General features: G+C 59.7%; 51 protein-coding genes (1 of these 51 running past the window's edge). 12 read left to right on the top strand and 39 right to left on the bottom strand.

Features of this window, described 5'->3' with window-relative positions; translation table 11 throughout:
- The 8 genes from ABRP86_RS01835 to ABRP86_RS01800 form a co-directional block, all read right to left on the bottom strand.
- Positions 1 to 1,475, bottom strand: the 5' portion of a protein-coding gene (locus ABRP86_RS01835; RefSeq protein WP_034659222.1) for an ABC-F family ATP-binding cassette domain-containing protein. Its footprint begins 157 nt before the window's first position; the window shows 1,475 of its 1,632 coding nt (coding positions 1-1,475); its start codon is at positions 1,473 to 1,475; its stop codon lies off the left edge, out of view.
- Between the two features lie 93 nt (positions 1,476 to 1,568).
- Complete coding sequence (locus tag ABRP86_RS01830) at positions 1,569 to 1,976, bottom strand: metal-sulfur cluster assembly factor (RefSeq protein WP_005279145.1); 408 nt, start codon at positions 1,974 to 1,976, stop codon at positions 1,569 to 1,571.
- Positions 1,977 to 2,429 (bottom strand): Fe-S cluster assembly sulfur transfer protein SufU, encoded by a 453-nt coding sequence (gene sufU / locus ABRP86_RS01825; RefSeq protein WP_005279143.1) that lies wholly within the window; start codon positions 2,427 to 2,429, stop codon positions 1,977 to 1,979.
- On the bottom strand, positions 2,429 to 3,673 hold the full coding sequence (locus tag ABRP86_RS01820; protein WP_023022417.1) for a cysteine desulfurase: 1,245 nt from the start codon (positions 3,671 to 3,673) through the stop codon (positions 2,429 to 2,431). Before ABRP86_RS01820 ends, sufU begins: the two co-directional genes overlap by 1 nt.
- A 46-nt stretch (positions 3,674 to 3,719) precedes the next feature.
- On the bottom strand, positions 3,720 to 4,478 hold the full coding sequence (gene sufC / locus ABRP86_RS01815; RefSeq protein ID WP_005279139.1) for a Fe-S cluster assembly ATPase SufC: 759 nt from the start codon (positions 4,476 to 4,478) through the stop codon (positions 3,720 to 3,722).
- Between the two features lie 30 nt (positions 4,479 to 4,508).
- The gene (gene sufD / locus ABRP86_RS01810) at positions 4,509 to 5,663 is read right to left on the bottom strand and encodes a Fe-S cluster assembly protein SufD (RefSeq protein WP_349862211.1); all 1,155 of its coding nucleotides are present in this window, start codon (positions 5,661 to 5,663) and stop codon (positions 4,509 to 4,511) included.
- A gap of 4 nt (positions 5,664 to 5,667) precedes the next feature.
- Positions 5,668 to 7,107, bottom strand: a complete 1,440-nt coding sequence (gene sufB, locus ABRP86_RS01805; protein ID WP_023022420.1) for a Fe-S cluster assembly protein SufB — start codon at positions 7,105 to 7,107, stop codon at positions 5,668 to 5,670.
- On the bottom strand, positions 7,104 to 7,841 hold the full coding sequence (locus tag ABRP86_RS01800) for a helix-turn-helix transcriptional regulator (RefSeq protein WP_023022422.1): 738 nt from the start codon (positions 7,839 to 7,841) through the stop codon (positions 7,104 to 7,106). Before ABRP86_RS01800 ends, sufB begins: the two co-directional genes overlap by 4 nt.
- A gap of 215 nt (positions 7,842 to 8,056) precedes the next feature.
- On the opposite strand from ABRP86_RS01800, the gene mptB reads away from it, so the two are divergent.
- From mptB to ABRP86_RS01775, 5 genes are all read left to right on the top strand, one after another.
- On the top strand, positions 8,057 to 9,781 hold the full coding sequence (mptB, locus tag ABRP86_RS01795; RefSeq protein WP_349862210.1) for a polyprenol phosphomannose-dependent alpha 1,6 mannosyltransferase MptB: 1,725 nt from the start codon (positions 8,057 to 8,059) through the stop codon (positions 9,779 to 9,781).
- 6 nt (positions 9,782 to 9,787) lie between these two features.
- Positions 9,788 to 10,717, top strand: coding sequence for an ABC transporter ATP-binding protein (locus ABRP86_RS01790; protein WP_023022426.1), 930 nt, complete (start codon positions 9,788 to 9,790; stop codon positions 10,715 to 10,717).
- Positions 10,718 to 10,802: 85 nt separating this feature from the next.
- Positions 10,803 to 11,567 (top strand): ABC transporter permease, encoded by a 765-nt coding sequence (locus ABRP86_RS01785; RefSeq protein ID WP_023022428.1) that lies wholly within the window; start codon positions 10,803 to 10,805, stop codon positions 11,565 to 11,567.
- Between the two features lie 70 nt (positions 11,568 to 11,637).
- Complete coding sequence (locus ABRP86_RS01780; RefSeq protein WP_349862209.1) at positions 11,638 to 12,666, top strand: COX15/CtaA family protein; 1,029 nt, start codon at positions 11,638 to 11,640, stop codon at positions 12,664 to 12,666.
- Between the two features lie 57 nt (positions 12,667 to 12,723).
- The gene (locus tag ABRP86_RS01775) at positions 12,724 to 13,692 is read left to right on the top strand and encodes a quinone oxidoreductase family protein (RefSeq protein WP_023022432.1); all 969 of its coding nucleotides are present in this window, start codon (positions 12,724 to 12,726) and stop codon (positions 13,690 to 13,692) included.
- A gap of 53 nt (positions 13,693 to 13,745) precedes the next feature.
- On the opposite strand, the gene ABRP86_RS01770 is transcribed toward ABRP86_RS01775, so the two are convergent.
- Entirely contained in the window at positions 13,746 to 14,690 is a 945-nt protein-coding gene (locus tag ABRP86_RS01770) for a heme o synthase (RefSeq protein ID WP_005279123.1), read from the bottom strand.
- 364 nt (positions 14,691 to 15,054) lie between these two features.
- On the opposite strand from ABRP86_RS01770, the gene tkt reads away from it, so the two are divergent.
- The 5 genes from tkt (at position 15,055) to pgl (ending at position 21,635) form a co-directional block, all read left to right on the top strand.
- Complete coding sequence (gene tkt, locus ABRP86_RS01765) at positions 15,055 to 17,127, top strand: transketolase (protein ID WP_349862278.1); 2,073 nt, start codon at positions 15,055 to 15,057, stop codon at positions 17,125 to 17,127.
- A 31-nt stretch (positions 17,128 to 17,158) separates the two neighbouring features.
- A complete protein-coding gene (gene tal / locus ABRP86_RS01760; protein ID WP_349862208.1) occupies positions 17,159 to 18,244 on the top strand; it encodes a transaldolase in 1,086 nt (361 codons plus the stop codon).
- 99 nt (positions 18,245 to 18,343) lie between these two features.
- A complete protein-coding gene (gene zwf, locus ABRP86_RS01755) occupies positions 18,344 to 19,876 on the top strand; it encodes a glucose-6-phosphate dehydrogenase (protein ID WP_349862207.1) in 1,533 nt (510 codons plus the stop codon).
- A gap of 14 nt (positions 19,877 to 19,890) precedes the next feature.
- Positions 19,891 to 20,826 carry a glucose-6-phosphate dehydrogenase assembly protein OpcA gene (locus tag ABRP86_RS01750; protein ID WP_349862206.1) on the top strand — a complete coding sequence of 312 codons (936 nt, stop codon included), beginning with the start codon at positions 19,891 to 19,893 and terminating at the stop codon, positions 20,824 to 20,826.
- A 47-nt stretch (positions 20,827 to 20,873) separates the two neighbouring features.
- Positions 20,874 to 21,635, top strand: a complete 762-nt coding sequence (pgl, locus tag ABRP86_RS01745; protein WP_349862205.1) for a 6-phosphogluconolactonase — start codon at positions 20,874 to 20,876, stop codon at positions 21,633 to 21,635.
- Positions 21,636 to 21,782: 147 nt separating this feature from the next.
- On the opposite strand, the gene secG is transcribed toward pgl, so the two are convergent.
- The 4 genes from secG to gap form a co-directional block, all read right to left on the bottom strand.
- Positions 21,783 to 22,019, bottom strand: coding sequence for a preprotein translocase subunit SecG (secG, locus tag ABRP86_RS01740; RefSeq protein ID WP_023022444.1), 237 nt, complete (start codon positions 22,017 to 22,019; stop codon positions 21,783 to 21,785).
- A gap of 198 nt (positions 22,020 to 22,217) precedes the next feature.
- Entirely contained in the window at positions 22,218 to 23,000 is a 783-nt protein-coding gene (tpiA, locus tag ABRP86_RS01735; RefSeq protein ID WP_023022446.1) for a triose-phosphate isomerase, read from the bottom strand.
- A 46-nt stretch (positions 23,001 to 23,046) separates the two neighbouring features.
- Positions 23,047 to 24,264: a phosphoglycerate kinase gene (locus ABRP86_RS01730; protein ID WP_349862204.1), complete on the bottom strand. Its 1,218-nt coding sequence runs from the start codon at positions 24,262 to 24,264 to the stop codon at positions 23,047 to 23,049.
- A gap of 128 nt (positions 24,265 to 24,392) precedes the next feature.
- Positions 24,393 to 25,400, bottom strand: a complete 1,008-nt coding sequence (gap, locus tag ABRP86_RS01725) for a type I glyceraldehyde-3-phosphate dehydrogenase (RefSeq protein ID WP_349862203.1) — start codon at positions 25,398 to 25,400, stop codon at positions 24,393 to 24,395.
- Between the two features lie 547 nt (positions 25,401 to 25,947).
- Between gap and ABRP86_RS01720 the strand changes: the two genes are divergently transcribed.
- Complete coding sequence (locus ABRP86_RS01720) at positions 25,948 to 27,594, top strand: L-lactate permease (protein WP_349862202.1); 1,647 nt, start codon at positions 25,948 to 25,950, stop codon at positions 27,592 to 27,594.
- Between the two features lie 127 nt (positions 27,595 to 27,721).
- On the opposite strand, the gene whiA is transcribed toward ABRP86_RS01720, so the two are convergent.
- The 25 genes from whiA to pyrR form a co-directional block, all read right to left on the bottom strand.
- Positions 27,722 to 28,711 (bottom strand): DNA-binding protein WhiA, encoded by a 990-nt coding sequence (whiA, locus tag ABRP86_RS01715; protein ID WP_023022454.1) that lies wholly within the window; start codon positions 28,709 to 28,711, stop codon positions 27,722 to 27,724.
- A 143-nt stretch (positions 28,712 to 28,854) separates the two neighbouring features.
- Positions 28,855 to 29,832: a gluconeogenesis factor YvcK family protein gene (locus ABRP86_RS01710; RefSeq protein ID WP_349862201.1), complete on the bottom strand. Its 978-nt coding sequence runs from the start codon at positions 29,830 to 29,832 to the stop codon at positions 28,855 to 28,857.
- A gap of 23 nt (positions 29,833 to 29,855) precedes the next feature.
- On the bottom strand, positions 29,856 to 30,737 hold the full coding sequence (rapZ, locus tag ABRP86_RS01705; protein ID WP_198010490.1) for an RNase adapter RapZ: 882 nt from the start codon (positions 30,735 to 30,737) through the stop codon (positions 29,856 to 29,858).
- A gap of 44 nt (positions 30,738 to 30,781) precedes the next feature.
- The gene (gene uvrC / locus ABRP86_RS01700; protein WP_349862200.1) at positions 30,782 to 32,851 is read right to left on the bottom strand and encodes an excinuclease ABC subunit UvrC; all 2,070 of its coding nucleotides are present in this window, start codon (positions 32,849 to 32,851) and stop codon (positions 30,782 to 30,784) included.
- Positions 32,852 to 32,854: 3 nt separating this feature from the next.
- Positions 32,855 to 33,403: a PH domain-containing protein gene (locus ABRP86_RS01695; RefSeq protein ID WP_023022462.1), complete on the bottom strand. Its 549-nt coding sequence runs from the start codon at positions 33,401 to 33,403 to the stop codon at positions 32,855 to 32,857.
- A gap of 63 nt (positions 33,404 to 33,466) precedes the next feature.
- Complete coding sequence (gene ribH / locus ABRP86_RS01690) at positions 33,467 to 33,943, bottom strand: 6,7-dimethyl-8-ribityllumazine synthase (RefSeq protein ID WP_349862199.1); 477 nt, start codon at positions 33,941 to 33,943, stop codon at positions 33,467 to 33,469.
- Complete coding sequence (locus tag ABRP86_RS01685; RefSeq protein ID WP_349862198.1) at positions 33,940 to 35,217, bottom strand: bifunctional 3,4-dihydroxy-2-butanone-4-phosphate synthase/GTP cyclohydrolase II; 1,278 nt, start codon at positions 35,215 to 35,217, stop codon at positions 33,940 to 33,942. The genes ribH and ABRP86_RS01685 overlap by 4 nt, the downstream gene beginning before the upstream one ends.
- 11 nt (positions 35,218 to 35,228) lie before the next feature.
- A complete protein-coding gene (locus ABRP86_RS01680) occupies positions 35,229 to 35,843 on the bottom strand; it encodes a riboflavin synthase (protein ID WP_023022467.1) in 615 nt (204 codons plus the stop codon).
- Positions 35,844 to 35,881: 38 nt separating this feature from the next.
- Entirely contained in the window at positions 35,882 to 36,904 is a 1,023-nt protein-coding gene (gene ribD / locus ABRP86_RS01675; RefSeq protein ID WP_411702209.1) for a bifunctional diaminohydroxyphosphoribosylaminopyrimidine deaminase/5-amino-6-(5-phosphoribosylamino)uracil reductase RibD, read from the bottom strand.
- A gap of 11 nt (positions 36,905 to 36,915) precedes the next feature.
- A complete protein-coding gene (gene rpe / locus ABRP86_RS01670; protein WP_349862197.1) occupies positions 36,916 to 37,584 on the bottom strand; it encodes a ribulose-phosphate 3-epimerase in 669 nt (222 codons plus the stop codon).
- A 10-nt stretch (positions 37,585 to 37,594) separates the two neighbouring features.
- The gene (locus tag ABRP86_RS01665; protein ID WP_502880295.1) at positions 37,595 to 39,205 is read right to left on the bottom strand and encodes an RsmB/NOP family class I SAM-dependent RNA methyltransferase; all 1,611 of its coding nucleotides are present in this window, start codon (positions 39,203 to 39,205) and stop codon (positions 37,595 to 37,597) included.
- A complete protein-coding gene (gene fmt / locus ABRP86_RS01660) occupies positions 39,202 to 40,143 on the bottom strand; it encodes a methionyl-tRNA formyltransferase (protein WP_349862196.1) in 942 nt (313 codons plus the stop codon). Before fmt ends, ABRP86_RS01665 begins: the two co-directional genes overlap by 4 nt.
- A 75-nt stretch (positions 40,144 to 40,218) precedes the next feature.
- Positions 40,219 to 40,734: a peptide deformylase gene (gene def, locus ABRP86_RS01655; protein WP_349853090.1), complete on the bottom strand. Its 516-nt coding sequence runs from the start codon at positions 40,732 to 40,734 to the stop codon at positions 40,219 to 40,221.
- A 52-nt stretch (positions 40,735 to 40,786) separates the two neighbouring features.
- Complete coding sequence (locus tag ABRP86_RS01650) at positions 40,787 to 42,817, bottom strand: primosomal protein N' (RefSeq protein WP_349862195.1); 2,031 nt, start codon at positions 42,815 to 42,817, stop codon at positions 40,787 to 40,789.
- Between the two features lie 11 nt (positions 42,818 to 42,828).
- The gene (metK, locus tag ABRP86_RS01645) at positions 42,829 to 44,061 is read right to left on the bottom strand and encodes a methionine adenosyltransferase (RefSeq protein WP_349862194.1); all 1,233 of its coding nucleotides are present in this window, start codon (positions 44,059 to 44,061) and stop codon (positions 42,829 to 42,831) included.
- A gap of 98 nt (positions 44,062 to 44,159) precedes the next feature.
- Positions 44,160 to 45,413, bottom strand: coding sequence for a bifunctional phosphopantothenoylcysteine decarboxylase/phosphopantothenate--cysteine ligase CoaBC (coaBC, locus tag ABRP86_RS01640; RefSeq protein ID WP_349862193.1), 1,254 nt, complete (start codon positions 45,411 to 45,413; stop codon positions 44,160 to 44,162).
- 138 nt (positions 45,414 to 45,551) lie between these two features.
- The gene (rpoZ, locus tag ABRP86_RS01635; protein WP_005279075.1) at positions 45,552 to 45,854 is read right to left on the bottom strand and encodes a DNA-directed RNA polymerase subunit omega; all 303 of its coding nucleotides are present in this window, start codon (positions 45,852 to 45,854) and stop codon (positions 45,552 to 45,554) included.
- A 40-nt stretch (positions 45,855 to 45,894) separates the two neighbouring features.
- The gene (gene gmk, locus ABRP86_RS01630) at positions 45,895 to 46,464 is read right to left on the bottom strand and encodes a guanylate kinase (protein ID WP_349862192.1); all 570 of its coding nucleotides are present in this window, start codon (positions 46,462 to 46,464) and stop codon (positions 45,895 to 45,897) included.
- Positions 46,465 to 46,472: 8 nt separating this feature from the next.
- The gene (gene mihF, locus ABRP86_RS01625; RefSeq protein ID WP_023017443.1) at positions 46,473 to 46,796 is read right to left on the bottom strand and encodes an integration host factor, actinobacterial type; all 324 of its coding nucleotides are present in this window, start codon (positions 46,794 to 46,796) and stop codon (positions 46,473 to 46,475) included.
- 259 nt (positions 46,797 to 47,055) lie between these two features.
- Positions 47,056 to 47,895 carry an orotidine-5'-phosphate decarboxylase gene (pyrF, locus tag ABRP86_RS01620; RefSeq protein WP_349862191.1) on the bottom strand — a complete coding sequence of 280 codons (840 nt, stop codon included), beginning with the start codon at positions 47,893 to 47,895 and terminating at the stop codon, positions 47,056 to 47,058.
- Entirely contained in the window at positions 47,879 to 51,220 is a 3,342-nt protein-coding gene (carB, locus tag ABRP86_RS01615) for a carbamoyl-phosphate synthase large subunit (RefSeq protein WP_349862190.1), read from the bottom strand. Before carB ends, pyrF begins: the two co-directional genes overlap by 17 nt.
- 25 nt (positions 51,221 to 51,245) lie before the next feature.
- On the bottom strand, positions 51,246 to 52,406 hold the full coding sequence (carA, locus tag ABRP86_RS01610; protein ID WP_349862189.1) for a glutamine-hydrolyzing carbamoyl-phosphate synthase small subunit: 1,161 nt from the start codon (positions 52,404 to 52,406) through the stop codon (positions 51,246 to 51,248).
- A 42-nt stretch (positions 52,407 to 52,448) separates the two neighbouring features.
- On the bottom strand, positions 52,449 to 53,786 hold the full coding sequence (locus tag ABRP86_RS01605; protein WP_349862188.1) for a dihydroorotase: 1,338 nt from the start codon (positions 53,784 to 53,786) through the stop codon (positions 52,449 to 52,451).
- A gap of 37 nt (positions 53,787 to 53,823) precedes the next feature.
- Positions 53,824 to 54,780 carry an aspartate carbamoyltransferase catalytic subunit gene (locus ABRP86_RS01600; RefSeq protein WP_284851666.1) on the bottom strand — a complete coding sequence of 319 codons (957 nt, stop codon included), beginning with the start codon at positions 54,778 to 54,780 and terminating at the stop codon, positions 53,824 to 53,826.
- A complete protein-coding gene (gene pyrR, locus ABRP86_RS01595) occupies positions 54,777 to 55,385 on the bottom strand; it encodes a bifunctional pyr operon transcriptional regulator/uracil phosphoribosyltransferase PyrR (RefSeq protein ID WP_349862187.1) in 609 nt (202 codons plus the stop codon). The genes ABRP86_RS01600 and pyrR overlap by 4 nt, the downstream gene beginning before the upstream one ends.
- A gap of 144 nt (positions 55,386 to 55,529) precedes the next feature.
- Between pyrR and ABRP86_RS01590 the strand changes: the two genes are divergently transcribed.
- Positions 55,530 to 56,873 (top strand): TIGR01777 family oxidoreductase, encoded by a 1,344-nt coding sequence (locus ABRP86_RS01590; protein WP_349862186.1) that lies wholly within the window; start codon positions 55,530 to 55,532, stop codon positions 56,871 to 56,873.
- A gap of 39 nt (positions 56,874 to 56,912) precedes the next feature.
- On the opposite strand, the gene ABRP86_RS01585 is transcribed toward ABRP86_RS01590, so the two are convergent.
- Positions 56,913 to 57,410, bottom strand: coding sequence for a 3'-5' exonuclease (locus tag ABRP86_RS01585; protein ID WP_023022500.1), 498 nt, complete (start codon positions 57,408 to 57,410; stop codon positions 56,913 to 56,915).
- Positions 57,411 to 57,671: the final 261 nt, after the last annotated feature.

The following is a 57,671-nucleotide window of genomic DNA, read 5'->3' as shown; positions in this document are numbered from 1 at the left end:
ACCTGCTCGCGGGAGATGGGGTCGAGGTTGTTGGTCGGCTCATCGAGAAGCAGTACGTTCGCGCGGCTGGAGACCAAAGTGGCCAGCGACAAGCGGGTTTTCTCACCGCCAGACAGCGTTCCAGCAGGCTGCTGCAGTTTATCGCCAGAAAACATAAACGCACCCAGCAGCCCGCGCAGCTCTTGCTGGTCCGCATCGGGACACGCCTCGATGGTATTTTCCCAGACGCTCTTATCCGGGTGGATATTGTCGTGCTCTTGGGCAAAGTAACCAATGCGCAAACCGTGGCCACTGACGATGCCCCCTTCGCCGTCGGTGCGCTCCTCGCCCGCCAAAAGCTTGAGCAAGGTGGTCTTACCGGCACCGTTATATCCCAGGACAACGACCCTGGAGCCCTTATCGATGGCCAGGTCCACGCCCGCGAACACCTCCAGCGAGCCATACATCTTGGTCAAGCCCTTGGCATTCATGGGCGTCTTGCCGCACGGGGCGGGCTCGGGGAATTTAATATTGGCTACCTTATCCGCAACGCGCACCTCGTCGAGGTCATTCATCATGCGCTCGGCTCGGTTCAGCATCTGCTTAGCCGCTGCGGCCTTGGTGGCCTTCGCGCCCAATTTCGCGGCCTGCTTTTGCAGCGCGGAGGCCTTCTTTTCCGCATTCGCGCGCTCGCGGCGCCGCCGCGCCTCATCGGTGGCACGTGCGTCGAGATACTTCTTATAGCCCATGTTGTAGACGTCCGCCTCGCCGCGCACCGCATCAAGGAACCAGACCTTATTACAGACCGCCTCGAGCAACTCCACGTCGTGGGAAATCATGACCAGTCCGCCCTCATGCTTGGACAGGAACTGGCGGAGCCAGACAATGGAGTCCGCATCCAGGTGGTTTGTCGGCTCATCGAGGAGCAACGTGGTTTGGGACTTACCCGAGCCCTCGCTGGCGGCAAAAAGGATCTGCGCCAGCTCCACGCGGCGGCGCTGGCCACCCGAGAGCGTCTTGAGCTGCTGGTCTAAAACGCGCTGCGGCAGCCCCAAGTTATCGCAGATTTGAGCGCACTCGGAGTCGGCCTCGTAACCGCCCAAGGAATCGAATTGTTCTTCCAGGCGGGAATATTTACGGATAGCTTTGTCACGGAACTTCTCATCCGTGGCCGTTTCCATCAGCTCTTGCTGCTTGGCCATCCGCCGCTTAATATCATCCAGCCCACGGGCAGAGAGCACGCGCTCGCGCGCGGTTTGCTCGATATTGCCTTCACGCGAATCCTGCGGAAGGTAGCCAATCGGACCCGAGCGAGAAACCGCGCCCCCATAAGGCTCGGTCTCACCGGCCAAGATGCGCATGGTCGTGGTCTTTCCCGCACCATTGCGGCCCACTAGTCCGATGCGGTCGCCGGGTTGGACGCGGAGGTGCTGTCCGGGGGCATCGAGAAGCGTGCGGGCGCCTACGCGTACCTCAAAATCATTGGTCACAATCACGACAAGCCAGTCTAGCAACCAAAGCACAAGGCACTAATTCACGCAGAAAAGCGGCGGTAGTACTACCGCCGCTTTCCCGCTATTCCGTGGTGATTAAACCGCGAAGCCCAGAGCTTGGAGCTGCTCGCGGCCTTCTTCGGAAATCATGTGTGGGCCCCAAGGCGGCATCCACACCCAGTTGATACGCACGCCATCGGCAAGCTTCTTGCCGGTAACGATGTCCTCAACCTGCTCCGCAATGACATCGGTCAAAGGGCAGGCCGGCGAGGTCAGCGTCATGTTAATCATGGCGAGCTCTTTGCCATCTTCTTCTTCCAGCCACAGGTCATAGACCAAGCCCAAGTCAACAACGTTGATGCCGAGCTCCGGGTCGATGACATCGCGCATGAACTCGGTGATGTCAAAGGCCTTCGACAGCTGTTCTTCCGTCTGCTCCGGCCGCTCACCGCCTGCGCTGAAGGACGAATTCTCGTTCTGGTAAGGATCTACGGGATCGGTCATTTACTTCTCCACTTCATTGAGCGCATCTGCGGTGGCGGCCTGAAAAGCCTTCCACCCTAGCAGCGCGCATTTAACTCGTGCCGGGTATTGAGAAACGCCTGCAAAGGCAACACCATCGCCGATGATGTCCTCATCGCCTTCGTCCTGGCCACGCGAGGTAACCATCTTTTCAAACTCGGCAAGCTTTTTATTGGCTTCCTCCAAGGGCAGGCCGACGATCTCTTCCGCCATGACGGACGTCGATGCTTGGGAGATGGAGCAGCCTTCGGCGTCGTAGGACACATCCTCAACGGTCTTGCCATCTGCGGAAAGGTTGACGCGCAACGTGAGCTCATCACCGCATGAGGGGTTCACGTGGTGGACCTCTGCCTGGAACGGCTCGCGCAACCCCGCGTGTTGCGGATTTTTATAGTGATCCAAGATCACGTCTTGGTACATCGAATCAAGATTCATTAGGCAACTCCAAAGAAATCGCGGGCGGCCTTAATGGCTTCTACCAGCTTATCTACTTCGGCTTCCGTGTTGTATAGGTAAAAGCTGGCGCGCGCGGTGGACTGTGCACCGCAGGCGCGGTGCAGCGGCCATGCGCAGTGGTGACCTACGCGGATGGATACGCCCTGGTCATCGAGCACCTGCCCCAAATCGTGCGGGTGAACGCCTTCCACGGTAAAGGAGATGGCCGCGCCACGGTTTTCAGCCGTTTCTGGGCCGATGATGCGCAGGCCAGGAATCTCACGAAGCTGCTCCAAGGCATAGGCGGTGAGCTTCTGCTCGTGGGCATGGATATTATCCATCCCCACCTCCTCGAGGAACTTCACCGCTGCACCGAGGCCGACGACCTGGCTGGTCATCTGCGTTCCGGCTTCAAACCGCGTTGGCGGTTCCGCGAAGGTGGTGCCTTCCATCTTCACTACCTCGATCATGGATCCACCCGTGAGGAATGGAGGAAGCTTGCGCAGCAACTCGTCCTTGCCGTAGAGCACGCCCACACCATTGGGGCCACACATCTTGTGGCCTGAGAATGCGGCGAAATCCACATCCAAGGCATGGAAATCTACCGGCATGTGCGGGACGGATTGGCAGGCATCGAGCACCACCATGGCATTCACCGCGCGGGCGCGGCGCACCATCTCCTCGACATCGGATACCGCTCCAGTCACATTGGACTGATGAGTAAACGCAACAACCTTGACGGACTCGTCGAGCTCAAGCGAATCCAAGTCGATGCGGCCATCGTCAGTCAACGAGTACCACTTCAAGGTGGCACCAGTGCGCTCACAGAGCTCTTGCCACGGCACGAGGTTAGCGTGATGCTCGAGCTCCGTGATGACGACGGTATCGCCCTCTCCTACATAGAGCTCGCCCGCGCGCTCATCAGAAAGCGTATAGGCAACCTCATTAAGCGCCTCGGTGGCGTTTTTCGCAAAGGCAATCTCATCGCGATCCGCGCCAACAAAGGCGGCAATGGCCTGCCGGGCCGACTCATAGGCGTTATCCGCCTCCTCAGCCAGCTGGTACGAGCCGCGGTGAACCGGGGCGTTGGTATGGAGAACGAACTCCTCCTCTGCCTTCCATACCGGCAGCGGGCGCTGGGAGGTAGCCCCCGAATCCAGGTACACCAGCGGCTTATCGCCGCGCACGGTGCGCTGCAGGATTGGGAACTGCTCCCTAATTGCGTTTACATCAAATCCAGACATAAAACTTCTTCGATTCATCGAGGATGAACCAGCACTGGGCTGGTCTTTACTGCAGGAACTGGTCGTAGCCGTCAGACTCAAGCTGGTCTGCCAACTCGGCCCCGCCGGTCTTAACAACCTGGCCGTTAGCGAATACGTGCACGAAATCAGGCTGGACGTAGTTCAGGATGCGCTTGTAGTGGGTAATCATCAAGATACCGCCATTGGTGTCATCCTGGTAGCGGTTGATGCCATCAGAAACAATGCGCAGCGCGTCAACGTCCAAGCCGGAGTCGGTCTCATCCATGACCGCGAACTTGGGCTTTAAGATGTCCAGCTGCATGACCTCGTGGCGCTTCTTCTCGCCACCGGAAAAGCCCTCGTTGACGGAGCGGGAGATGAAGGACTTATCAATCTTCAGGTTCTCGCGAGCCTCAGTAAGTTCCTTATTCCACTCGCGCAGCTTGGGGGCCTCGCCGCGGATGGAAGTCACGGCGGAGCGCATGAACTGCGATACCTTCACGCCAGGGACCTCGGTGGGGTACTGCATGGCCAAAAACAGGCCGGCGCGAGCGCGCTCGTCAACGGGCATGTCGAGGAGATTTTCGCCATCGAGAAGCACCTCGCCCTCGGTGACCTCGTACTTCGGGTGACCGGCAATGGTGTAGGACAAGGTGGACTTGCCGGAGCCGTTCGGTCCCATGATGGCGTGGATCTCGCCGGAGTTGATGGTGAGGTTGACGCCCTTCAGGATTTCCTTGGGCTCGCCGTTTTCTTCATTCGGCAGAACCTGGGCGTGGAGATTCTTAATTTCCAGAGTAGACATAGTTTTTGTGGGTTTCCTTCTGTAAGTGCGTTAAGCGGAGATCTTTTCCAGTTCTTCGGAAATGCGGTTTTCCAGTTCCTCGGACAGGGATTGCACCGGAATGCGGTGGATGACCTCATTGAAGAAGCCACGAATGATGAGGCGACGAGCCTCTGCCTCCGGAATGCCGCGGGACATCAGGTAGAACAGCTCGATATCGTCAAAGCGTCCCACCGTTGCGGCGTGGCCGGCGCCGGTGATTTCACCGGTTTCGATTTCCAAGTTCGGGATGGCGTCAGCGCGCGCACCGTCCGTGAGGATGAGGTTATTATTCGTCTCATAGGTATCGGTGCCCTGTGCGTTGGAGCGGATAAGCACGTCTCCCACCCAGCAGGTACGAGCCTCGTTCTTCTTCTCACCCTGCAATGCGCCCTTGTACAGGACATTGGAGCGACAATTCGGAACCGAGTGATCCACGAGCATGCGGTTTTCGAAGTACTGACCAGAATCGGCGAAGTACACGCCCAGCAACTCGGCATCGCCGCCAGGAGCGGTGAAGTTCACGCGTGGGACGATGCGCACGACCTCGCCACCGAAGATGGCAGAGTTATGGCGCAGCACTGCATCGCGTCCTACCTGAGCTACCTGGTTGGACAGGTGCACCGCGTCGTTTTCCCAGTCGACATCCACGATGACGGTCAGGTGCGCGCCATCGCCGAGGATGAACTCCACGTTATCCGCATGGGTGCCAGAGCCAACGTACTTCAGCACCACGGTGGCCTCCGCATGGTGGCCAACCTCAATGGAGGTGGCACCGAGGGAGGTCACGTCCTCGCCCTTACCCGTATAGGTAATGGTGATGGGATCTTCCACCTGCACCTCGGGGTCAACGGTTACCACTTGACCTTCCGGCATGGAGGTCCATGCCTGGGCGGCCACGCGGTCAGAAGGCTTGCCCACGCGGCCAAGACGCTCATCGTCGCGGCTTACAGTCTCTGCAGAAACGCCGGGGTGCTCGCTTACCTTCACATCCTGGGCCACCGCTTGAGCAAATTCCCCGTTGTGCAGGCCCCGCAGCTTGCGGAGGGAAACAAAGCGCCACACCTCGTCGCGGCCGTGCGGTACCGGGAAATCCTCCACGTTGGTAGAGGTAAAGACGTCACCCTTGGTGATCTTATCCGGATTGAATTCGTTCGAAGCGACCATTTCTTTAGCCGACCGATCCTTCCATTTGCAGTTCGATGAGGCGGTTGAGCTCGAGGGCGTACTCCATCGGCAGCTCCTTAGCAATCGGCTCAACGAAGCCACGCACGATCATTGCCATTGCTTCTTCTTCCGCAATGCCGCGGGACATGAGGTAGAACAGCTGTTCTTCAGAAACCTGCGAAACGGTAGCCTCGTGGCCCAGCGTGACGTACTCGTTGCGGATGTCGTTATACGGGTATGTGTCCGAACGCGAGATATTGTCCACGAGCAAGGCGTCACATTCCACGTTGGACGTGGAGTGGTGCGCATTTTGGTTGACCTGCACCAGTCCGCGGTAGGCAGCGCGACCGCCGGCGCGGGCAACGGACTTGGAGACGATATTGGAGGAGGTGTAGGGCGCCATGTGCGTCATCTTCGCACCGGTGTCCTGGAACTGTCCCTCGCCAGCGAAGGCGACGGAAAGCACCTCACCCTTAGCGTGCGGACCGGTCATCCACACGGCCGGGTACTTCATGGTGACCTTGGAGCCGATATTGCCATCGACCCATTCCATGGTGCCGCCCTCTTCCACCTTGGTGCGCTTGGTCACCAGGTTGTAGACGTTGCTGGACCAGTTCTGAATCGTCGTATAGCGGCAGCGGCCGCCCTTCTTCACGATGATCTCCACCACCGCGGAGTGCAGGGAGTCCGACTTGTAGATGGGCGCGGTGCAGCCTTCCACGTAGTGAACGTAGGCATCCTCATCCACGATGATAAGGGTGCGCTCGAACTGGCCCATGTTCTCGGTATTAATACGGAAGTAGGCCTGCAGCGGGATATCAACGTGCACGCCCTTCGGAACGTAAATGAAGGAGCCGCCGGACCACACTGCAGAGTTAAGCGCGGAGAACTTATTGTCACCGGCAGGAATAACGGTGCCGAAGTGTTCCTTAAAAAGCTCTGGGTAATCGCGCAGCGCGGTATCGGTATCGACGAAGATAACGCCCTGGCTTTCCAGGTCTTCGCGAATCTGGTGGTAGACAACCTCAGACTCGTACTGTGCGGCCACGCCGGCAACCAAACGCTGCTTTTCTGCCTCAGGGATGCCCAGCTTATCGTAGGTGGCCTTAATATCATCCGGGAGGTCGTCCCAGGTCTGCGCCTGCTCTTCGGTGGACTTGACGTAGTACTTAATCTGGTCAAAGTCGATGCCGGAGAGATCCGCGCCCCAAGTGGGAATGGGCTTCTTATCAAAGATATCCAGGGCCTTGAGACGCTGGTTCAGCATCCACTCGGGCTCGCCCTTCTTTGCGGAAATATCGCGGACAACGTCCTCATTCAGGCCACGGGCGGCAGAAGCGCCGGCCGAGTCCGAGTCGTGCCAGCCGTACTCATACGCACCAATAGAATCGATGATCTCATCATCGGTCATCTTGTTATCAGGTGCCGATTGTGCCTGGGTCATGACTCGCTCCTTTCAGTATTAGTTTTGACAGGTGTCAAGGGGATATTCGTGGTACAAATTCCGTGGCCATCTGCGATAGAAGCCAAAGGTTGTACGTGTTTGCCTAAGAGGGCGGAAAAGACTTCCTGCTCTGCCTCGCACAGTTCAGGGTGCTCGGCCGCCACATGGGCAACCGGGCAGTGGTGTTGACAGATTTGCACGCCCTGGCCCGCACGGTCCACGGTTGCGGCGTACCCGTGCTTATCCAGGGTTTCAGCCAGTTTGCGCGCTACTTCCTCGACCGATTCTTCCGCGTCCACGAAGGGACGCACATCGGCGATGATGCGCTCAAAACGAGCCTTAGCGAAGTTCTTCACAGCCTCTGAACCGCCCGCAGAGCGCAGCGCGGTCAACGCTTCAGAAGCTAATTCATCATAGGCGTGGCCAAATTGCGCACGCCCACGATCCGTCAGGCGGAAGTGTTTTGCCGGTCGCCCACGACCCGCTCCGGAATGCATCCGCGAACGAGAAACTGGACGGCGCTCGACAACTTCCGTTAGTTCTTCTTCCACCAGAATGTCTAAATGCCGGCGGATCCCGGCGGTCGAAAGACCAAGGCGCTCACCCAGGTAAGAGGCGGTTACAGGGCCGTCCTTAAGCAATAGCAGCAGTACCTGGCGGCGGGTATCACCATCCGTGGACCGTGATTCTTTCACCGCCACATGCGCCGCTGCCGCGCGCTGTGAGTTAGCCATGCCCTAAAACCTCCCTTCCTTAGGTCAGTTGCCTGCAGTCACCGCGCTCCGTCGCGCCGGAAATGCCGTCGCTACGCAAGCGCCATAACTGCGCTTTCATCATTAGACAACACTAGTGTTCCTTAATTCATTCCGGAATGCCACCATTGCAGTCACCGGGCGTGGCGGCGGGGGTGAATTTCCCACCCCACGGTCCTCGCGTAAGGTCTTAAGCCATGAAAGGGAAACTACGGGGAGTGCTCGAGAGCGTTAAGGCAGAATTGCCGCGCTTGGGCACCGCAGGTTCTCGTTCCGTGCAGCTGCACGCCGAAGGCACCGGCGCGCAAGCCGGGGATACTCGCTACGATTTCATCACCCAAGCGCCAGAGGAACTGCAGCACACCACGGTCTCCCAAAAGCGCACCTTTTTCATCTTGCGGTGGGCCGGAACCGTCGGTTCCCTCCTCATTGCCTTTGGCGCTTTGGGAGCAGGCGCGCTGCCTGTAGTGGGCAACCCTTATGACAATGTGCCATTTGGCTCGCTCATGTCGCGTATGCTGCAGACCTCGTCTGCGCTTGTCATGGTGGGCGTGGGGCTTTTAGTAACGGCCTGGATTTTCCTCGCCCCCTTCGTGGGCACCCCGCTGCGCCAGGCGCGACCCGGCGAGCCCACCAGCGATCGCTCCCGCCGGCTGGTCTCCCCGCGCCAGCTGTGGATCACGTGGGCTGGGTGGATCATCCCCCTCATCTTTACCGCACCCTTATTTACCCAAGACATCTATTCTTATTTGGCCAATGGCTCCATCGTGGCCCAAGGGATGGATCCCTATTCCGCCGGCCCAGTTCAGCTCTTGGGCGCTGGCAACGAGCTCGCGCGCTCCGTTCCGTTTATCTGGGCGAATTCACCGTCACCATATGGGCCCGTTGCCTTGGGGCTGGCGGCCATCGTCAGCATCATCACCGGAAATTCCATTGTCTTAGGCGTCATCGCCCACCGCCTACTTTCCATCGTGGGCATCATCGTGGCCGGCTGGGCCATCACACAGCTTGCTCAGCGATGCCGCGTCTCCCCTGCCTCCGCACTATGGCTCGGCATCTTGAACCCGCTGACCATCCTTCACCTCGTCGGCGGTATCCATAATGAATCCATCATGCTTGGATTGTCGTTGCTGGGCATGGAGCTTGGATTAAGGGGCATCGATAAGCTGGGGCAGGATAAAAGAGGAGCCTACGTTGCGCTTATAGCCTCTGGCTTTTTCCTATCCTGCGCCGGAATGGTCAAGGTCACCGGCTTTATTGGGCTCGGCTTTATCGGCATGGCGTATGCCCGCCACCTGCACGTGCAGGCGCGCGTGCCGCGCTGGCGGGCCTTATTTATAGCCATTGCCGTGCAGGGCGCGGTGCTCGTAGTCACCATTGCGCTCATCAGTATCATCACGGGCATTAACCTCGGGTGGATTACCGGGCAAGGCGGAGCCGCCACGATTCGCTCCTGGCTTTCCCTATCCACGGCCACGGGAGTGGGCGCCGGTTTCCTCGGCATGTTTTTAGGCCTTGGGGACCACACCGATGCCATATTGACCATCACGCGCAGTTTCGGCGTCTTGGTCGCCGTCGCCTTCATGTCCCGCATGCTCTTTGCCACGCTGCGCGGATATATCCACCCCGTGGGCGGGCTGGGAATCTCTACCCTCGTGCTCGTTATCTTCTTCCCAGTGGTCCACCCGTGGTACATCCTCTGGGCCGTTTTGCCGTTGGCGGCGTGGGCGAACCGGCACATCTTCCGGTTTAGCGTCGTTGCCTATACCGGCGCGATGAGCTTTTTCGTCCTACCGCGCGGCTTGGGTTTGCCTGCCGGGACGGTGCTTTCCATTTATATCGCCGCTGCCTGCACATTCGCCGTAGTAGCCGGCGTGTGGTGGGTTGCAATGCGCCGAAACGGAATCCGTGTCTTAAACTAGGCACCCGTGAATGCAATTCCAGCTGATAACCCCGCCCTGTCCTTGGACGGTGTGGTAAAGAAATTTGGCCCCACGGCAGCCGTCAATGGGCTCAGCCTGAGCGTTGCACACGGCGAAATATTTTGCCTGCTCGGGCCCAATGGTGCTGGCAAGTCCACCACCATCGAAATGTCTGAAGGCTTTATCCACCCCACCGCCGGATCCATTAAGGTCTTGGGCCTTGACCCCAGCACCGCACCAGATAAGGTGCGCGAAAAAGTGGGAATCATGCTACAAGGCGGCGGGTCCTATTCAGGCATCCGCGTGCTAGAGATGCTGGAATTGACCGCTCGCTATAACGCCAATCCACTGCCACCGGAATGGTTGCTCGAGACCCTCGGCTTGCAAGGCGTGGCACGCACGTCCTACCGGCGGCTGTCCGGCGGGCAACAACAGCGGCTATCGCTGGCACTCGCGGTCATCGGCAGGCCCGAGCTGGTTTTCCTCGATGAACCCACCGCAGGCATGGACGCCCAATCCCGCCTCGCCGTGTGGGACCTCATCCGCGCCCTCAAGCGCGACGGGGCCACCGTTATTCTGACCACCCACCTGATGGATGAGGCTGAATCACTGGCGGATCAGATCGCCATCATGGATCACGGCGCGCTCGTGGCGCAGGGAACGCCGGCGGAACTTACCGCCCAGGGCGAGGGCGCCGGTTTTAGTTTTAGTGCCAACTCCGCAGTCGATCTGGACGCCTTGCAGCGAATTGGGATCCCCACGACCGCCTCGCGGCCACTGCACTACCGCGTGAGCCAGCCCAGTTCACCGGAACTGATTTCCGCCCTCGCCGCCGAGCTCGCCCGGCAAGGAGTGCTTTTGCGAAGCCTGGAATCCCACCACCGGAACCTCGAGGAAGTATTCCTTGATCTCACAGGCAGGCACTTGCGCAGTTGATGAAGCCTCGTGCCTTGTCTTCATCCTAGAATCACCAATACACGCACCCACTACAAGCGAATTTTCAAGGAATAGGCCCCCGATTATGAGCACAACGTTTTCCCCCGGCACCTTCCGCCCAGCACCCAAGCGGGCGAGTGCGGGCGCCATCATCCTTGCCCAAGGCGTCATGGAAGCCAAGCTCATGCTGCGCCACGGCGAACAACAACTGCTCAGCATCGTTATCCCACTCGCCATCCTGATTGGGACCGCCCACCTGGAATCAACCACAGGCCATGGTCTACACGAGGTCTTTCCCATGGTGCTTGCGGTAGCGGCGACGTCGGCTGGTTTCACCGGGCAAGCAATTTCCCTGGCCTTTGACCGCCGCTATGGGGCCTTAAAGCGCACCGGCGCTTCCGGCGTACCGGCGTGGGCGATTATCGGCGGCAAGATCATAGGCGTGCTGACGATGGTGGTATTCCAGATTCTGGTGCTCGGTGCCACGGCCTTTGCCCTGGGTCTGCGCATCAGTGTGCCCGGTATTTTGCTCATGATCGTCTCGCTCATATTTGGCGTCGCCGCCTTTACCGCCATGGGTTTGGTGCTTGGCGGCACCCTTAGCTCTGAGGCCGTACTCGCGCTGGCCAACCTCATTTGGTTCATCCTGCTGGCGATCGTCGGCTGGACTCTTTACTCCCAGGGTTTGGGGGATAATGGCCTGCTCAACATCGTGCCCACCGTGGCGCTAGCGGGCGCGCTTGCCGATGCCTCCAATTCCACCTTTCCTGGCATCGAACTCATTTCCTTGACCGCGTGGCTGGCAGTGGCGTCGTATGCGGCCGTTCGTTGGTTCCGTTTCGACGGCTAAATGTGAGTTATACCCAGTTCCCCGCGAAATAGAGCCAAAGGTTTCGGCTCGCTACACACCCCCTAGTAAGATGCAGCTTGTGAATTACTGGACCAGAACTAAACGCTTTTTTAAAGAAGCCGTCCCTACCGTGGAGCAACAGCGACTTATCGCGCTGATCCTGATCTTCTGCCAAGGCGGCATCACCGTATCTGGTTCCATCGTCCGCGTCACCGGTTCCGGCCTGGGTTGCCCCACCTGGCCCCAATGCCAGCCTGGTTCCTTGGTACCGGTAGAGGGCGCAGCACCGGCAATCCACCAGATCATTGAGTTTGGTAATCGCCTGCTCACCTTCGTCGATTCCGCCGCAGCAGGCGCGGCAGTCATCGCCATGTATATGGCGTGCCGCCGGCCTGAGCTCAGGGTCTATGCATGGCTCAACGTGGCCGGCATCGTCCTGCAGGCCGTCATCGGCGGCATCTCCGTGCACTTGGATCTGCGCTGGTGGTCCGTGGCTCTTCACTTCCTGCCTTCCATGGTGCTGGTGTGGCTTGCCTGCATGCTGTATGCCCGCATCAAAGAACCCGATGATGGCACCGCCCAGCCGCGGTTCCCGCAAGCGATTCGCATCCTCGCCGTCATCGCGACCATCGCCCTCTCGATCGTCCTGATCACCGGGACGATGGTGACCGGTTCCGGCGTCCACTCCGGCGACTCCGGCGTGGGAATGGACGGCCGCTTGGATGTGGATACCGAGTCCATGGCCATCGCCCACGCCATGTGCATGTACGTCTACCTCATCTTTACCGCCATTACCGTCTTCCTGCTGTACAAGCACCGCACCCCGCAGGAGACCAAGAAGGCAGGGTGGGTCCTTATCGTCTGCATCCTCATCCAGTGGGCCGTGGGCGTCTTGCAGTTCTACCTGGGCGTGCCGCGGTGGACGGTCCCCTTCCACATAGGTATGTCCGCCGTGGTCACCGGCTTTACCGCCCTGCTCTGGGCACACGGGCGCCACCGCGTCGGTGGCACGCCAGACCTCATCTCGGGCTCTCCCGCCGGCGACGATAAATACGCCGTTCGCCAGCAATCATTAAATGAGGAACGCGCCGCCGTCTAGGATTTAGACAGCACAATTTTTCTGCAGCTACTGCGCTTTGTGGGATAGCATGGCCTTATGCATGCTATCCAGATCACAGAAACGGGCGGGCCGGAAGTCCTGCGCTACGCCGAGGTTCCTGCGCCCACGCCTAGTGAGGACGAAGTCTTAGTTGATGTCACCGTGGCGGGCGTGAACTATATCGATACCTACTACCGCGAGGGTATCTATAACGCCCAGACGCCTTTTATCCCTGGCTTTGAGGGAACGGGGCGCGTTGTCCACGATCCCAAGGGGGAAATTGCGGAAGGCTCCCTAGTGGCATGGCACCACGCCTTTGGTTCCTATGCCGAGCAGGTCTGCGTCCCCCGGAACGGCCTTGTCGCCGTGCCGGATGATTTCCCCACCGAGATCGCTGCCTCCATGCTGCTACAGGGCATGACCGCCCACTTCCTTTCCCACGGCGTGTATGAGCTTGGCGAAGGCGCTACCTGCCTCATTACCGCTGGTGCGGGCGGTGTGGGCCAGCTGTTGACCCAAATGGCATCCTCTTTGGGGGCAACGGTCTATACGGTTGTCTCCACCGATGAAAAGGAAGAGATCTCGTATAAGTGCGGCGCCGACCATGTCTTTCGCTACAGCGATGGTTTGGGCGAGCAGGTTCGTCGGTTTAATGGCGGCCGCGGCGTCGATGTGGTCTATGACGGCGTGGGGCAAGCCACCTTCTTCGAATCGCTCGAGGCCGTTCGCCCGCGCGGCACCGTCGCGCTCTTTGGTGCCGCTTCTGGCCCGGTTGAGCCCATCGATCCGCAGCTGCTCAATAAGCATGGCTCCATCTTCTTGACCCGGCCTTCGCTCGGCGCGTGGACGGCGCAAGAGGGCGAATTCCAGATGCGTGCGCAAGCTGTCGTCCAGGCTGTGATGGACGGGGACCTCAAGTTCAACGTATCGGCCTCCTATCCCTTGGAAGAAGCAGAGCAGGCCCACCGCGACCTACAATCGCGTAGCACCACCGGTTCTATTGTTCTGCGGGTAAAGCAGGACTAAGGAAGAATAGAGCGCGAGCCACACGGGCTCGCGCTGCAGCGTGCTACTGGGTTCTAAAACAGGGTGGCGGACCAACCAAGCATCCGGCCGATTGGCTCCCAACCTATGACGGCATCGATGGACAGGCCAATAAAGAGTACCGACAGGTAGTTATTTGAATAGATAAACAGGCGCATGGGTTTTACCTTTGCGCCTTTCTTTACGCCTTGGTGCAGGCGGATGGCTAGCCATAAGAAGACCGCGCCAGAAGTTACGGCGGCAATGAGGTAAATCCACGATGCCGCGGGGACGATCAGCAGCGTGACGATGACCGTGCCAACGGAATACCACACGATTTGGCGGGTTACTTCTTGTTCCGTCGCCACGACCGGCAGCATCGGCACCCCGGCCTTGCGGTAATCTTCCTTGTATTTCATGGCCAAGGCCCAGGTATGTGGCGGGGTCCAGAAAAAGATAATGAGGAATAGGACTATTGCCTGCCACCAGCGGTCGGGCTCTCCCGCCGGCGCGTTATCGCGGATGACTGCCCAACCCACCATGGCCGGCATGCACCCCGCTAAACCGCCCCACACGATGTTTTGGGCATTGCGCATCTTCAAAAACTTGGTGTAGACGAATACATAGAAAAAGTTCGTGAGGATGACGAAGAACGCCGCCAACCAAGAATTTGCCAGGATGCCCAGCCACAGCACCGACACCACGAGCATGATCCAAGCAAAGATCGCCGCGTTCCGCTTCGAAATCGTGGCGCGCACAAGTGGGCGCGCGCGGGTGCGTTGCATCTTTTGGTCAATTTCATAATCGACCACGTTATTAAAGGTATGGGCGGCCGCAGCGCCCATCCATCCGCCGAAAATGGTGGAAATGATGAGCCAGATATTCTCAGAAACCGCCTCAACGCCCCGTTGCGCTTGGAGCATCGCCGGAATTGCGGCCACGAGGAGGAGTTCAATAATCCTCGGCTTCGTTAGCGCAAAATAGGCCTTGATGGTCTCCAAGGAATTCCTCCACTATCTGAACAGACGTTGATCTACAGCACACACGCTACACAGTGCGGCATGCCCACGGTGTAGTGGTCGCACACCCCGGCACAAAAGTTCCGGAGAATTAATTCACACTATGGCTTACATTTAAAATGCGCTGCACATGGATCGTATCAATGCAGCGGAAATGCAGAGAGTAACTAATGCTATGCCGTACACCGCTTAGCCATGCCAGCTTACCGGTTACCCGCAGCTTTCAATAATTCCGCACCGCCGTCAAAAAAGTAACTAGACTGTGTGGAGTTCAGCAATTAACGCCTAGAGTTAAGCGAGGCCTTATACCGTGTCGAAAGATAATTTGTCCCCAGACCTGCAAGCTATGGTCGAGCGCCGTTATCCGGACGACTGGACAGAGACCGATACTCGCGCGGTCGACACCGTGCGCGTGCTTGCTGCCGATGCCGTCCAAAATTGCGGCTCTGGGCACCCAGGCACGGCGATGTCGCTTGCTCCCCTCGCCTACACGCTCTACCAGCGCGTCATCAACCACGACCCCAATGACGTCAATTGGGCGGGCCGCGACCGCTTCGTGCTGTCTGTTGGCCACTCCTCCCTCACCCTCTACATTCAGCTCTTCTTGGGCGGTTTCGGCTTGGAGATGAAAGATCTCCAGGAGCTGCGCACCTGGGGCTCGCTTACCCCTGGACACCCTGAGGTGCACCACACTGATGGCGTGGAGATCACCACCGGCCCGCTCGGCCAGGGCCTTGCATCGTCGGTAGGTATGGCCATGGCCGCCCGCAAGGAACGCGGCCTCTTCGATCCTGAGGCACCAGCCGGTCAATCCCCATTTGACCATTACGTCTATACCATTGCCTCCGATGGTGATCTGCAGGAAGGCGTTACCGCAGAGGCATCGTCCCTGGCTGGCACCCAGAAGCTGGGCAACCTGATCGTTTTCTGGGATGATAACCGGATTTCCATCGAGGATGACACCAATATCGCCTTCAATGAGGACGTCGCTGCGCGCTATGAGGCATACGGCTGGCACGTCCAGACCGTGGAATCCGGCGAGGACGTCGTCGCCATTGAAGAGGCAGTGCGCAATGCCCAGCAGGAAACGGAGCGACCTTCCTTCATCCGCGTTAAGACGGTGATTGGTTACCCGGCCCCCACCAAGATGAACACCGGTGGCGTCCACGGCGCCGCGCTTGGCGATGACGAAGTTGCCGCCACCAAGGACGTGCTCGGCTTCGATCCGGAAAAGACTTTCCACATCGATGATGAGGTCTTGGCCCACACCCGCAAGCTGCGTGAGCGCGGTGCCGAAAAGCACGCGCAGTGGCAGGAGAAGTTCGACGCTTGGGCAGCGGAAAACGCCGAGAATAAGGCGCTCTTTGACCGCGTGACCGCACGCGAATTGCCGGAGAACTTCGACGCCGAGCTGCCTGTATGGGAGCCAGGTGATGCGATTGCCACCCGTAAAGCCTCTGAGGCGACCATCCAAGCCTTGGCTGCTGCCTTGCCGGAAATGTGGGGCGGCTCGGCCGACTTGGCGGGTTCCAATAACACCGTGATTAAGGGCGCCGATTCCTTCGGTCCTGAAAACATCACCACCAATAAGTGGTCTGCGCAGCCATATGGCCGCAACCTGCACTTTGGCATCCGCGAGCACGCGATGTCCGCCATCATGAACGGCATTGCCCTCCATGGAAATACCCGCGTGTATGGCGGTACCTTCCTGATCTTCTCCGAGTATCAGTACCCGGCCGTGCGCCTCGGCTCGCTGATGTCTACCGATACCTACTACGTGTGGACACACGATTCTATTGGCTTGGGCGAGGACGGCCCTACCCACCAGCCGGTAGAAACCCTGTCGGCGTTGCGCGCCATTCCGAACCTGTCCGTTATCCGCCCTGCCGATGCCAATGAAACCGCACAGGCCTGGGCCGCAGCGATGGAATACAAGGCTGCACCGAAGGGCCTTACGCTCAGCCGCCAGAACCTCCCCATCTTGGAAGGCACCAAGGAAAAGGCACGCGATGGCGTTCGCCGCGGCGCCTACACCTTGGTCGAAGGTTCTAAGGATGAGCCAGACGTCATCTTGTTGGCCACCGGCTCGGAGGTACAGCTCGCCGTGGAGGCCGCCCAGCAGCTCGAAAGCGAAGGCACGGCCGCTCGCGTGGTTTCGGCACCGTGCCTGGAGTGGTTCAACGAGCAGGACGCAGAGTACCGCGAATCGGTCCTGCCCAGCAGCGTGAAGGCCCGCGTTTCCGTCGAAGCTGGCCTCGCCATGTCGTGGCACAAGTACACCGGTACTTTCGGCCGCAACGTCTCACTAGAGCACTACGGCGCCTCCGCTCCCGGCGACGAGCTCTTCGAAAAGTTTGGCTTCACCTCTGCTGCTGTTGCCGATGCCGCACGCGAGAGCATCGCCGATACGCAGCGCTAAGCCCACCTCACCGACGCTTAAAGGAATGACTATGAATAACATTTCTGAACTTGCCCAATTAGGTACCTCGACGTGGCTCGATGATCTTTCGCGTCAGCGTATGGAGTCTGGAAACTTAAAAGAGATTATTTCCTCCAAGTCCATCGTGGGTGTAACGACCAACCCGGCCATCTTCGCCACTGCCATGACTAGTGGCACGGCCTATGACGCGGACTTGGCTGCATTGAAGGAGAAGAACGCCTCGGTCGATGAGGCCGTCTACTCCTTGGCCATTACGGACGTGCAAAACGCCTGTGACCTTTTCGCCGATATCTATGCTGAGACCGACGGCCAGGATGGCCGGGTATCCATCGAGGTGGATCCGCGCATCTCCGACGATGCAGCGGCAACCCTCAAGCAGGCCCGCGAACTGTGGGCCCAAGTTGACCGCCCCAATGCGATGATCAAGATTCCGGCGACCAAAGGCTCCCTCCCCGCTATCGAGGATGCCCTCGCAGATGGAATCAGCGTTAACATCACCTTGATTTTCTCGGTGTCTCGCTACCGCGAGGTCATCTCCGCATTCCAGGCTGGGCTCAAGCGCGCGGCCGAGGGTGGCAAGGACATCACCAAGATCCATTCGGTCGCATCGTTCTTCGTCTCCCGCCTAGATACGGAAGTTGATCAGCGCTTAGAGGCTATCGGTTCCGAAGAGGCCTTGTCCCTCCGCGGCAAGGCCGGTGTCGCTAACGCGCAGCGTGCCTACGCCCTCTTCCAAGAGGAATTGCTCGGTGACAACGGCCTCCCAGAAGGCGCACCCGTACAGCGACCACTGTGGGCTTCCACGGGCGTAAAAAACCCTGACTACCCAGCAACGCTGTACGTGACCGAGCTGGCTGGGCCGCACACGGTAAATACCATGCCGGAAAAGACCATTGATGCGGTCCTGCAGGAAGGTGGTTTCCACGGAGATACCCTATCCACTGCCGGCGAAGAAGCCGAGAAGGTCTTCTCCCAGCTCGAATCGGTAGGCATTGACCTAGAAGATGTCTTTGTGGTCCTTGAGCGCGAGGGCGTGGATAAGTTCGTCGCCGCGTGGAATGACCTCCTTGATTCCCTCAATCAGCGACTCGCGTAAACTACGACCGTGGTCCTAGCCCCGCCGGAAAGCCGGCGGGGCATTATGACGCCATTAGTTGAAAGACTGCTTAGCTTTTCCCTCCAGGAAGGATAATCCGTGACGGACTCAGCCGCTTGGGCCAATCCCTTGCGTAATGCCGCCGATAAACGATTGCCACGCATCGCGGGCCCCGCAGGCATGGTCATCTTTGGCGTGACCGGCGATTTAGCTTTCAAAAAACTCCTGCCAGCCATCTATGACCTTGCCAGCCGCGGTCTCTTGCCCGCCGGCTTCACGCTCGTCGGCTATGGCCGCAGGGACTGGGATAACGCGGACTTCTGCGATTATTTCCGTAACGCGGTAGAAGCCGGTGCCCGCACTGACTTTAACCACGACGTGTGGGAGCACTTATACCAAGGAATCGAGTTCGTGCAAGGTTCCTTTGATGATGAGGGCTTTGACAGGCTTTCTGCGCGGTTGGCCGAGCTGGATAAGGCCCGCGGTACGGGAAGCAATTGGGCATACTACCTTTCGGTGCCGCCAGAGTTCTTCTCCGATATCTGCCACCAGTTGGAACGCGTGGGCATGGCCAATTCCATGGAGGACTCGTGGCGCCGAGTGATCATCGAAAAGCCCTTTGGCCACGACCAGGAATCCGCGCGCGAGCTCAATGAGATCGTCAACGCGGTCTTCCCAGAATCGGCCGTCTTCCGCATCGATCACTACCTGGGCAAAGAGACCGTGCAAAACATCATGGCGCTGCGGTTTGCCAACCAGATTTTTGAGCCGATGTGGAACGCGCACTATATCGATCACGTGCAAATCACCATGGCCGAAGATATCGGCCTTGGCGGGCGCGCTGGCTATTATGACGGAATCGGTGCGGCCCGAGACGTCATTCAAAACCACCTGCTGCAGCTGCTCGCCCTCGTGGCAATGGAGGAGCCTTCCTCCTTTGAACCGGAGGCGCTGCGCGCTGAAAAGGTCAAGGTGCTGCGCGCTACGCAGCCGGTCCATCCGCTCAATAAAACCACCGCCCGTGGCCAGTACACCGCCGGCTGGCAGGGCTCGGAATACGTGAAGGGCTTGCGCGAGGAGGAGGGCTTCGATCCCGCCTCTACTACTGAGACCTATGCGGCGTGCACGTTGGAGGTCAACTCCCGGCGTTGGGGAGGCGTTCCGTTCTACCTACGCACGGGCAAGCGCCTGGGGCGTCGAGTCACCGAGATCGCCTTGGTCTTCAAGGCCGCACCGAACCAGCCCTTCGTCGATGGCGAAACCGATGCCCTTGGCCAAAACGCCGTGGTCATCCGCGTTCAGCCCGACGAGGGCGTGACCATGCGCTTTGGTTCGAAGGTGCCTGGTTCCACCATGGAAGTCCGCGATGTAAACATGGACTTCGCCTACGCCGAGGCATTTACCGAGGAGTCCCCCGAGGCATACGAACGCCTCATCTTGGATGCGCTTCTCGATGAATCATCCCTGTTTCCCACCAATGAGGAAGTCGAGCTATCCTGGTCCATTTTGGATCCGATCCTCGATTACTGGTCTAAGCATGGCGAGCCCGAAGATTATAAGGCGGGCACGTGGGGACCCACCTCAGCCGATAAGATGCTGCGCCGCCGGGGTCATTCCTGGCGTCGCCCGTAGAAGGGACGTAGTCAATGATTATCCCATTGCCTAATACCACCACCGGTGAAATTGCCAAGAAGCTTGTCGATGCCCAGGAGCACTACACCCGCACCACGGGCAGGGTGCTCACCCTCATCGTAGAAGCACAAGAAGGCGACGATCTCGAGCAAATCCTTGCCTCTGTACGCGATGCCTCTCATGAGCACCCCTCCCGCGTGCTCGTCGTGGTCCCCGGTGACCCGAATTCTGATACCCAGCTCGATGCCCAGCTCCGCGTCGGTGGCGAGGCCGGTGCGTCCGAGACCGTCGTCATGCAATTGCACGGTGCGCTGGCGGATCAAGCCGAGTCCGTGCTCACCCCGCTCTTGCTGCCGGATACCCCGCTGGTCGCATGGTGGCCCAACGTGTGCCCACAGGTTCCCTCGAAGAGCCCCGTGGGTAAATTGGCCCAGCGCCGCATCACCAATGTGGCCCATAAAGGCACCGTAGGCGAACAGGATTTGCGCGCGCTTTCTGATGGCTACTCCCCCGGCGATTCCGATATGTCCTGGGCCTCCATTACGCTATGGCGCGGGGTTGTCGCATCAGCGCTCGATCACCATCCCCATGAGAAGGTGCTATCGGTAGAGGTCGCCGGCCCCGCCGGGCATCCTGCGCCTAACTTCGCGGCGGGTTGGTTGCTTGACCGCCTCAGCGTCCCCGTACAGCGGACGGCCGAGGAGACTAATAGTGCCTATTTCCCGGTTACCCATCTGCGCTTTAACCGGGAATCGACCCACGTGGATGTGGATGTCGTCGACGAGCGCACGGTGCGAGTGCAAGTACCAGGTACGCCTGACTCGTTAGTCAGTTTGAGTCCACGCACGCAAACCGAAATCCTCTCTGAGGAATTGCGACACCTCGATGCCGATAAAACTTATGCTCAGGCACTACGTGCTCTGGGAGAAGTAGACTACAGTAAGCTTTAACAGCGCACTTGTTTATACCGATTCTTTGCAAAGGATTCTGATACCGAATGGTAACGCTTCACCGCGTCAGCGATGTAGATGACCTTATTTCCCAAGCCGCACTCAAATTCATCGAGACCATCGCCGGTATCCAAGCCGGCAATGGTGGCCTCCATGGTGACGGCGTAGCAAGAATCGTACTAACAGGTGGGGGCGCAGGAATTGGACTGCTGCACGAGCTCGCGCGCCTTGACTTCGCCGCCCAGCAGCAAGGTGAGAACTATCCCGCCTTGCGCATCGATTGGTCCCGCGTGCATATCTTCTTTGGCGACGAGCGCAATGTTCCGGTCAGTGACCCAGATTCCAATGAAGGTCAAGCGCGTTCCGCGTTGCTCGATCACGTCGATATCCCCGATCAGAATATCCACGGATTCGACCTTGGTGCGGTCTCCATGGAGGCTGCCGCCAATGCCTACGAGCCAGAGTTGAAAGACTTCGCACCTTTGGGCTTCGATCTACACCTTTTGGGAATGGGCGCAGAAGGCCACATTAACTCCATGTTCCCCCACTCTCCTGCCATCCGTGAGCAGGAAGAACTCGCTGTACCTGTACACGATTCGCCCAAGCCGCCGAGCGAGCGCATTACCCTCACGTTGCCGGCGGTCAATAGGTCCGAGCGCGTCTGGCTCTTAGTCGCTGGGGAAGAAAAGGCCGCTGCCGCAAAGAACATCGTTGACGGCGTCGACGCTGAAGAGTGCCCAGCAGCCGGTGCGCAGGGGACGAAGGAAACGATCCTGTTCTTGGCAGACGATGCCGCTCAGGAGCTTTAAAGACTCCGCCGCCCCTCCTACTAAACGCACAAGCGCCGGTACCTCGACTCCTTTCCTTTCTCTGCGAAAGGTTCCGGGTCCGAAGTACCGGCGCTGTTGTCTGGGCAGGTCCTCACTAAAGCTTAGCGGGGTACCGCCCCTTGCGTCTTAGGACGCGTACGCCTGAATGAGGTTTAGGCCAACGATGCAGGCCAACCAGATAATCACCATGACGACGGTATAGCGGTCCAAGTTCTTTTCCACCACGGTCGAACCGGACAGGTTCGATTGCACACCGCCGCCGAAAAGGCTAGACAGGCCGCCGCCTTTGCCCTTGTGTAAAAGCACAAAGATGGTCATCAAGATAGCTGAAATTAGCAAAATGATTTCCAGTGCTAAGACCATGAGGTTCTTCCTTTTCTCAACGTACGCCCAGTGGCACCTTCTGCGTACTATCGAAGGACACGCTAGCCACCAGCGCGAAGTACTTACCTGCTTTGCCTACGCAAAGCAATCACAAGGGCCTACTGTACACCATGCCGCGGGAAGGGCTCACCCCAACCCGCGGCATACCAGTCACCTTGTGATGGTTGTTAACGCCTGTTAACTAACGGCATTAGCGGCATTGGCAGCCAGCTTGGCAAAGTCCTCTCCTACCAAGGAAGCACCACCGATAAGGCCGCCGTCTACGTCCGGCTTGCTGACGATATCAGCAACGGAGTCAACCTTTACGGAACCGCCGTACAGGATGCGGATGCCGTCGGCAACTTCGTCCCCCGCGAGTTCCTTGACCAGGCCGCGGATAGCGGCGCAGACTTCCTGCGCGTCATCAGCGGAGGCAACCTTGCCGGTACCGATGGCCCACACGGGCTCGTAGGCGATAACGGTTTTGGTTAGTTGCTCGGCGCTGAGTCCCTGCAGGGAATCGCGGGTCTGGTTCACCACGTAGTCAACGTGGGTGCCGGCCTCGCGCACGTCGAGCGGCTCACCCACGCAGACGATGGGGCTGATGCCATTTTCCAAGGCCGCTGCGGCCTTCTCAGCGACCAGCTGGTCGGTTTCGCCGTGGTATTCGCGGCGCTCGGAGTGGCCGACGACTGCCCAGCTGCATCCCAGTTTGTTCAGCATCTGGCCAGATACCTCACCGGTGTAGGCGCCAGACTCGTGCTTGGAGATGTCCTGCGCACCGTAGGTGATCTTCAGCTTATCGCCCTCAACGAGCGTCTGAATCGTGCGGATATCGGTAAATGGAACTATGTAGGCTACATCTACCTTGTCGTAGTAATCCTCCGGCAGGGAGAACGCGAACTTTTGAACGGAGCCGATGGCCTCAATGTGATCGAGGTTCATCTTCCAGTTACCAGCAATAAGTGGTGTACGTGCCATAATTAGTCCTTTCTTTGTACGCCTTTAGTTAACTGTTTTAGGCGGTTTATGCTTCGAGCACGGAAACGCCCGGCAGCTCCTTGCCCTCGAGGTATTCGAGGGATGCGCCGCCTCCGGTGGAAATGTGGCTGAAGCCTTCCTCATCGAGGCCCAGGGTGCGCACGGAGGCTGCGGAGTCGCCGCCGCCGACGACGGAGAAGGAACCGTTGGAGGAGGTGGCATCGGTAATCGCCTGCGCCACCCCAGCGGTGCCCTTGGAGAAGGCTTCCATTTCGAATACGCCCATGGGTCCGTTCCAGAATACGGTCTTGGAATCTGCCAGTACGTCGGCAAATTTCTCGACGGACTTGGGTCCGATGTCCAGGGACATCCAGCCCTCAGGGATGCCATCGAGCTCAACAACCTTGGTCTCAGCGTCTGCGGCGAACTCGCTGGCGGCGGTGAGGTCTACCGGAAGGACGATCTTGTCGCCGAAGCGCTCCAGCAGGCTCTTGCAGTTTTCGATCTGGTCCTCTTGCAACAAAGACTCCTGAACGTTGTAGCCCTTAGCGGCCAGAAGGGTGTAGCACATGCCACCGCCGATGATGATCTTGTCGGCCTTTCCGGCAAGGGCTTCGATAACGCCGAGCTTGTCGGAAACCTTTGCGCCGCCCAGAACGACGACGTAAGGGTGCGCTGGATCCTTGGCCACGGTGGACAATACGTCCAATTCCTTTTCCACCAGCTTGCCGGCGTAGGCGGGCAGGCGCTTGGCGACGTCATATACCGAGGTCTGCGCGCGGTGAACAACGCCGAAGCCGTCGGAGACGAAGGCGCCGTTATCGGCAGCCAGGGCGACGAGCTCGTCGGCGAATTCGCCGCGCTCTGCCTCATCCTTAGAGGTCTCGCGTGGGTCAAAGCGAACATTTTCTACCAGCATGACATCGCCGCTGTTTAGTCCGTTGGCGCGCTCGTGGGCGTCTTCGCCGGTGACGTCGTTGGCCAAGGCAACGTACTGGCCTAGGGCCTCAGACAGCGCTTCTGCGACCGGAGCCAGGGAGTACTTGGAATTTACCTCACCCTTGGGGCGGCCGAGGTGTGCGGAAAGGATGACCTTCGCGCCGCCATCGACAAGAGCCTTAATGGTGGGAAGAGATGCGGTAATGCGGCCGGGATCGGTGATATTTCCATCATCATCCAGCGGCACGTTGAAGTCAGAACGAACCAGAATGTGGCGGTCCTCTACGCCTTCTTCTAGCAGGTTATCTAGGGTCTTAAAAGCCATGTGTTACTCCTTTTAAAGTGAACTCTACAGTTGAGGTTCCTACATAAAAGGATACCGGCCACAACGTCGTGCCGTCAGGGCGTTCGTTGTGGCCGGTATCGCATTAAGGACTGCTCTGTCTTAGAACTTTAGAGCTTTTCTGCAACCAGGTTGGTCATGCGGACGAGCTGGGAGGTGTAGCCCCACTCGTTGTCGTACCAACCCAGAACCTTGACTAGGTTGCCGTTGGAGACCTTGGTCATGCCGGCGTCGAAGATGCAGCCGTGCGGGGAGGTGACGATGTCGGTGGAAACCAGAGGATCCTCGGTGTATGCGAGGGTGTCCTTCAGCTCGCCTTCAGCTGCCTCCTTGAGTGCGGCGTTGATTTCCTCAACGGTGACGTCGCGGGAAGCGGTGAAGGTCAGGTCGGTTGCGGAACCGGTGATGACCGGAACGCGCATTGCGTAGCCGTCCAGCTTGCCTTCCAGCTCAGGCAGGACCAAGGACACGGCCTTAGCTGCACCAGTGGAGGTAGGTACCAGGTTGACGGCTGCGGCGCGGGCGCGGCGCAGGTCCTTGTGGGGAGCGTCCTGCAGGCGCTGGTCACCGGTATATGCGTGAACGGTGGTCATCAGGCCCTTTTCCACACCGAACTTGTCATTCAAGACCTTGGCCATAGGGGCCAAGCAGTTGGTGGTGCAGGAAGCTGCAGAAATAACGTTGTGCTCAGCTGGGTCGTAGGTGTCGGAGTTAACACCGTAGACGAAGGTTGCGTCAACTTCCTTACCAGGGGCGGAAATGATGACCTTCTTGGCGCCGGCCTCGATGTGAGCCTTTGCGTCGTTACCGTTGGTGAACAGGCCGGTGGACTCGATAACGAGGTCTACATCCAACTCGCCCCACTTCAGGTTCTTCGGGTCCTTCTCATTGAAGACCCGGATGCGGTTGCCGTTGACGGTGATGGAATCATCGTCGTAGGTGATCTCGCCGTCGAAGCGACCCAGTACGGAGTCGTACTTCAACAGGTTAGAGAGAGTCTGGTTATCGGTCAGGTCGTTGACGGCAACGATCTCAAGGTCGTTGTCGGTCCGGTTAACAGCGTGGAAGAAGTTACGACCAATGCGGCCAAAGCCGTTAATACCTACGCGGGTAGTCACTGTAAATCTCCTCAAAGAGTCGAGTAATTATTTCTATGGGCCTACCGCGGGTCCTTCGAGTACTTTACTGCTCTGGGTGAGTAAGGTGCCCGAGGCTTTGCCCAACAACCGCAATACTACAGAGCCTTTAAGCCGCGTGCAGAGGCCTTCACGGCTGGCAGTGCAGTATCTGAAACTTTCCCGATATGGGCGTATAATTTTCCCGAGTTCTTTTGTTTCTTCCGAATGAACCGGCTGTTCAAGCCCGTTTAGGTTGGTTCTTGTGGACTTTACACCGTTAATGTGCGATATATCACTACCCAAAGCATTTTTCCCACTTCGTCGCACACCGGTTGCCAAAGATACGGTGCTATAAACTAATTTAACCCAAATCACACCACAGCTTTTATGACGCGATATGCTTGCGCTAACTCACTGTGTTCCAGGTAGCACTCGGGCATTCGCTGGGCGCTAATCTCTCGCCTGAAACGCGTGGGCAACAAATTTACATCCCCCCGCAGACCGAATGCGCCTGCGATAGTACCCCCGTTAGAATCGAGGATACTCAATGTTTGAGATAAACACCTCTGTTGTGGGAGACAGTCTTGGGCTCACCGCGCTCGTGGCGATTCTCCCCCTCGTCGCTTTCTTCATTATGTTGATGGGCTTTAAAGCCCGCGCACATACATCAGGAGCCGTCGCCCTTGCGACCTCCATCATCCTAGCCATAATTGCCTTTGCGATGCCCGTGGATATGGCATTGTCCTCCGCGGTCCGCGGTGGGCTCTTCGGCCTATTGCCCATTGTCTGGGTCATTATTACGGCAATTTGGTTTTACGAGATCACGGTCGCCTCAGGCCGCTTCGAAGATCTGCGTAAGACCTTCGACCTCTTAGGCGATGGCGATATCCGCATCCAATCGATGCTCATCGCCTTCTGTTTCGGTGGCCTCCTTGAAGCCCTTGCGGGCTTCGGCGCCCCCGTAGCCATCACCGCCACCATGATTATGGCGCTCGGCGTAAAGCCCCTGCGCGCAGCCACGGTAGTCCTCATTGCAAATACCGCTCCAGTGGCGTTCGGCGCGGTTGGTATTCCAGTCACCACCGCCGGTGAGGTTGGCGGGCGTACCGCCGAGCAAACCCAAGATATTGCCGGCCTTATTGCCCTGCAGGTCTTGGTCATTGCCGCCATCGTCCCGTTCCTTATCGCATTCATCCTGGACGGCATGCGCGGCGTGAAGGAAACTGCGCCCGCCGCCGCGGTCATCGGTATTTCCTTTGCCGGAGCACAGTGGCTTACCGCAACCTTCTTTGCTTACCAGCTCACCAACGTTATTGCCTGCATTGTGTCCTTGGGGGCCGCCTTCATCTTCCTCCGCGTGTGGAAACCACGGGGCGTTACCCAGCTGCGCGAGCGCATGGAGCTGCCCGCCGCAGAAACCGCGACCGACTTGAACGGCCGCCGCATCTGGATGGCGCTGCTGCCCTACGCCGTCGTTACCGCAGTATTTGCCGTTGCTACCGCAGCACCAGCGATCTTCGGATTCTGGAAGCTGAAGTTCGCGTGGCCGCTGCTTGATGGCACCGTCATCGGCACTAATGGTGAGGCCATGGACACCAGCTTTAGCTTCAATGTCTTTGGCAACCCGGGTACCTTGCTCTTGCTCTCCGGCATTATTGTGGCCATCGTTTACCACTTCTGGAACGAAAACGGCCGCTACAAGCTCAGCTTCGCCCAACCCGTGCAGGCCTTTGGTGAAGTTGCCAACCGCATGAAGTTCTCCGGCCTGACCATTGTCTTGGTCCTCGCTCTGGCCTACACGATGAACTACTCGGGTCAGACCATCGCCATCGGTGAATTCGTTTCCTCCGCTGGTTCCATCTTCGCGCTCTTCGCTCCGGTGCTGGGCTGGATTGGTACCGCGGTTACTGGCTCCGATACCTCTGCAAATGCGCTCTTTGGCAACCTGCAGGTCGCCGCCGCTGACCGCATTGGTGTGAACCCTGACCTCATGCTGGCCGCCAATACCGCCGGTGGTGTTGTGGGTAAGATGATTTCGCCACAGTCCCTGGCCATTGCGGCAACCGCCGTATCCATGGAAGGCAAGGAATCTGTCATCCTGAAAAACGTCGTGGGCTACTCCATCGCGTTCTTGGCCGTTGTCTGTGTCATCGTCTTCTTGATGACCAACGTCTTGGGCTTCTTGGTCCCATAAAGCACAAGCCACCGCTAACTAAAAGCACCTCAGCCGCGGCACAACACAAGGCGGGAAGGAAAGCACCTCAATGCATTCCTTCCCGCCTTTCGTGGATCAATGAGCTGAAGTCAATCGTGCCCTGCGATTATGAGTCACCAAAAAGATCGTCCGAGATGGACTCGTTGGTATCGGGGATATCCAATTCTTCGGCCCGCTTATCCGCCATGGATAACAAGCGCCGAATGCGCCCGGCCACGGCATCCTTAGTCATGGGCGGATCCGCGAGCCTGCCAAGCTCCTCCAACGAGGCCTCGCGATGCTGCACGCGCAAGCGGCCGGCATCGGCTAGGTGCTCAGGAACGTCATCACCGAGGATTTCCATCGCCCGATCCACGCGCGCCGCGGCGGTCACGGCGGCCCGTGCCGAGCGGCGCAGGTTGGCATCATCAAAATTATCCAACCGGCGCGAAGTATCGTGCGCCTCACGCTTTACCCGCTTCTTTTCCCAAGACAAGCGGGTCACTTGCGCGCCCATGCGGGTAAGCAGTGCACCGATGGCATCGCCGTCGCGGACAACCACCCGATCTTCGCCGCGGGTCTCTTTAGTCTTCGCGGAAATCCCCAGGCGCCGTGCGCAGCCCACGAGTGCCAACGCGGCCTCTTGGCAGGGGCAGGTTACCTCCAATGCCGAAGAGCGCCCTGGTTCCGTCAGGCTGCCGTGCGCAAGGAAGGCACCGCGCCACGCCGCCTCGCTATCAGCCACGGTGCCGGAAATGACCTGCGGCGGAAGACCCACCACGGCATGACCGGAGCGAGTAATCAGGCCTAGGCGCCGGGTAAGCTCCCTCGCTCCTTTAGTGATGCGCACGATGACGCGCGATTTCTTCACCGTCCCCGCAGGGCCGACAACGTGGCTTTCCGCTTCTATCCCGTAAAGCTCGTCTAAAGCCACGATGATGCGCTGCGCAATTGCCTTGTTATCGAGCTCAAGCTCATAGGCCATGCTCTCGCCAGAGACATCTACTTCTCCCGCAAATCGCAGGATAGATGCAAGCTCCGCAGCGCGCGCGGACTGACGTGTCACGCCAACCGCCGCTAGTTCTTCTTTGACCTGTTCGGTCAACGGTGTGGTCACCTAGTTCGCCCCATTTCTCTGTCACAGTCACGAATGACGCATGTGCAATGCACGGTCCCACGCACACCAACTACTGCGTGGGAAACGGAATTCTCTTATTTTACCGAGTCCCGCGCCCTGAGGACTGGCTGGCCTGACCTTAGCTAGGCCCGCCGGTACTCGTTATAAAGATCCACGATGACAGAAGAAAGTTTGTCTGGATCGTGTTTCATCAATCGCTGTCCATTGTCATCCTGGATACTGACATCCGCAAATACCGCGCGTGCGCCCAAGGCTTGCGCGGCGCGCTGCACATATACCCGTTCGCTCTCATTTGGCAGCGCTGCCGCATCCACGACGATGCGGTCGATGCGCAAATCCGGGGCGTGACGGGCCAGCACATGCACGTGGCGCTCCGCGGAAAAGCCTTGGGTTTCTCCCGGCTCGGCCGACAGGTTGAGCATGACCACGCGCAAAGCATTGGACTCAGAAATGGCCTGGACGATTTCTGGCACCAACGTGTGCGGCAAGACCGAACTAAACCAGGATCCTGGACCGATGGTGATAAGGTCAGCCTGCCTAATGGCCTCCAGCGCGGCGGGATTGGCTTGTGGGGCTTCAGGCAGGATTCGCACGCGCCGCACATGCCCCGGCGTCGATGCCACCGCGACCTGACCGCGGACCTGGCGCATGACCCGGGGGTCATCGTCAAGCCCTGAGACATCGGCCTCAATTTCTAAGGGGTGCGGAACCACGGGGATGACCCGCCCGTGCGAGTGGGTAAGCTCCGCTACCGCGTCCAAGGCGGCCTGATAATCGCCCAAGACCCCGGTCAAACCCGCGATCATGAGGTTGCCCACGGCGTGGCCAGCCATGGCGCCATTGCCGCCGAAGCGATGCTGAAGGGTTTTGCCCCACAGCTCGCCTACGCGATTGTCATCGGCTAGCGCGACCAGCGCCATGCGCAGGTCACCGGGCGGAATGATATCCAATTCCCGGCGCAGGCGCCCCGAGGAACCGCCATCATCGGCAACCGTCACGATGGCAGAAATATCCGCCGCATTACTGCGCCGTGCGGATAAAAGCGTTTGATAAAGGCCATGGCCGCCGCCAAGGCAGACCATATGAGAAGGGTGTTTCATACAGTTATTAATGCTCCTCAGCCCTAATTACGGGCGATATCCCGGTGCAAAATGCTGACGTCAAGGGTGTCATTGGCGCGCAGGCGCTTGGCGATGTCCTCCGCGACCGCCACCGAGCGGTGATGCCCGCCCGTACAGCCGACGCCCACGGTGATGAAGTTCTTTCCCTCGTGCCGGTATCCCTCCAGCATGGTGGAAAACATGGCGACAAAATTATCCACGAATTTCTGCGCGGCAGGCTGCGACAGGACATAATCGGCCACGGGCGCATCTGTACCGCGGCAGCCGCGCAGCTCCGGAATCCAATAGGGATTGGGCAAAAAGCGCACGTCAACAACGATATCTGCATCGCGCGGGGAACCATTCTTAAAACCGAACGATTCCACCGTGACGTGCTGATTGGTATTTTGAAATTCGCCAAACGCAGCTTCGATAGCCCGGCGCAAATCATGAATCGACAGGTTCGTGGAATCAATGATGATATCGGAGCGATCCCTAATTTCCGCCACCGCTTGGCGTTCGCGTTGGATACCCACCTTCAAGGTATCGTCGCCTTGCAGCGGGTGGGTGCGACGCACGGAGTCGAAGCGACGGATGAGCACATCATCGCGAGCATCAAGGAAGAGCACGGTGGGTTTCATGCCCAATGCCGTTAGCTCATCGATGGTCTCCATGAGGGAGCCCGGAAACATGCGAGAGCGCACGTCCGTTACCGCCGCTACCTTTTCAACGGGCGTTTCTTCCTGGTTACACAATTTCCACAGGTCCACGATGGCGCGCGGCGGGATATTATGCGCCACATAGTAGCCCTTATCCTCAAAAACCTTGGCGGCGGAGCTCAACCCGCCGCCGGACATGCCGGTAATCAAGATGGGCGGAGTGTCGAAGTGCGTCATGCACACCAGTCTAGCGTTTTCGCGCTCGGCACTTCTGCCAGAAAGCTGCTTATTTACTGTGCGTCGTGCAACTTATCGTAGACGGTCTGCGCCAGTTTCGGCCCAAAGCCGTTGACCTCGCAAATCTCATCCACCGTGGCCGCCTTGAGCTTTTTGACGGAACCGAAATGCTTGACCAAATCCGTCCGGCGTTGCGGGCCAAGCCCCGGAATTGCATCGAGCGCCGAGGATCGCATGCGCTTAGAGCGTTGTTGGCGGTGATAGGTAATGGCAAAGCGGTGTGCCTCATCGCGAATTTGCTGGAGCAAGAACAGGGCCTGGGAATTGCGCGGTAGAATCACCGGCTCATCATCACCCGGCACCCAAATTTCCTCTAAGCGCTTGGCCAGTCCCACGAGGGTGACATCGACGATGCCCAGCTCATCAAATACCTCTTGCGCCGCAGCCACCTGGGGCGCGCCGCCGTCCACGATGAAGAGCTGAGGAGGATAGGCAAAGCGGCGTCCCGCCTCGGCAGATTCCTCTGCCACCTTTTCTTCCGCAAAGGAGGATTCTTCCTTTTCCTCATCCGGGTTCGCCAATTTATCTTGGTTGTGGCGCTTAAACCGGCGCCGCGTGATCTCCGCAATGGAGCCGACGTCATTGGAATGCCCATCGCCGGCTGCCTCCTTGATGCGGTAGCGCCGGTAATCGGACTTCTTCGGGATACCGTCTTCAAAAACCACCAGGGAGGCGACGACATCGGTGCCCTGGATATGCGAAATATCGGTGCACTCGATGCGCAACGGTGCTTGGTCCATTCCCAAGGCATCCTGGATATCCTGCAGCGCCGCGGACCGCGCGGTAAGGTCACCGACGCGTTTGAGCTTATGCTGGCGCAGCTGCTCCTTCGCATTCTTTTCCACGGTATCCATCAGGGAGCGTTTATCGCCCCGTTGGGGTACGCGCAGAGCAACGCGCGCGCCACGCAGCTCTTCCAAGAGGGCTACTACTTGTTCGGATTCTTCCGGCATGGCTTGGACCAAAATCTCACGCGGTATGACGTGGACATGGCGCTGTTCCATGTGCGATTCCTGGTCCACGCCGCGTCGTGGCACATCCGCAGCTAAAGCCGCATCTTCACGAGCTTCTTGTTCTTCGCGCTCCACGGCATCGGAGTAAAACTGGATGAGGAAGTTTTGCACCAAGGCGGGCAAGGCCGGATCGGGTTGGCCCTCCTCGATGGGTTCAGAGGTTGCCTGGTCGCCGGCGCGTTCAACAACCCAGCCGCGCTGGCCCCGGATCCTGCCGCCGCGCACGTGAAAAATTTGGACCGCGGCTTCCAATTCATCGGAATTAAACGCAATCAGATCGGCATCGGTGCCATCAGCAAAGACAACTGCTTGCTGCTCCATGATCTTGTCGATGGCCCCAAGATCATCGCGCAACCGCGCCGCACGCTCAAATTCCAGGTTTTCGGCGGCAGCCTCCATGTCTTTAACCAGCTTGCGCCTAACACCAGCCGTATTGCCATTCATGAATGAGACCAGCTCATTGACGGTTTCGCGATGTTCTTCTTTGCTCACCCGCCCGATACAGGGCGCATCGCACTTGCCGATGTACCCCAAAAGGCACGGCCGTCCCAGCCGTTCATGCCGGTTATATACGCCTTTAGAACAGGTGCGCATGGGGAAAACGCGGGTGAGCAGGTCGAGGCTTTCCCGCACTGCCCAAGCATGAGAATAGGGGCCAAAGTACCGCACTCCCTTGCGCCGAGGACCGCGGTAGAAAAAGGCGCGCGGGACGACCTCTCCCACCGAGACGGCAAGCATGGGATACGTCTTGTCGTCGCGGTACATGACGTTAAAGTGCGGATCGAACCGCTTGATCCAGGTATATTCCAGCTGCAGCGCTTCAACTTCGCTGGCAACCACCGTCCACTCCACAGAGCTCGCGGTCAACACCATTTGCCGCGTGCGCGGGTGCAGTTGCGTGATGTCTTGGAAATAATTAGACAGGCGCGCCCGCAGGTTTTTGGCCTTGCCTACGTAAATGACGCGCCGGTTCTCATCGCGGAACTTATATACGCCCGGCTCCGTCGGAATGGTTCCCGGGGCGGGGCGATAGGTCGTTGGATCTGCCAATGCTTAATCCTGCGGCATGTATTTGGCTTCCAGATCGCGGAAGTCACGGACTTTTGTGATCACGGTGTCTTTATCGCCGGACTGTAATGCCCACACGGGGACGGCCTCAAATTCGGGCAGCTCAAGGCGGGCCATGCGCTGGCCGACAGGGAAAGACAGCCCATATATCACCTGCCACGGGTAAAAGCGCGTGCCGATGATATTGCGGACCTCTACCCCATCTTCATTGGCTCGCAGTCGCGGCCGGTTGAGCGCAATCCACGACAAGATGGAAATGACTACGCCGACACCAGGAAAGGCGAATTTATCGATGGTGGTCACGTGCGCACCGGTAAAGGAAATATCGAGCGTGACACCCATAAAGATATGGATGGCCATGACAAGAATGACCCAACCGATGGCAATCTTTCGCAAGAACGGGGACTTGGCGGTGTATTCCCACGGCTTCGACGTGGTCCGTGCGAAGGGATCCGCGCTGGTATAGGCCAATACCTCCGCATCGCTAAGGGTGCGGCGCGGTTGGGGTTCATTCGAGGCTGCGGCCTCATTCATGTGCTTTACTCCTCTGGAAGTCCTGCCTGCCTGTAAGTGGTCAGGATTTCGATTGGCCTTTTATTAATATTCTGTGTTTAGTCTACGCAATTGCAACGCGGTGTCTAAAGCCGCAATCATGGATTCTGCGCCCTTATTTTCCGCCGAGTCAGGGAATCCTGCGCGGTCGATGGCCTGCTGCTGATCATTGACCGTCAAGACCCCATTGCCAACCGGCGTCGATTCATCCAAGGAGATGCGCGTTAGGGCTTGGGTGACGGAATCGCAGACATAATCGAAGTGCGGAGTGCCGCCGCGGATGACGCAACCCAAGGCAACGACGGCGTCGAATTTCCGCGCGGCCGCCTGAACAACCACGCCCAATTCCAGGGAGCCAACGACGCGGAATTCTGCGACCTCTGCCCCTTTAGCACGGCCCGTCTCCACCGCCTGCTGGTGTAACTGATCGCAGACCTCTTCGTTCCAAGTCGCGGTCACGACCGCGACGCGGAGGCCGCGCGCATCTACCTGCGCGATAGCGGGTAATCCTTCTTTACTCATTTGCCTAATTCTCCTTCGTGCTGCGCGTCCCACTGTGCCACCTGCGGAAGATCGTGGCCCATGCGGTCGCGTTTGGTCCGCAGATAACGAATATTATCGGCGTTGGCGGCGATGGTAAGTGGGGTATGTTGGCTGACTTCGATGCCGAATCCGGCGAGCCCTTCCCCCTTGTGCGGGTTATTGGTCAACAGTTGTGCCGATTCCACCCCAAGGTCCTTCAGGATCTGGCCCGCCACGGAATACTCCCGGGCATCTTCTGGCAGTCCTTGTTCCAAGTTGGCATCGACTGTATCCCAGCCCTCGTCCTGGAGGCGGTACGCCTGGAGCTTGTGCACCAATCCGATTCCGCGGCCTTCGTGGCCGCGCAGGTAAATGACTACCCCGCTGCCGACTTCTTGCACCTTGCGCAGGGATTCCTGCAATTGGGGGCCGCAGTCGCACCGGCGCGAGCCAAAGACGTCACCGGTAAGGCACTCGGAATGCACGCGCACCACGACATCGCGGGCTCCACGAAGCTGCGCGGGATCCCCGGCGATTAGGGCAATATGTTCTTGGCCGTCAAGGTCATGGCGGTAACCAATCGCGGTGAATTCGCCATACTCCGTGGGCAGGCGGGTTTCCACCGCGCGCTGGGTTTGCACCTCATGGTGGCGGCGCCACTCAATAAGCTGCGCGATAGAGATCAGCGCAAGGCCATGCTTATCGGCAAAGCGGCGCAGTTCCGGCCCGCGGGCCATATCCGTCGGGTCTTCTTCTGATACGACTTCACACAGCACGCCGGCGGGACGAAGGCCTGCAAGGCGCGCCAAATCGACGGCGGCTTCCGTGTGCCCATCGCGCTCTAATACTCCGCCGGGTCGCGCGCGCAGGGGGACCACGTGGCCGGGCCGGGTGAAGTCACTGGAGCGAGTCGAAGAATCAGCCAAGCGGCGGATGGTTTCCGCGCGGGAGGCCGCAGAAATTCCGGTAGAACCCGTCGCAGCATCCACGGTGACCGTATACGCGGTCTGGCGCACGTCCTGATTCTGCGCCATCATCGGCGGCAAATCGAGCCGCTGGCAATCTTCCGGCAATAATGAGGCACAGACATATCCGGAGGAATACCGCACCATAAACGCGACCAGTTCCGGGGTTGCCAGCTCCGCGGCAAAGATCAGATCCCCTTCGTTTTCCCGTCCTTCATCATCCATGACGATGACCGGCTTGCCGGCGGCAATCTCCGCAATGGCGTGATCGATGGCATCAAAATGGATGCTCTCTTCAGTCGCGAACATAACCTAGCAGTCTAGTCCTTTGCTTGAGCAATTCCGGATTCGGGGTGAAGCATCTTTTCTACATACTTCGCCAGCACATCCACCTCGAGGTTTACGATATCGCCGGGCTGAGATTCGCCGTGCGTCGTCTCCCGCAAGGTGGTGGGAATAAGGGAGACCTCAAACCAGTCGTCACCTACGGCGCTGACCGTCAAAGACGTGCCATTGACCGCAATAGAGCCCTTTTCCACGACGTACTGGGCAAGCTCGCGGGGCAAGCTAAAACGCAGCACGTCCCAATTCTCCGAATGCTCGCGCGAGACCAACCGTGCTGTGCCATCGACATGGCCCTGCATAATATGTCCACCCAGCCGCGTGGTGGGCAGTAATGCCGCCTCGACATTCACCCGCGCGCCTTCTTCCAGCTGACCGAGTCCCGTCCGGTCCAAAGATTCTCGCATCACATCGGCGCAGAAAATATCCCCATCCAATTCCGCGATGGTAAGGCACACGCCATTGATGGCAATGGAATCCCCTAAGCGCGCGTCACCCACCGTCTGCGGCGCGCGGATGCTCAACCGCAGCGCATCCGCCTGTGGCTCAAGTGCGGCCACCGTGCCTAGCTCTTGTACTAGCCCTGTAAACAATGATTCCCCTTGTATTTATCTCTAAAGTATCTAATCTTTTAACGCTCGTTCCGCGCCTCGTATTCGATGAGGACATCGGGCCCGAGGTTGGTGGTGCGCACGGTGGTAAAACGTGGGGCATCGGCAAGCGTGTGCGCCACCGCATTCGCCAGAACCCCGCGCCCCTGGCCTAGCAAAATAGGGGCAATATACGCAGCAAGCGCGTCCACAACACCGGCCTCGATGAAGCTCTGGGCTAGGCCCGCCCCACCTTCAACCAAGACGTTCCGCGCGCCGCTGGCATACAGCTCCTTCAACGCGCCCTCGATGGTGTCATATTGTTCGAATCCCAGTTGCTGCAGGTGAGAGGCCTTCTCACCGGCGGCTTGGAGCTCGCGCTTGCCGATGACCACCCGGCGCGGCTGGTGCTCCCGCAGGCTCCCATCGCCATTACGTGCGGTAAGCGAGGGGTTATCGGCAAGCGCGGTGCCGGTGCCGATGATGATGGCGTCGCGCCGCGCCCTATCGGCGTGGACCCACTCGCGGGCCTTAGGCCCGGTGATCCACTGGCTCGTGCCATCGGCGGCAGCGGTAAATCCATCTAGGGTCTGCGCAAATTTCAGGGTGACATGCGGGCGTTGTAGCTTCACAGCGCGCAACCATGCAAGCACCGCGTCTTCGACGCCATCTGGTGCGGTGAGCTGGCCCACCTCAACCCCGGCTGCGGCTAAGGCCTGCGCTCCCCCGCCTGCTTGTGGTGTGGGGTCGGCATGCAGGTAGTACACGCGGGCAATTCCGGCATCGATAAGTGCAGTGGCGCAGGGACCCGTCCTGCCCGTATGTGCGCACGGCTCCAGGGTAACCACGGCCGTACCGCCGCGCGCCTTCTCGCCGGCCGCGCGCAGCGCCATGACTTCCGCGTGGGCACCGCCCACCGGCTGGGTCGCACCAATGCCCACAACGGCGCCGGTTGCGGATAAAATCACCGCACCTACCGGTGGATTGGGGCTCGTGGTACCGCGCACCACCGCACCGGCCCGCATGGCCTGAACCAAAGCTCCGGAAACGTTGGTTTCATCCATCGCGCCGGCCATTATGAACGCGCCGCAAGCGCGCGCAGTTCTTCCACCGCCTGCGCTGGATCATCGCTTTTGAATACGGCCGATCCCGCCACGAAGGAATCGCATCCGGCCTCCGCTGCCAAGGCAATAGTATCCGGATCGATGCCGCCATCGATTTCAATGATGGTATCCAGGCCCTGCTGATCAATGCTTTCGCGCAGGGCGCGGACCTTATCCAACATATCGGGCATAAACTTCTGGCCGCCAAAACCTGGTTCTACGGACATGACCAGCACCTCATCGAAGTGATGTAGCTTGTCTAGCCACGGCTCAATGGGCGTATCCGGTTTGATGGAAAAGGCCGCACGCGCACCCATGTCCCGGATCTTGTGTGCCAAGTCCACCGCGGCTACTTCATCCTCTACCGCCTCCACGTGGAAAATGACGGTGGTGGCACCGGCCTTAATATAGGTCTCCACCCATTTCGCCGGCTCCTCAATCATCAGGTGCACGTCAAGCGGCTTATCCGTGGACCTTCTCACTGTCGCCGTAATATCCGGGCCAAAGGAAAGGTTGGGGACAAAGTGCCCGTCCATGATGTCTACATGGATCCAATCAGCGTTGGAAATGGCCTCTAGTTGTTCACCCAACCGCGCGAAGTCAGCAGCCAAAATTGACGGAGAAATAAGTGGTGCAGGCATACCGTTAATCCTAGCGCCCTTCCTCATCGCCGCGCCGCAATACCGCCATGAACATGGCATCGGTGCCGTGGCGGTGCGGCCACATTTGGACGGATTTTTCTTTGCCCACATTGCCCATATCAGGGATAAATTCCCGCGCATCCAGCTCCTGGGCGCCCAGCTTTTCTACCGCCTGGTCCACGATGGCGCGGGTTTCGCGCAGATCCGGCGAACACGTGGAATACACCACGACCCCGCCCGGCCGCACGAGCTTGAGAGCAGAGGACAATAGCTCGAATTGCAATGTCGAAAGCTCGGCAATATCGGCTTCAGATTTCCGCCAGCGTGCCTCTGGACGGCGCCGCAAAGCGCCCAGCCCCGAACACGGCGCGTCCACTAAGATGCGATCGAAGCCCGAGCCCACCTGCGGGTCGCGGCCATCGGCCACATGGACGGTCACCGGCAACCCCTGCACGGTCTTTTCAATCAGTTTCGCGCGGTGCGGTGATACCTCCACCGCATCAACGTGCGCGGACTCGATGCGCGCCAAGGCCCCCATCAGGGCCGCCTTGCCACCCGGGCCCGCGCACAGGTCGAGCCAGCGGCCCTGGTCAGTACCGCTGACGGGCACCTCGCAGACGGCGCGAGCGATAAGCTGCGAGCCTTCATCCTGAACCGCGGCCATGCCCTGTTGGACCGGTTCCAATTGGCCTGGGTCCCCGGAGTCCATATACACCGCGTAGGGCGAATAGGTACCTTCTTCGTTTCCGGTAATCAGCGCCAATTCCTCGGCGGAAATTTCGCCCGGCCGTGCCACCAGGTGCACGCTCGGGCGCTCGGAATCCGCTTCTAAGGCAGCGGGCAATTCCTCGGGGTCCACAACGCGGGCAAAGGACTCCGCGATCCATGTTGGGTGCGCATGCCTAAAGGCCAGGCCTGCGATTTCGCCTTCTGGGGCAAGGCGCTTGAGCCACTCATTCGGCGGCGTGCGGGTAATGGTGCGCAAGATGCCATTGGCAAATCCTTTGGCTTTTTCTTCCCCGCCCGCCACGACGAGCCGGACAGAGGTATCTACCGCCGCGTGGGGTTCCACGCGCGTATAGAGAATCTGGTAAGTGCCCAGGCGAAGGGCATCGATGGCCACCGGCGAGATTGCCTCCAACTCGCGCGAGGAACACTGCGCGATCACCGCATCGAGCACGCCCAAGGTGCGCAGGGTGCCATAGGTAATCTCCGTGGCAAACGCGGCATCGCGGCCAGAGAGTTTCTGCTTGCGCAGCGCCTTTGGCAGGACAAGGTTGGCAAACGCATCCTCTTCGCTTACCCGGCGCACCACATCGAAGGCGACGGCGCGGGCCGGATCCACGCCCTGGTCGATGGCGGCCTGCACAAGTGACTTCCCCGCGCCTTTGTTCTTTGCGCCCGCATCCCGAGTACCTCGATTACCTCGGTTATCCCGGTAGTCGCGGTTGCGTTGGCCTTGTGTGCCGCGTCCGCGCTGGGCAGAACTACGCTGACCTTGGCCGCGCTGAGCCTTGCCTCGCTGCCCACCGCCGCGTTGGGGCGCGCCGTTCTTGCCGTGCTGTTTAGACTCCGGCGCCTTGTCGCCAGACTTACTGCGGGAGCGGAATCCACCAGTCACTGGAACCTCACCTCTGCGTTCTTTCCTAATCCACGCGCCCAATCGGCCGCATTCATCATCTTTTTGCCCGGTGGCTGAATCCTATCCAGCTGCACCGGCTGCGTCGCGGTCCCGATATACACCGCGTCCTTGCTAATCAGCGCCTCGCCAGGCGCTAGGTGCTTGTCGATGCCCTCGGTGAGGCGGACCGGGCCTACCTTGAGGCGGGCATCGTCAAGCAGCGTCCACGCGCCCGGGCCCGGGGTGTGGGCGCGGATATGCCGGTCAATGGCAAACGCTGGCTGCGTCCAGTCGATGCGGGCTGCGGCAGTAGAGATTTTCGGCGCATAGGTGGCCTCCCCATTTTGGGCCTGCGGCTCCAGCGTGCCGGCCTCGAGCCCATCCATGGTGGCTACCAGGAGATCCGCGCCGGAATACGCCAGGCGCGTGAGCAGGTCGTCCGCAGTATCTGTCCCGGTTATGGTTTCTGTGACCGTGCCGAAGACCGGGCCCGTATCCAGGCCTTCTTCGATCCGGAAGGTGGACGCGCCGGTAATATCATCGCCCGCCGCGATAGCCGCTTGCACCGGTGCCGCACCCCGCCAGGCGGGAAGAAGGGAAAAGTGCAGGTTGACCCAGCCATGGCGCGCGACATCCAAGAGATCCTTGCTAATGAGATTGCCATAGGCCACCACCGGGATGGCCTCTGGCTGCAGCTCGGCCAAGCGCTGGCGCAGGTTATCGCCATCTTCCGTACCAGGCCGCAGCGTGGCCGGGGTTAGCACCTCGATGCCGTGTTCTTGCGCCAGCGCCTTCACCGGGCTCGGGTGAAGGCTGCGGCCCCTGCCCTTCTTTGCATCGGGCCGGGTAATGACCGCTACCACTTCGTGGCTGGAGGCAAGCAATTTCTCCAATGCCACCACCGCCGGCTCTGGGGTGCCAGCAAAAATAATCCGCATACTGGATGAGTCTCCTCGAGGTCTCGGGTGAAAATTCTAGGGTACAACGACCCCGCCTGCGTTGCCGAAGCTCGCCTAGCCCGCGGTATTAAACCACTCGGCTTCGCGGATGGTGCGCATGGCGGCCTTGCGGTCGTCGTCACCAAGCCGGCGCAGGAATAACACCCCATCAAGGTGATCGGTTTCATGCTGAATGCACCGCGCCAAAAGGCTGGAGGCCACCATTCCCACCGGCCGGCCTTCTACATCGCGCCCAGAGACAAATACCCGATTGTGCCGCGGCGTATCGGCGCGAATCCCAGGAATGGATAGGCAGCCTTCCGGGCCAGTCTGCATGTCCTCTCCCAAAGGCGTCCACACAGGGTTAATCAGAGCCCCGCGCAACCCGGTCTGAGTATGCGAACAGTCATAGACAAAGAAGCGCTTGAGTATGCCCACTTGATTCGCCGCCAGCCCTACCCCACCAGCGGCATCCATGGTCTCCAGCATGTTTTGTGCCAAAGTGCGAAGACCAGAGTCAAAGGTAGTAACCTCTTCTGCCCGCGTACTCAGTACGGGATCCCCGTAGAGCCTGATGTCTAATTCTGCCACTGCTTCTTCCCTTCCTCATGTACTGCCTATTCGCCTAAGTTTATGCGCACTTCTAACCCACGTGAATGGGATCGACCATGATGCGTAGTGGCAATTCATCCTTCCGGGCGCTGCGCGCCGCATTAGCCTTGCGCAATGCGCGCCCAAGCTGCGACCGCGGCCCCAGCGGGGCTCGCACCACTAGACGTTGCGGTGGGCCAAAGCGGTCCGCATCGTATTCCCCGGGGAGGCTGTCCCCTGGCGGGAGCGGAACCGGGCCTAGAACCTCGGCGTGCTCTGGCAGATCCACCAACTGCTCGAAGGAATCCAAAGCGGCGTCCGCCCCGTCAATGGCGGCGAAGTGCACGGCCGGCGGAAAGCGCACCTCGCGCCGGGCACGCAATTCTTCTGCCGCGGCCGCGACCATGTCCCAACTTATGAAGTGGCGCACGACGGGAAGTTCCGGATCCGCGGCGATGATGACGCGCCCGCCTTTAAAATGCGGCCTGACCATGGTGGCCGCCTGCGCCCATTTGGCCAGGCAGTCCTCGGTGGCGCGCAAGTCTTGCCGGTTTAATAAGGTGCCCGCGTCCAATAGCAGTGCCGCACCATAGGCGCCGTCTTTCACCCGCGGCTCAGCGCCCGGGGTGGCAATCACTAATGCCGGGGCATTTTCAATTGAGCCCACAACCTTATTTCCGCCGGAGACCACAACGGATGTATTGGGAAAGGCGCGCCCCAATTCCTCCGCGGTGCGTTCAGAGCCTAAAACGATGGCGCGCAAGCGCGGTGAACCGCACTCGGTACAGCGGTGATTGGTGGCAATGCGCCCGCACCAGCGGCAGGTAGGCATGACGGCTTCCTCGCTTGAGCGCTCCGAGCTCGGGGGCAAGCCCAATGGCCCGTTGCAGTGACGGCACCGCGCGGGAGAATGGCACTTTCCGCACGCCAAAATAGGCGCATACCCCTTGCGCGGGACCTGCACAAGCACCGGTTCACCGCGGTCAAGGGCTTGCTGCGCCGCCTGAAAGGCTGGGGCTTGCACAGAGGTCGTACCGCCCTCCAAGTCCCTGGAAATGGATAGCCCGTAGGCACCAATGGCCAAAATATCCGGCCGGCGGGCCTCGATGGTTGAGGCGCTCGGTATGAGGTCGTGTGCCCAACCAGAATCCACCAATAACTGGGTTTCCGCCGTGCGCGAGTGGTTCGCCGCAATGAAGCTGCAATTTTCAAAGGAAGACCGGGTGGTAAGCACCTCCCGGGCGTGGACGTAGGGCTTGATGTTGTCCACCAAGTTATCGTTACCGTCGTCAAAAATAACGGCCAGCTGCAGGTTGTCCACGGGAGTAAAAGCCGCCGAGCGCGTACCAATGACGATTCGCGCCTGCCCCACCAAGGCCGAAAGATAACGGCGATAGCGCGCCTGCGGGCCCATGCTATTGGTCAGCACCGTGATCTGTTTCGGCCCCACAACGCTGCGCAGGGCGTTTTCAAGCGCGTCCACCACCTTTTGGTCTGGGACCACGATAAGGACGCCTCCCCCACCTAGGGCAGCCTTGGCCGCCAAGGCCGCGAGCGCATCTTCCCATTCATCGCCGGGAGCGATTTGCCACGCGGCACGTGCTAATTTCCCGCCCAAGATGGAATCAACAAAGGTTTCCCCATGTTGATAGGCAGACCACCCGGATAAATCGGGCTCGCTGGCGGCGCCGAGTTCTTCCCACGGCGTATCCAAATCCGCTTCTTCCGCCTTTGCATGGCGCGGCGGAATGGCAGAGCGAATGATATCGGAGCAGATTCCGCCATAGCGATCCGCAAGGGCTTCCACCAGACGGGACAGCTGCGGTGGATAGACCTGGAATGGAGAAATGACCCGCTCGATAAAGCGCAGCTGCCCGCCGAAGTCGGACTCATGCTTGCGCTCGACGATGATCGCATCCACCAAGCGCCCATTAAACCGAATGCGCACCTTCACCCCGGCTTGGGCGTTATCAGATTCGGCCTCATCTACCAGGTAATCAAAGCCCCGATCGAGGTGGGCAACCCCCAAAAGAGGCAACACCCGCGCGACCGGTTTCCGGGCGGCGGGTGTTTTCTTAGGCATAAGCCCACATTCTACAGACCAGCGGCAGCGCGCAATTCCTCCACTCGGTCCAACTGCTCCCACGGCAGGTCAACGTCGGTACGACCGAAGTGACCGTAGGCGGCGGTCTGGCCGTAAATAGGACGCAGCAAATCCAATTCGCGGATGATGGCGGCTGGGCGAAGGTCAAAGACCTTATTGACGGCGGCCTGGATCTGCTCATCGGTCAAGTTCTGCTTCGCGGTGCCGAAGGTCTCGACGTAGAGGCCAACCGGCTTGGCGCGACCGATGGCGTAGGCCACCTGGACCTCTGCGCGATCTGCCAGGCCCGCAGCGACGATATTCTTGGCCACCCAGCGCATGGCGTAGGCCGCAGAGCGGTCCACCTTGCTGGGGTCCTTGCCGGAGAAGGCACCGCCGCCGTGGCGGGCCATGCCACCGTAGGTATCCACGATGATCTTGCGCCCGGTAAGGCCCGCGTCGCCCATGGGACCGCCCAAGATGAAGGAGCCGGAAGGATTGACCAAGAGGTTGGTCTCATCGGTGTAGTACTTATCGAGCCCGGAATCCTTAATGACCCAGTCCAGCACCTCGCTGCGCAGGTGGGTTTCTAGCCACTGGCTATCAACCTCTGGATCGTGCTGGGTAGAAATAACGACCGTATCCAGGTGAGACGGCTCATTATTGTCGTTATATGCGAAGGTCACCTGGGTCTTACCATCCGGGCGCAGGTGATCCACGATGCCCTCTTTGCGCACCTGGGTCAGGCGGCGGGACAGGCGGTGCGCCAAAGCGATGGGCAACGGCATGTACTCCGCGGTTTCATTCGACGCGTAACCAAACATCAAGCCCTGGTCGCCGGCGCCGGCGGTGTCATTTTCCTCGTCATAATCCGCGCCCTGGTCACGCGCCTCGGTGGAGGTATCCACGCCGGCACCGATTTCCTGCGACTGCTCGCCGATGGCGATATTGACGCCACAGGTATTGCCATCGAAGCCCACATCGGAAGAGGTAAAACCGATGGACTTTAGGGCCTCGCGCACAAGTGCCGGAATTTCCACGTAAGCGTTGGTGCGAACCTCGCCCACGACGTGTACCTGGCCGGTGGTAACCAGCGTTTCCACGGCGACGCGGGACTCCGGATCCTTTTCTAAAAGTGCATCCAAGATGGCATCCGAGATGGCGTCACAGATTTTATCCGGGTGCCCCTCAGTAACGGACTCGCTTGTAAAAAGACGAGCTTCCACTGCAGCGTTATCAGTCACAAAAACTTCCTTAGACTATTTACGTATTCGATACCGAGGCATTCTGCCCCAACCCATTACAAGGCAACCCTAGACCAAGCGGTCTATAAACGCAATATTTAATTTCCCGGTTCAATCATTTCATTCACGGCATCCAGAATCTGCGCCGCGACGACCTGCTTAGATCCATGCTCTACGCGCTGCGGTTCTTCATCTCGCCGCAGGATCCAACCTTCGCTACTTTCCTGACCAAAGGTCACACCGCGGCCAACCTCATTGGCCATCAGTACATCGCACCCCTTGCGCGCAAACTTTTCTTGGGCATACTCTAGTGCCGAGGAATCAGCATCTCCCGTCTCGGCCGCGAAACCAACGATGACGCACTTCTGCGGCACCTCACCCTCCTCGCGCGCTGCTACGAGAGACTTCAAAATATCTGGGTTTTCCACCATCTCCAGCGTGGCAAGCGCATCATCCGCTTTGCCCTTTTTCATCTTGGACTCCGCCACGTTCGCGGGCCGGTAGTCCGCGACCGCCGCGGCCATGATGACGATGTCTGCATCGCGGGATTCCTCGCTCATCGCGGCCTCCAAGTCTTGCGCGGACACGATGTCCCGGATTGTAGCGCCGCTCGGTACCGGCAACTCCGCCGTATTGCCGGCCACAATCGTGACATCCGCACCCTTGTGCGCGGCCACCTCTGCCAGCGCAAACCCCTGCCGCCCGGAGGAACGGTTTCCTATATAGCGAACCGGATCCAATTCCTCTTGCGTGCCACCGGCGGAGATAACAACCTTTAGCCCCGACCAGCTGTGGTCGATATGAAAGCCAGCGAGTTCGGTGCGTACGATGGCTGCAATCTGTTCTGGGTCTGGCAGCCTTCCTGCGCCCGTATCCTTTCCGGTAAGACGCCCGTGTGCCGGCTCCATGACGGTAATTCCGCGCCGACGCAGGGTCTTTACGTTGTATTGTGTCGCTGGGTTATTCCACATCTCGGTGTGCATGGCAGGCGCCACAATGATGGGACACGTTGCCACCAGCACTGTCGCGGTCAAGAGATCATCGGCGCGTCCCGCAGCCAAACGCGCAATGAGGTCAGCCGTGGCAGGGGCGATGACCACGGCATCGGCCTCCTGCCCCACAGCTACGTGTTGAACGTCCTCTACGGCCTCGAAAACACTGGTTGAGACGGGGTTTCCGGATAATGCCTCAAATGTTGCGGCGCCGACGAAATTCAAGGCGCTTTCTGTAGGAACGACGCGGACGTTATCGCCGTGTTCTTTAAAATTGCGCACTAGGTGGCAGGCTTTATACGCGGCGATGCCACCGGCAACGCCCAGCACGATATTGCGAGGAGAATTTGAAACAGTCACATCGCACAATCGTACCGTGCAGGCATGACAAGAGCCCCGCCCGGCCACCACCTTAGTTCCACAAAAGTGAAACCATTGGGGATTAGCCGGACGGGGCTGAAATGAGGCCCAAGGTGCGCACGCGAAAGCGCGCGCTACTTACTTGCCTTCCTCGTGGTCCAACAGGCCTGCGTCGATTTCGCGCAGCGCGATGGACAGTGGCTTCTCGCCGGGTTCTGGGTTAACCAGCGGGCCCACGAACTCAAAGACGCCTTCATCTTGCTCTTGGTAGTAGCTATTGATCTGGCGCGCACGCTTGGCAGCGAAAATTACCAAGGCGTACTTGGAAGAAACCTTGTCCAACAGCTCATCGATTGGCGGGTCAGTAATACCAATCGGATCATCAAATACCGGTTCCGACTTTGCGGATTCAGTGTTAGAAGGGGTGGTCACGTTAGTCACATGCACCTTTACATTGGTTGAAGATGGTCAAAAGAAGAATCTATCCTCGCAGGATATCACTAATGGCGGCCACTGCCTCATCTAGGTTTTCATTGACCACAACGTGATCAAACTCATCCTGTGCAGCTAGTTCCTCATACGCAGTGTGCAACCTACGATCGATGACGTCTTGTGGTTCGGTACCGCGACCGGTCAGGCGCTCTACCAACACCTCCCAGGAAGGAGGGGCCAGGAAGACCAAGTCCGCTTCCGGAAGGGCCTTCCGGACGCTACGCGCACCGGCCAGGTCAACCTCGACGAGAACCGGGCGCCCTGCTGCCAAAGCCTCTTCTACGGGACGGGCAGGTGTTCCAGAACGCTGCAATCCGCCGTGAATATCTGCCCATTCGAGCATCTCACCGGCATCAATGCGTTCTTGAAAAGCCTCAGGGGTGACGAAGAAATAATCCACGCCGTCTTTTTCCCCGGGGCGGGGCTGGCGCGTAGTCATAGACACGCTGAAATACAGCCCCTCGACGTCATGTCGTAGACGCGACACTACGGTGGATTTACCCACTGCGGAGGGACCCGCCAACACGACGAGGCGACCGCGAGCAGTTGCGTCAGCCATGGACGTGATTATTCGTCGTCGTAACCGAAGCGCTCAAGAAGAGCACGACGCTGGCGCTCACCCAGACCGCGCAGGCGGCGGGTCTGTGCAATCTCCAGATCTTCCATGATTTCCTTGGCCTTGACCTTGCCAACCTTAGGCAGAGCCTCGAGGAGTGCAGAAACCTTGGTCTTGCCGATGATCTCATCGGTCTCAGCCTTTTCCAGCACGTCCTTTAGGTCGGTCTCGCCGCGCTTAAGCGCAGCCTTGAGCTCAGCGCGAGCCTTGCGGGCCTCAGCGGCCTTTGCGAGAGCTTCCTTACGCTGCTCATCAGTCAACTTTGGAAGGGCCACGAGTTTCCTCCGATTCATTAGATTGGTTCTATTACTTCTGGCACTGGGTACCAGACTCCGGTTGCCAAACGCGATGTAAATACCGCGGAAAGTTACCCTGAACCTTCGAGCACACCGACTTCTGATTATCCTAGCACCGCTAGTGACACGATGACGATCAACAGCCCAAATGGGCCACTCGTTTTAGCACGTCAACGCACATGCTTAGACCAAAATACCAGGTAAACGGCGCGGCCGTTAATCGACCCCGCCGCGTGTTCTAATCCCGGAATTGGTCTGCGGTATCGATCACCGCTTTACGCAGGTCATCGACCTGAGGACCGCGCTGCAGGACGGCGCGCGAGACATTCGCAAAGCCCAGCTGCGGGCACTCAGACACAATGGCGTGCACCTGCTCGGGGCCCGCCCCCTGGGCACCGACGCCGGGAAGCAGCACCGGGCCATTAAGCGAGTCCAATCCGGGCGGATTATCCACGGTCGCGCCCACCACAACGCCGACGCTTCCAGCAACACCGGCCTCTTTCGCCGAGGCATTGAAGGCGGCGCACTCGTCCACGACCGCCTGGGCAATCGAGTCCGCAGTGCCCGCAGGCACTGCCTGAATGGCGCGTGCCTCCGGATTAGAGGTAGCCGCGAGGACGAATACACCGCGGTTGTTTTCTTGCGCCGTGGCAATGGCCACGCCCAATGCCCCAACACCGAGGTACGGCGAAAGTGTCACCGAGTCAGCGCGCAGGGGCGAGGTCTCCCCTAGCCAGGCATCGCCATAGCCTTCCATGGTGGAGCCGATATCGCCACGCTTGGCATCCGCCACCGTCAGGCATCCTGCCTCGCGCAAACCGGCCAGCGTTTCTTCCAAGACCGCAAAGCCTGCGGCACCGAAGCGCTCAAAGAAGGCCACTTGCGGTTTTACCAAGGCTGCGGAATCCGCGAAGGCCTCGACGCAACGCATGCTGAAGGTGCGCAGGCCTTCTGGTGAATTATCCAGCCCCCATTGCTCTAAGAGGTACGGGTGCGGATCGATGCCTACACACAGGCGACCTCGTTCGCGGCCGGCGTCCTCTAGGCGCTGGCCAAAGGTTTTAGTTGCGTGGTCCATGCTCAAGCTCCTGAAGTGCGCGGACCTGCAAATCACCCTGGCGCAGCGCCTCGATGCCCTGCACCGCCGCCGTCACGCCTTGAACCACCGTGACCAGCGGCAGTCCCATGTGCACCGCTGCAGCGCGGATATCGTAGCCGTCGTGGCGGGAACCGGCGGAACCTGCTGGCGTATTGAGGATCCAATCCACCTCGCCGTTAAGGATCTTGTCCACGATGGACTCTTCGCCATCCTTGGCTTCAGAGACCTTGACGGCGACCTCACACTCGATGCCGTTGCGGCGCAGCATCTGCGCGGTACCCGCAGTAGCGATGATGTTGTAGCCCATCGTGGCCAAGCGCTGGATGGGGAAAATCAGCGTTCGCTTATCCCGGTTGGCTACGGAGACGAAGACCGTGCCTTCAATCGGCGGACGAGCAAACGCGGAGATCTCCGCCTTGGCAAAGGCCGCACCGAAGTTGGTGGCCAAGCCCATGACCTCACCGGTGGACTTCATCTCGGGCGATAGCAAGGAATCGAGCAGGCTGCCATCTGGGCGGCGGAAACGGTTAAAGGGCAAGACCGCTTCCTTGACCGCAATCGGGTGATCAAGCGGCAAGGAACCGCCATCGTAGGAGGATGGAATAAGTCCTTCTTCTCGCAGTTCCGCGATGGTGGATCCCATCATGATGCGAGCGGCGGCCTTGGCTAGCGGCACGCCGGTCGCCTTAGAGACGAACGGAACGGTACGCGAAGCGCGCGGGTTAGCCTCGATGACATAAAGGATGTCGTCCTTCAAGGCGAACTGGACGTTCATCAGGCCCTTGACGCCGATGCCCTCGGCCAAACGGCGCGTGGACTCGCGCACATTCTCGATGTCCTCTGGGCCCAGCGTCATCGGCGGCAGGGCGCAGGAGGAGTCACCGGAGTGAACGCCGGCCTCCTCGATGTGCTCCATCACACCGCCGAGGTAGACCTCGTTGCCGTCGCACAGGGCATCGACGTCGATCTCGATGGCCGAGTCCAAGAAGCGGTCCACCAGGACCGGGTGGTCTGGGGAAAGCTCGGTGGCGCGCTCGATATAGTTCTCCAGCGACTGCTCATCGTAAACAATTTCCATGCCGCTGCCGCCCAACACGTAGGAAGGACGAACCAGAACTGGGTAACCGATGGACGCTGCTACCTTCCGGGCCTCCTCGAAGGAGGTGGCGGTGCCGAATTGCGGTGCGGCAAGCCCACCGGCTTCCAGCACCTTGCCGAATTCGCCGCGGTCCTCGGCGGAGTCAATAGCGGCGGGGCTGGTGCCCACCACCGGCACGCCGGCGGCATCGAGGCGCTCTGCCAAGCCCAACGGGGTCTGGCCGCCCAGCTGCACCAGCACGCCGGCGACCTCGCCGGAGGCTGCCTCTGCGTGGTAGACCTCCATGACATCTTCGAAGGTCAGCGGCTCGAAGTACAGGCGGTCGGCGGTGTCATAATCCGTCGATACCGTCTCCGGGTTGCAGTTAACCATCACGGTCTCGTAGCCCTTGCGGGAAAGCTCAAGGGCGGCGTGCACGCAGGAGTAGTCGAATTCGATGCCCTGGCCAATGCGGTTCGGGCCAGAGCCCAAGATGATGACCTTGCCCTTCGACCCTTCCGGCGCTGGGTGCACCTCGGTTTCGGCGTCGGGGTCTAGCTCATAGGAGCTGTAGTGATACGGCGTTTGCGCCTCGAACTCGCCGGCACACGTATCGACGGTTTTAAAGACGGGGCGAATACCCATGCGCCAGCGCAGGCTGCGCACGCCATCCTCGCCGTTGAACTCGGGGCGCAGGGCGGCAATTTGGGCATCGGAAAGCCCAAAGACCTTAGCCTCGCGCAGGAGTTGCTCGGTGAGCACGGGGGCATCGACAAGCTCCTGGCGGAATTCCACCAGACCCTCGAGCTCCGCGATGAACCATGGATCCACGCCGGAGGCCTCGTGGACTTCATCCACCGAGGCGCCGAGGCGCAGAGCCAGCTCGATATCGTACATGCGGCCCTCGGTGGGGCGCTCGAGGTCCTTGAGCACCGCCTGCACGTCGGTGGCGCGCTCGCCCGCGAAATACTCATCTGGCCTGGTCCAGAAACCGTTGGGCTTGTTTTCCAGCGAACGCATGACCTTATTCAGGCCGGAGATGTAGTTACGGCCAATGCCCATGGCCTCGCCCACTGATTTCATCGTGGTGGTCAAGGTGTCATCGGAGCCGGGGAACTTCTCAAAGGCAAAGCGGGGCGCCTTGACGATGACATAGTCCAAGGTCGGTTCGAAGGCCGCTTGGGTTTCGCCGGTGATGTCATTTTGTACCTCGTCCAAGGTGTAGCCGATGGCCAACTTCGCGGCCAGCTTGGCAATGGGGAAACCCGTGGCCTTGGATGCCAGCGCCGAAGAGCGAGATACGCGCGGGTTCATCTCGATGACGATGATGCGGCCATCATCGGGGTTCAAGGCGAACTGGATATTGCAGCCGCCGGTATCGACGCCCACCTCGCGGATGATGTCGATGCCCAAATCGCGCATCTTCTGGAACTCGCGGTCCGTCAGCGTCAGCGCCGGAGCCACGGTAACGGAGTCACCGGTGTGCACGCCCAAGGCATCGACGTTCTCAATAGAGGCCACGACGACCACGTTGTCGTCGCCATCGCGCATGAGCTCGAGCTCGTATTCTTTCCAGCCGAGGATGGATTCCTCGATGAGCACGTTAGCCTCAGGCGAGGCCGCAAGCCCGCCGCCGGCGATGCGCTCAAGATCTTCGTTATTGAAGGCTAGGCCGGAGCCCAGTCCACCCATGGTAAACGACGGGCGCACCACGACGGGCAGGCCGAGCTTGTCGACGGTCTCGTGGACCTCGTCCATGTTGTGGCACACCGCCGAGCGAGCGGATTCTCCGCCTACAGAGGCCACGATGTCCTTAAACTTTTGGCGGTCCTCGCCGCGCTCGATGGCATCGATATCGGCGCCGATGAGCTCGATATCGTACTTATCCAAAATTCCCTGGCGGTCTAGCTGCACCGCGGCGTTGAGCGCGGTTTGCCCGCCCAAGGTGGCCAGGACGGCGTCGATGGGGTGGCCTTCCTCTGCCTCCTTCACCAGGATCTTTTCGATGTACTCCGGCTCGATGGGCTCGACGTAGGTGTGGTCGGCGAATTCCGGATCCGTCATGATGGTGGCCGGGTTCGAGTTCACCAGGGTCACGCGCAGGCCCTCGTCCTTGAGGACGCGGCAGGCCTGGGTGCCGGAGTAGTCGAACTCGCAGGCCTGGCCGATGACGATGGGCCCGGAGCCGATGACCAGGACGTGATTAATGTCAGTGCGCTTTGGCATAATATTTCTTCCTTTTCCTGGGTGACTACTTATTCGGGGTGTGGTTGGCCATGAGCTCTAAGAATTGATCAAAGAGCGGGTTGGCATCATGCGGGCCGGCGGCTGATTCTGGGTGGTACTGCACCGAGAAGGCCATGCCATTGCGCAGGGCGACGCCCTCGACCGTGTCATCGTTTAGGCAGATGTGCGTGATGTGGGCTGGGCCGAAGTCCGAGGCGAATTCAGCATCTTCATCGGCCAGGTCGTAGTTATCTGGCGCTTGCAGCGCGAAGCCGTGGTTTTGGGAGGTGATATCGATCTTGCCGGTGAGCATGTTGCGTACCGGGACGTTGATGCCGCGGTGACCGAACTTCATCTTGTAGGTGGATAGGCCAAGCGCGCGCCCGAGCAGCTGGTTGCCAAAGCAGATGCCGAAGAACGGGATTTTCGCCTCGAGCACCTTCTTAATGGTGGCAACAGTGTCGTCGGCGGTGGCCGGGTCACCCGGGCCGTTGGAGACGAAGACGCCATCCGGGTTATAGGACTGGACTTCTGCAAAGGTGGTGGTAGACGGCACCACGATGGTCTCAATGCCGCGCTGGGACAGGTAGCGCGGCGTTGCGGATTTCACGCCCATGTCAAAGGCGACGATGGTGTATTTCTTCTCTCCCTTGGCCTCAACAATGTAGGGCTTATCGGTAGATACCTCGGCGGCAAGGTCCGCGCCCTCCATGGAGGACTGGCTCTGTACCTCCTCGAGGAGTTCCTCTACGGGCCGGGTGGCAGCCTCGCCGGAGAACAGGCCTGCGGAGATGGAACCGTAGTTGCGCAGGTGGCGCACCAGGGTGCGGGTATCGATGCCGCGGATGCCGATGACGCCTTGCGCCTGCATTTCCTCGCTCAAGCTGCGCTCTGCGCGCCAGCTGGATACGCGGCGGGACAGATCGCGGATAACCAGGCCTGCGACCCAGATATTATTGCCGTGGGACTCGTTGTCCTCATCGTTCCAGCCGGTATTGCCAATGTGCGGGGCGGCGGAGACGACGATCTGGCGGTGGTAGGACGGGTCCGTCATCGTTTCTTGGTAGCCGGTCATCGCGGTGGTAAATACGGCCTCGCCGAGGGTGGTGCCGGTAGCGCCGAAGCCGTAGCCACGGAAGGTACGCCCATCTGCAAGGACGAGGATTGCTGGGGTTTTATCAGTCACGTCGTGGCCTTTCTGTGCCTTGATTGGGTGTTGTGTGCAAGGTTAGTCCTGAGTAGCGGCGTTCAGATCGAACGTTACCGAGCCGCGCAAGATGGTGTGAGTAACCCGCGCGCCGAATTCCTCGCCCGCATAGGGGTTGTTCTGGGACTTGGATGCAAGCTGCGCGGAATCGGATACCCAGTGGTGTTGTGGGTCAACGATGGTCAGGTTGGCTGGCTCCCCCACTTCCAAGGGGCGACCGTGGCCTGGCAGGCGCGTGATCTCAGCGGGGCGCTCGGACATGACGCGGGCGATAAAGCGCCAGTCCGCCAGGCGAGTTTCCACAAAGAGCTTGGCGATGACCGCGAGCGAGGACTCCAACCCCAGCATACCGGGGCGCGCATTTTCGAATTCCACGCACTTGTCTTCGGAGCCGTGCGGCGCGTGGTCGGTGGCGACGCAGTCAATGGTGCCATCAAGAAGCGCCTGGCGCAGCGCCTGCGTATCGCGCTGTTCGCGCAGCGGCGGGTTCACGCGGAAAAGGCCGTCATAGGTGCGCAGCTTGTCATCGGTCATCAGCAGGTGGTGCGGGGTGACCTCTGCGGTCAGCGGAATATCGTGCTCTTTCGCCCACTGCAGGAGCTCCACCGTGCCCTGCGTGGAGGCGTGGCAGATGTGCACGCGGTTACCGTAATCGCGGGCGAGCAGGGCGTCGCGGGCAACGATGGATTCTTCTGCCACGCGCGGCCAGCCGCGCAGGCCCAACCGTGCGGCGTTTTCGCCCTCGTGGGCAGACGATCCACCGGTCATGCGGTCATCCTCGGCGTGCTGGGCCAGCAGCACGTCCATGCCCTTGGCGTATTCCAACGCGCGGCGCATCAGCTGTGGGTTTTGCACGCACTTACCGTCATCAGAGAACATGCGCACCTTGGCATCGCTGCGCGCCATCATGCCGAACTCCGTTAAGGACTTGCCTTCCAGGCCCTTGGTGATGGAGCCGACCGGGTGGACATCGCAAAGCCCCAGCGCCTGGGACTTTGCCCACACGGATTCGGCGATGATGGGCTGATCCGTCACAGGCGTGGTATTGGCCATGGTAAAGACCGCGGTAAACCCGCCCTTGGCCGCGGCCTTGGAACCGGACTCAATGGTCTCGGTATCCTCGCGGCCTGGCTCGCGCAGGTGCACGTGCATGTCAACCAGGCCAGGCAGCAGCACCTTGCCGCCGCCGTCAATGGTCTCGGCACCGTCTGCCTGCACCTCGGGGCCGATGGCGTCAATAACGCCACCGCAGATGAGGACGTTGGTGGGCTCGCCTTCCCCGTACAGGCGAATATTTTTAATCAGTAGTGGGTTCTCGGCCGGGGCGGACAGCCGGCCGGTAGCTGGGTACGTAGTCATTTTCTCTCCCTTTTACGTGGCTTATGCTCTGCCCGAATTAAATCCCGGCGTTATCCCCATTGGTCAGCAGCGTAAAAAGCACTGCCATGCGCATGTGAACACCGTTATTGACCTGCTGCAATACCGTGGTTTTATCCATATCGGCCACGGCGTAGTTAATCTCCATGCCTCGCAGCATGGGACCTGGGTGCATGACGATGGCGTCCTTGTGCAGCGCCGCGGCGCGCTGCTGCGATAGCCCAAAAAGCTGCGCGTACTCGCGGTGGGACGGGAAGAAGCCGCCATCCATGCGCTCTTGCTGCACGCGCAGCATCATCACGACATCGGCATCTGCAAGCTCTGCATCAAAGTCATAGGACACGCGCACCGGCCACTTGTCCACGCCCCACGGCATCAAGGTCGCAGGCCCCACGAGGGTGACCTCCGCGCCCAAGGTGTGCAGGAGATCCACGTTGGAGCGCACCACGCGCGAGTGCAGGCAATCTCCCACAATTTTTACCTTCAGGCCCTCGAAGCCATGATCGCCGCGCAGGCCTAGGCGCTGGCGCATCGTAACGGCATCAAGCAGCGCCTGCGTCGGGTGCTGATGCGCACCGTCACCGGCATTGATGACGGCGGGGCCATGCCCATCCGGGTCCACCCACTGGGCCAGCTGTTGCGGCGCACCGGAGGATGGGTGGCGCATGATGATGGCATCGGCGCCGATGGCCGCCAGCGTCAGGCCCGTATCTTTGAGGGACTCGCCCTTTTTCACAGAGGAGGTCGACGCCGAGAGGTTGATAACATCAGCGGACATCCACTTGCCGGCCGTTTCAAAGGACGAGCGCGTGCGCGTGGAGTTTTCGTAAAAGAGCGTATAAATCGTGCGCCCGCGCAGCGTCGGCAGTTTTTTGACCTCGCGGCCATCGAGCGCCTCGCGGAAGCGATCGGCCTCATCCAGCAGGCCGATGATCTCTGCACGGGATAGTTCCGCGCTATCAATGAGGTGTTTCATGAGTGCGTTCCCCTAATCTGCGCGGCATCGCCCGCGGGCGTAGAGCGGGTAAGAACAACGGCATCGCGGCCATCAATGTCTTGGATATATACGGAGACATCCTCTTCCCGCGCCGTGGGCAAGTTCTTGCCCACATAATCGGCACGGATGGGGACTTCGCGGTGCCCGCGGTCAACCAATACGGCCAACTGGATAATCGAAGGTCGGCCGACATCGCCCAATGCATCGAGGGCGGCGCGGATGGTGCGGCCGGAATAGAGAACATCATCGACCAAGATGACCGTGGCATTATCGATGCCGCCGTCTGGGATCGAGGTCGGTTGCAGGGCGCGGTGCGGGAAATTGCGCAAATCGTCCCTGTACAACGTGATGTCGAGCGAGCCCCATGGAACGGGAACCCCGGAAAACTCGTGTATTTTCTGCGCGAGGCGCTCCGCTAGGGGCACACCGCCTGAGGGGATGCCCAGCAAAATGACCCGCGGGGCTTCCGCGGAATCGAGCGCCGTCTTTTCGATAATCTGGTGCGCGATGCGTGCAACGGTACGCGAGACATCATCGGAGCTTAGAAGCTCCAACTGGTTCGCGTTCACGTCAGTTCCACTCATCGTGACCTCCTTCCCCGCCTCACGGTGCGGTCATTAAAGGATGCCTGTCAATGAACTTGTAGACGTCTATGCTGATAGACACGTATTACTCTAGCACCTTACCCACCCGTGGGTGAGGCTTAGCCGAAAGAGGTGCATCACGCAGTGAGTTTCTCCGCGCAGCACGTTGTCCCAGCCTCCCGCGAACACGTCTGGCAGTGGCATACCCGGCCAGGGGCCTTGGCGCGCCTGAACCCACCTTTCGCCTTCATGAAGCCCGTGCAACAGGCCACCGATCTGGGCGATGGCACCTCCCTGCTGTCCCTGCCCGGCGGCTTGCAGTGGACGGCCCAGCACGATCTATCGCGCTACCAGGCCGGCTATAGCTTCAGCGATGTCTGCATCAACGCACCCATCCGCAAATTTGCCAAGTGGCGCCATACGCACCGGTTTGCCGATCACCCAGGCGGCACGCTGATTACTGACGAGGTCGATACCCGTATTCCCGCTGCGGCCCTCAACTCGATATTCGCCTACCGCCAGCACCAACTCACCCAGGATATTGCCTTTGAAAACCGCCTGCACGAGGGTCAGCTCGGCCAAAAGCCGTTGACCATCGCCATCACCGGCTCACGCGGCAGCGTGGGCAGCGCGCTGACCGCACAGCTACAGACCCTGGGCCACACGGTGATCCCGCTGGTGCGCGGCACGGCGGAGGCAGGCCAGCGCGAGTGGCGCCCGCACCACCCGCGGCCCGATCTCCTCGAGGGCGTCGACGTGCTAGTGCACCTGGCCGGCGAACCCATCTTTGGGCGCTTTAATGACAACCACAAAGCCGATATCCGCGACTCCCGCGTGGGCCCCACCGAAAACCTCGCCCGCCTGGTGGCCACCACCGATTCTGTACAGGCCATGGTATGCGCCTCTGCCATTGGTTTTTACGGTTCCGAACGAGGCGATGAGCTGCTTTCCGAGGACGCCGAGCGCGGCGAGGGCTTTCTTGCCGATGTCGCAGCGAGCTGGGAACAAGCCTGCGACCCCGCCCGCGAGGCCGGAAAGCGCGTGGTCAATATCCGCACCGGCATCGTGATGTCCGGCAATTCCGGCCTACTACCGCTGTTGCGCGCGCTGTTTTCCACAGGGCTTGGCGGCGCCTTTGGTGACGGCAACTTTTGGTACAGCTGGGTGGCACTAGACGATCTCACCGATGCCTATATCCGCGCCATCGTGGATGAGAAGCTTGCGGGGCCGGTCAATGGGGCATCGCCAAGCCCGGTGCTCAACAAGGAATTCGTTTCCGCCTTAGGCGCCGAATTGCACCGGCCCACCATACTGCCGATTCCCCAATTCGGCCCCGCCCTGCTCCTGGGCAAGCAAGGCGCGCAAGAACTCGCCTTGGCCGACCAGCGTGTGAAGCCACAGGTGCTGGAGGATTTAGGCCATACCTTCCGCTACCCCACCATCGACGCAGCCTTGGCGCACGAACTCGGCGGCGAAAGCCTGCTCTAAGTCCAGGCCATTGCAATACTCCTGGCGGCCGAAACGCCTCTACGCAGGCAAGAGCTCCGAGGCCTCCCCGACCACGCTGACTAGGAGCATGTCGCGGGCACGCGACGCCGCAACGTAGAGCAGTGCGCGCTCGCGCTGTAACGCTTCGTCGGCCTCGGCGGGTGCCAGGCCTTTAAACAGGTAGCGCTGCGGGAGGGCCTCGGCGTTGACGTCAAGCAGGATGACGTGGGTAAATTCCAGCCCCTTCGCGTTGTGCATCGTCATAACGGCGACTGGGCGCTCCTGCGAGGTACGGCGGCCGGCGCTAACGGCAACGTCGTGCTCGCCCAACTGTCGGGCAATCTCTTCCCCGCGCTGGTTGGTGCGGGTGAGCACGCCGATGGAGACGTCCTCCTCCCCCTGCGTCCATTCCTTAATGTGGGCGGCAAGCACCGCGGCCTCCTCCGCCTTAGGGGAGGACTGCACCACTATGGGCGCAGGGCCCTGGCGCACCGAGTGATACCCGGTGAGTTCATCCACGTCCTCTTCGGAGTCCACCCACTCTGTGCCCTCCAGAATCGCGGTGGCATAGCCCAGACGGCAAAGAGCAGTCCAAACGAGTCTCAGCGACAGCCGGCAGACTCATGGAAGGAGCCCGAGTTTCCGGCTGGAAACAAACCATCACCCAAATGGCCGTGGCCTACCCCGACAGCTTCGACAAATACCTATAAACCTAACCCCACTGGGGTTGCCCGCAAATCGTGGACACGTAGTGGAGCTACCTAGTGGTTAGGCAGCGATTTCTTTTCTGCTGGTGGT

The sequence above is a fragment of the Corynebacterium sp. KPL3927 genome, assembly GCF_040225835.1.
Taxonomy (GTDB): Bacteria; Actinomycetota; Actinomycetes; order Mycobacteriales; family Mycobacteriaceae; genus Corynebacterium.
The sequence above is the reverse complement of the archived record's forward strand: the minus strand, read 5'-3'. Positions and strand labels throughout refer to the sequence as shown.

Bases quoted from the DNA above. Each gene is read 5' to 3' on its own strand.
- ABRP86_RS01775 (WP_023022432.1), top strand. From the start codon at position 12,724: ATGCATGCTATCCAGATCACAGAAACGGGCGGGCCGGAAGTCCTGCGC.
- ABRP86_RS01605 (WP_349862188.1), bottom strand. From the start codon at position 53,786: ATGACTACGTACCCAGCTACCGGCCGGCTGTCCGCCCCGGCCGAGAAC.
- ABRP86_RS01800 (WP_023022422.1), bottom strand. From the start codon at position 7,841: ATGGCTAACTCACAGCGCGCGGCAGCGGCGCATGTGGCGGTGAAAGAA.
- ABRP86_RS01830 (WP_005279145.1), bottom strand. From the start codon at position 1,976: ATGACCGATCCCGTAGATCCTTACCAGAACGAGAATTCGTCCTTCAGC.
- tkt (WP_349862278.1), top strand. From the start codon at position 15,055: ATGGTCGAGCGCCGTTATCCGGACGACTGGACAGAGACCGATACTCGC.
- ribH (WP_349862199.1), bottom strand. From the start codon at position 33,943: ATGAGTAAAGAAGGATTACCCGCTATCGCGCAGGTAGATGCGCGCGGC.
- ABRP86_RS01600 (WP_284851666.1), bottom strand. From the start codon at position 54,780: ATGAAACACCTCATTGATAGCGCGGAACTATCCCGTGCAGAGATCATC.
- sufU (WP_005279143.1), bottom strand. From the start codon at position 2,429: ATGAATCTTGATTCGATGTACCAAGACGTGATCTTGGATCACTATAAA.
- mptB (WP_349862210.1), top strand. From the start codon at position 8,057: ATGAAAGGGAAACTACGGGGAGTGCTCGAGAGCGTTAAGGCAGAATTG.
- ABRP86_RS01820 (WP_023022417.1), bottom strand. From the start codon at position 3,673: ATGTCTGGATTTGATGTAAACGCAATTAGGGAGCAGTTCCCAATCCTG.
- secG (WP_023022444.1), bottom strand. From the start codon at position 22,019: ATGGTCTTAGCACTGGAAATCATTTTGCTAATTTCAGCTATCTTGATG.
- gmk (WP_349862192.1), bottom strand. From the start codon at position 46,464: ATGGCTGACGCAACTGCTCGCGGTCGCCTCGTCGTGTTGGCGGGTCCC.
- pyrR (WP_349862187.1), bottom strand. From the start codon at position 55,385: ATGAGTGGAACTGACGTGAACGCGAACCAGTTGGAGCTTCTAAGCTCC.
- ABRP86_RS01780 (WP_349862209.1), top strand. From the start codon at position 11,638: ATGCAGCTTGTGAATTACTGGACCAGAACTAAACGCTTTTTTAAAGAA.
- tal (WP_349862208.1), top strand. From the start codon at position 17,159: ATGAATAACATTTCTGAACTTGCCCAATTAGGTACCTCGACGTGGCTC.
- pyrF (WP_349862191.1), bottom strand. From the start codon at position 47,895: ATGGACCACGCAACTAAAACCTTTGGCCAGCGCCTAGAGGACGCCGGC.
- ABRP86_RS01730 (WP_349862204.1), bottom strand. From the start codon at position 24,264: ATGGCTTTTAAGACCCTAGATAACCTGCTAGAAGAAGGCGTAGAGGAC.
- ABRP86_RS01685 (WP_349862198.1), bottom strand. From the start codon at position 35,217: ATGTTCGCGACTGAAGAGAGCATCCATTTTGATGCCATCGATCACGCC.
- ribD (WP_411702209.1), bottom strand. From the start codon at position 36,904: ATGGATGAAACCAACGTTTCCGGAGCTTTGGTTCAGGCCATGCGGGCC.
- ABRP86_RS01710 (WP_349862201.1), bottom strand. From the start codon at position 29,832: ATGAAACACCCTTCTCATATGGTCTGCCTTGGCGGCGGCCATGGCCTT.
- ABRP86_RS01750 (WP_349862206.1), top strand. From the start codon at position 19,891: ATGATTATCCCATTGCCTAATACCACCACCGGTGAAATTGCCAAGAAG.
- sufC (WP_005279139.1), bottom strand. From the start codon at position 4,478: ATGTCTACTCTGGAAATTAAGAATCTCCACGCCCAGGTTCTGCCGAAT.
- ABRP86_RS01650 (WP_349862195.1), bottom strand. From the start codon at position 42,817: ATGCCTAAGAAAACACCCGCCGCCCGGAAACCGGTCGCGCGGGTGTTG.
- ABRP86_RS01785 (WP_023022428.1), top strand. From the start codon at position 10,803: ATGAGCACAACGTTTTCCCCCGGCACCTTCCGCCCAGCACCCAAGCGG.
- ABRP86_RS01695 (WP_023022462.1), bottom strand. From the start codon at position 33,403: ATGAATGAGGCCGCAGCCTCGAATGAACCCCAACCGCGCCGCACCCTT.
- carB (WP_349862190.1), bottom strand. From the start codon at position 51,220: ATGCCAAAGCGCACTGACATTAATCACGTCCTGGTCATCGGCTCCGGG.
- rpe (WP_349862197.1), bottom strand. From the start codon at position 37,584: ATGCCTGCACCACTTATTTCTCCGTCAATTTTGGCTGCTGACTTCGCG.
- tpiA (WP_023022446.1), bottom strand. From the start codon at position 23,000: ATGGCACGTACACCACTTATTGCTGGTAACTGGAAGATGAACCTCGAT.
- sufD (WP_349862211.1), bottom strand. From the start codon at position 5,663: ATGGTCGCTTCGAACGAATTCAATCCGGATAAGATCACCAAGGGTGAC.
- fmt (WP_349862196.1), bottom strand. From the start codon at position 40,143: ATGCGGATTATTTTTGCTGGCACCCCAGAGCCGGCGGTGGTGGCATTG.
- pgl (WP_349862205.1), top strand. From the start codon at position 20,874: ATGGTAACGCTTCACCGCGTCAGCGATGTAGATGACCTTATTTCCCAA.
- sufB (WP_023022420.1), bottom strand. From the start codon at position 7,107: ATGACCCAGGCACAATCGGCACCTGATAACAAGATGACCGATGATGAG.
- ABRP86_RS01720 (WP_349862202.1), top strand. From the start codon at position 25,948: ATGTTTGAGATAAACACCTCTGTTGTGGGAGACAGTCTTGGGCTCACC.